45 protein-coding genes and 2 pseudogenes (2 of these 47 running past the window's edge) are annotated in these 57,671 nt (G+C 61.4%); 20 read left to right on the top strand and 27 right to left on the bottom strand.

Features of this window, described 5'->3' with window-relative positions; genetic code table 11:
* Both BLU88_RS06510 and BLU88_RS06505 read right to left on the bottom strand, forming a co-directional pair.
* Window positions 1–379 carry the 5' end (the start) of an FAD-dependent oxidoreductase gene (locus BLU88_RS06510; protein ID WP_092011482.1) on the bottom strand. The gene continues 767 nt to the left of window position 1, outside the view, so 379 of the gene's 1,146 nt are visible here — the first part of the coding sequence; the start codon lies at window positions 377–379; its stop codon lies beyond the left edge, outside the window.
* A 51-nt stretch (window positions 380–430) separates the two neighbouring features.
* Window positions 431–1,039, bottom strand: coding sequence for a CueP family metal-binding protein (locus BLU88_RS06505; protein ID WP_197678202.1), 609 nt, complete (start codon window positions 1,037–1,039; stop codon window positions 431–433).
* Window positions 1,040–1,212: 173 nt separating this feature from the next.
* Here BLU88_RS06505 and BLU88_RS06500 point away from each other — a divergent pair, with 173 nt between their 5' ends.
* A complete protein-coding gene (locus tag BLU88_RS06500) occupies window positions 1,213–1,857 on the top strand; it encodes a YdhK family protein (protein ID WP_092011476.1) in 645 nt (214 codons plus the stop codon).
* 9 nt (window positions 1,858–1,866) lie between these two features.
* On the opposite strand, the gene BLU88_RS06495 is transcribed toward BLU88_RS06500, so the two are convergent.
* A complete protein-coding gene (locus BLU88_RS06495) occupies window positions 1,867–2,685 on the bottom strand; it encodes a DUF3626 domain-containing protein (RefSeq protein WP_231939648.1) in 819 nt (272 codons plus the stop codon).
* Window positions 2,686–2,750: 65 nt separating this feature from the next.
* Complete coding sequence (gene galE, locus BLU88_RS06490) at window positions 2,751–3,746, bottom strand: UDP-glucose 4-epimerase GalE (RefSeq protein WP_092011470.1); 996 nt, start codon at window positions 3,744–3,746, stop codon at window positions 2,751–2,753.
* Window positions 3,747–3,898: 152 nt separating this feature from the next.
* On the opposite strand from galE, the gene BLU88_RS06485 reads away from it, so the two are divergent.
* The 4 genes from BLU88_RS06485 (at window position 3,899) to BLU88_RS06470 (ending at window position 11,332) form a co-directional block, all read left to right on the top strand.
* Entirely contained in the window at window positions 3,899–4,954 is a 1,056-nt protein-coding gene (locus BLU88_RS06485) for a hypothetical protein (RefSeq protein ID WP_092011466.1), read from the top strand.
* A 16-nt stretch (window positions 4,955–4,970) separates the two neighbouring features.
* The gene (locus BLU88_RS06480; protein WP_092011463.1) at window positions 4,971–5,195 is read left to right on the top strand and encodes a hypothetical protein; all 225 of its coding nucleotides are present in this window, start codon (window positions 4,971–4,973) and stop codon (window positions 5,193–5,195) included.
* Window positions 5,196–5,714: 519 nt separating this feature from the next.
* Window positions 5,715–8,549, top strand: coding sequence for a choice-of-anchor G family protein (locus BLU88_RS06475; RefSeq protein ID WP_157689008.1), 2,835 nt, complete (start codon window positions 5,715–5,717; stop codon window positions 8,547–8,549).
* Between the two features lie 566 nt (window positions 8,550–9,115).
* Window positions 9,116–11,332: a choice-of-anchor G family protein gene (locus tag BLU88_RS06470; RefSeq protein WP_157689006.1), complete on the top strand. Its 2,217-nt coding sequence runs from the start codon at window positions 9,116–9,118 to the stop codon at window positions 11,330–11,332.
* A gap of 141 nt (window positions 11,333–11,473) precedes the next feature.
* Here the strand turns inward: BLU88_RS06470 and BLU88_RS06465 are convergent, their stop codons facing one another.
* The 3 genes from BLU88_RS06465 to BLU88_RS06455 form a co-directional block, all read right to left on the bottom strand.
* Complete coding sequence (locus BLU88_RS06465; protein WP_092011454.1) at window positions 11,474–13,003, bottom strand: deoxyguanosinetriphosphate triphosphohydrolase family protein; 1,530 nt, start codon at window positions 13,001–13,003, stop codon at window positions 11,474–11,476.
* 104 nt (window positions 13,004–13,107) lie between these two features.
* Entirely contained in the window at window positions 13,108–13,974 is an 867-nt protein-coding gene (locus BLU88_RS06460) for an IS3 family transposase (RefSeq protein ID WP_231939705.1), read from the bottom strand.
* Window positions 13,975–13,982: 8 nt separating this feature from the next.
* Window positions 13,983–14,552, bottom strand: coding sequence for a helix-turn-helix domain-containing protein (locus BLU88_RS06455; protein ID WP_092009028.1), 570 nt, complete (start codon window positions 14,550–14,552; stop codon window positions 13,983–13,985).
* A 157-nt stretch (window positions 14,553–14,709) separates the two neighbouring features.
* On the opposite strand from BLU88_RS06455, the gene BLU88_RS06450 reads away from it, so the two are divergent.
* Window positions 14,710–14,889, top strand: coding sequence for a hypothetical protein (locus BLU88_RS06450; RefSeq protein WP_092011451.1), 180 nt, complete (start codon window positions 14,710–14,712; stop codon window positions 14,887–14,889).
* Window positions 14,890–14,896: 7 nt separating this feature from the next.
* Here the strand turns inward: BLU88_RS06450 and BLU88_RS06445 are convergent, their stop codons facing one another.
* Entirely contained in the window at window positions 14,897–15,646 is a 750-nt protein-coding gene (locus tag BLU88_RS06445; protein ID WP_331712464.1) for an aminoacyl-tRNA hydrolase, read from the bottom strand.
* 242 nt (window positions 15,647–15,888) lie between these two features.
* Between BLU88_RS06445 and BLU88_RS06440 the strand changes: the two genes are divergently transcribed.
* The 6 genes from BLU88_RS06440 (at window position 15,889) to BLU88_RS18370 (ending at window position 22,726) form a co-directional block, all read left to right on the top strand.
* The gene (locus tag BLU88_RS06440) at window positions 15,889–16,962 is read left to right on the top strand and encodes an alpha/beta hydrolase fold domain-containing protein (RefSeq protein ID WP_231939647.1); all 1,074 of its coding nucleotides are present in this window, start codon (window positions 15,889–15,891) and stop codon (window positions 16,960–16,962) included.
* A gap of 106 nt (window positions 16,963–17,068) precedes the next feature.
* A complete protein-coding gene (locus BLU88_RS06435) occupies window positions 17,069–18,226 on the top strand; it encodes a phosphatase PAP2 family protein (RefSeq protein ID WP_167356875.1) in 1,158 nt (385 codons plus the stop codon).
* Between the two features lie 197 nt (window positions 18,227–18,423).
* The gene (locus BLU88_RS06430) at window positions 18,424–20,208 is read left to right on the top strand and encodes a DEAD/DEAH box helicase (RefSeq protein ID WP_092011448.1); all 1,785 of its coding nucleotides are present in this window, start codon (window positions 18,424–18,426) and stop codon (window positions 20,206–20,208) included.
* A gap of 415 nt (window positions 20,209–20,623) precedes the next feature.
* Window positions 20,624–20,761 (top strand): hypothetical protein, encoded by a 138-nt coding sequence (locus BLU88_RS18585; RefSeq protein WP_231939646.1) that lies wholly within the window; start codon window positions 20,624–20,626, stop codon window positions 20,759–20,761.
* A gap of 13 nt (window positions 20,762–20,774) precedes the next feature.
* Window positions 20,775–22,241: a cryptochrome/photolyase family protein gene (locus BLU88_RS06420; RefSeq protein ID WP_092011445.1), complete on the top strand. Its 1,467-nt coding sequence runs from the start codon at window positions 20,775–20,777 to the stop codon at window positions 22,239–22,241.
* Between the two features lie 5 nt (window positions 22,242–22,246).
* Window positions 22,247–22,726, top strand: coding sequence for a Rossmann-fold NAD(P)-binding domain-containing protein (locus tag BLU88_RS18370; protein ID WP_197678201.1), 480 nt, complete (start codon window positions 22,247–22,249; stop codon window positions 22,724–22,726).
* Here the strand turns inward: BLU88_RS18370 and BLU88_RS18580 are convergent.
* Window positions 22,650–22,817, bottom strand: a complete 168-nt coding sequence (locus tag BLU88_RS18580) for a GPGG-motif small membrane protein (protein ID WP_231939645.1) — start codon at window positions 22,815–22,817, stop codon at window positions 22,650–22,652. The genes BLU88_RS18370 and BLU88_RS18580 overlap by 77 nt on opposite strands.
* Before the next feature lie 185 nt (window positions 22,818–23,002).
* On the opposite strand from BLU88_RS18580, the gene BLU88_RS06410 reads away from it, so the two are divergent.
* The 4 genes from BLU88_RS06410 (at window position 23,003) to BLU88_RS06390 (ending at window position 27,191) form a co-directional block, all read left to right on the top strand.
* Window positions 23,003–23,713, top strand: coding sequence for a GntR family transcriptional regulator (locus BLU88_RS06410; protein ID WP_167356874.1), 711 nt, complete (start codon window positions 23,003–23,005; stop codon window positions 23,711–23,713).
* Between the two features lie 182 nt (window positions 23,714–23,895).
* Entirely contained in the window at window positions 23,896–25,185 is a 1,290-nt protein-coding gene (lhgO, locus tag BLU88_RS06405) for an L-2-hydroxyglutarate oxidase (protein ID WP_092011436.1), read from the top strand.
* Between the two features lie 5 nt (window positions 25,186–25,190).
* Window positions 25,191–26,534: an MFS transporter gene (locus BLU88_RS06400; protein WP_092011433.1), complete on the top strand. Its 1,344-nt coding sequence runs from the start codon at window positions 25,191–25,193 to the stop codon at window positions 26,532–26,534.
* A gap of 426 nt (window positions 26,535–26,960) precedes the next feature.
* The gene (locus BLU88_RS06390) at window positions 26,961–27,191 is read left to right on the top strand and encodes a hypothetical protein (protein ID WP_157689004.1); all 231 of its coding nucleotides are present in this window, start codon (window positions 26,961–26,963) and stop codon (window positions 27,189–27,191) included.
* Window positions 27,192–27,285: 94 nt separating this feature from the next.
* On the opposite strand, the pseudogene BLU88_RS06385 reads toward BLU88_RS06390, so the two are convergent.
* The 5 genes and pseudogenes from BLU88_RS06385 to BLU88_RS06365 form a co-directional block, all read right to left on the bottom strand.
* A pseudogene (locus BLU88_RS06385) lies at window positions 27,286–29,063 on the bottom strand (ABC transporter ATP-binding protein).
* A complete protein-coding gene (locus BLU88_RS06380; protein ID WP_092011425.1) occupies window positions 29,063–29,980 on the bottom strand; it encodes an ABC transporter permease in 918 nt (305 codons plus the stop codon). Before BLU88_RS06380 ends, BLU88_RS06385 begins: the two are co-directional and overlap by 1 nt.
* The gene (locus BLU88_RS06375) at window positions 29,977–30,930 is read right to left on the bottom strand and encodes an ABC transporter permease (protein WP_092011422.1); all 954 of its coding nucleotides are present in this window, start codon (window positions 30,928–30,930) and stop codon (window positions 29,977–29,979) included. The genes BLU88_RS06380 and BLU88_RS06375 overlap by 4 nt, the downstream gene beginning before the upstream one ends.
* 1 nt (window position 30,931) lies before the next feature.
* Window positions 30,932–32,476 carry an ABC transporter substrate-binding protein gene (locus tag BLU88_RS06370; RefSeq protein WP_092011419.1) on the bottom strand — a complete coding sequence of 515 codons (1,545 nt, stop codon included), beginning with the start codon at window positions 32,474–32,476 and terminating at the stop codon, window positions 30,932–30,934.
* 11 nt (window positions 32,477–32,487) lie between these two features.
* Entirely contained in the window at window positions 32,488–33,531 is a 1,044-nt protein-coding gene (locus BLU88_RS06365; protein WP_231939643.1) for a TetR family transcriptional regulator C-terminal domain-containing protein, read from the bottom strand.
* 127 nt (window positions 33,532–33,658) lie between these two features.
* Here BLU88_RS06365 and BLU88_RS06360 point away from each other — a divergent pair, with 127 nt between their 5' ends.
* The gene (locus tag BLU88_RS06360) at window positions 33,659–35,554 is read left to right on the top strand and encodes a glycosyltransferase family 2 protein (protein ID WP_092011417.1); all 1,896 of its coding nucleotides are present in this window, start codon (window positions 33,659–33,661) and stop codon (window positions 35,552–35,554) included.
* A 184-nt stretch (window positions 35,555–35,738) separates the two neighbouring features.
* On the top strand, window positions 35,739–37,001 hold the full coding sequence (locus tag BLU88_RS06355) for a hypothetical protein (protein ID WP_231939642.1): 1,263 nt from the start codon (window positions 35,739–35,741) through the stop codon (window positions 36,999–37,001).
* Window positions 37,002–37,225: 224 nt separating this feature from the next.
* Here BLU88_RS06355 and BLU88_RS06350 read toward each other — a convergent pair whose 3' ends face one another.
* The 5 genes from BLU88_RS06350 to BLU88_RS06330 all read right to left on the bottom strand — a co-directional run bounded on the left by BLU88_RS06350 (window position 37,226) and on the right by BLU88_RS06330 (window position 43,561).
* A complete protein-coding gene (locus BLU88_RS06350) occupies window positions 37,226–38,581 on the bottom strand; it encodes a polysaccharide pyruvyl transferase family protein (protein ID WP_157689000.1) in 1,356 nt (451 codons plus the stop codon).
* Window positions 38,582–38,608: 27 nt separating this feature from the next.
* The gene (locus BLU88_RS06345) at window positions 38,609–40,033 is read right to left on the bottom strand and encodes a polysaccharide pyruvyl transferase family protein (protein WP_092011408.1); all 1,425 of its coding nucleotides are present in this window, start codon (window positions 40,031–40,033) and stop codon (window positions 38,609–38,611) included.
* Between the two features lie 93 nt (window positions 40,034–40,126).
* On the bottom strand, window positions 40,127–41,239 hold the full coding sequence (locus BLU88_RS06340; RefSeq protein WP_157688998.1) for an NAD-dependent epimerase/dehydratase family protein: 1,113 nt from the start codon (window positions 41,237–41,239) through the stop codon (window positions 40,127–40,129).
* Entirely contained in the window at window positions 41,229–41,951 is a 723-nt protein-coding gene (locus tag BLU88_RS06335) for an IspD/TarI family cytidylyltransferase (protein WP_092011402.1), read from the bottom strand. Before BLU88_RS06335 ends, BLU88_RS06340 begins: the two co-directional genes overlap by 11 nt.
* Window positions 41,933–43,561, bottom strand: coding sequence for a CDP-glycerol glycerophosphotransferase family protein (locus BLU88_RS06330; protein ID WP_231939641.1), 1,629 nt, complete (start codon window positions 43,559–43,561; stop codon window positions 41,933–41,935). Before BLU88_RS06330 ends, BLU88_RS06335 begins: the two co-directional genes overlap by 19 nt.
* Before the next feature lie 236 nt (window positions 43,562–43,797).
* On the opposite strand from BLU88_RS06330, the gene BLU88_RS06325 reads away from it, so the two are divergent.
* Complete coding sequence (locus BLU88_RS06325; protein ID WP_231939640.1) at window positions 43,798–45,255, top strand: CDP-glycerol glycerophosphotransferase family protein; 1,458 nt, start codon at window positions 43,798–43,800, stop codon at window positions 45,253–45,255.
* A 68-nt stretch (window positions 45,256–45,323) separates the two neighbouring features.
* Here the strand turns inward: BLU88_RS06325 and BLU88_RS18295 are convergent, their stop codons facing one another.
* From BLU88_RS18295 to BLU88_RS06290, 7 genes are all read right to left on the bottom strand, one after another.
* Window positions 45,324–47,153 carry a glycosyltransferase gene (locus BLU88_RS18295; RefSeq protein ID WP_092011393.1) on the bottom strand — a complete coding sequence of 610 codons (1,830 nt, stop codon included), beginning with the start codon at window positions 47,151–47,153 and terminating at the stop codon, window positions 45,324–45,326.
* Window positions 47,154–47,272: 119 nt separating this feature from the next.
* Window positions 47,273–49,930, bottom strand: coding sequence for a glycosyltransferase family protein (locus BLU88_RS06315; RefSeq protein ID WP_092011390.1), 2,658 nt, complete (start codon window positions 49,928–49,930; stop codon window positions 47,273–47,275).
* A 121-nt stretch (window positions 49,931–50,051) separates the two neighbouring features.
* A complete protein-coding gene (locus BLU88_RS06310) occupies window positions 50,052–52,172 on the bottom strand; it encodes an acyltransferase family protein (protein WP_092011387.1) in 2,121 nt (706 codons plus the stop codon).
* A 163-nt stretch (window positions 52,173–52,335) separates the two neighbouring features.
* On the bottom strand, window positions 52,336–53,259 hold the full coding sequence (locus BLU88_RS06305) for a glycosyltransferase family 2 protein (protein ID WP_092011384.1): 924 nt from the start codon (window positions 53,257–53,259) through the stop codon (window positions 52,336–52,338).
* Entirely contained in the window at window positions 53,256–54,086 is an 831-nt protein-coding gene (locus BLU88_RS06300; protein WP_231939639.1) for a CDP-alcohol phosphatidyltransferase family protein, read from the bottom strand. Before BLU88_RS06300 ends, BLU88_RS06305 begins: the two co-directional genes overlap by 4 nt.
* A gap of 64 nt (window positions 54,087–54,150) precedes the next feature.
* Window positions 54,151–54,540, bottom strand: a complete 390-nt coding sequence (gene tagD / locus BLU88_RS06295) for a glycerol-3-phosphate cytidylyltransferase (RefSeq protein WP_092011378.1) — start codon at window positions 54,538–54,540, stop codon at window positions 54,151–54,153.
* A gap of 103 nt (window positions 54,541–54,643) precedes the next feature.
* The gene (locus BLU88_RS06290; RefSeq protein WP_092011375.1) at window positions 54,644–55,912 is read right to left on the bottom strand and encodes a CDP-glycerol glycerophosphotransferase family protein; all 1,269 of its coding nucleotides are present in this window, start codon (window positions 55,910–55,912) and stop codon (window positions 54,644–54,646) included.
* 555 nt (window positions 55,913–56,467) lie between these two features.
* On the opposite strand from BLU88_RS06290, the pseudogene BLU88_RS18570 reads away from it, so the two are divergent.
* Window positions 56,468–56,729 (top strand): annotated as a pseudogene (locus BLU88_RS18570) (CorA family divalent cation transporter); the annotation flags it as partial.
* Here the strand turns inward: BLU88_RS18570 and BLU88_RS06280 are convergent.
* Window positions 56,713–57,671 carry the 3' portion of a glycosyltransferase gene (locus tag BLU88_RS06280; protein WP_157688994.1) on the bottom strand. It continues 904 nt past the right edge of the window, so 959 of the gene's 1,863 nt are visible here — the last part of the coding sequence; its start codon lies beyond the right edge, outside the window; its stop codon occupies window positions 56,713–56,715. The pseudogene BLU88_RS18570 and the gene BLU88_RS06280 overlap by 17 nt on opposite strands.

Here is a 57,671-nt window from a genome sequence, read left to right as displayed (position 1 = left end):
CGAAGGCGAACTGCGGCCACCGTTCGACGGCACGTTCCGGGTCGAGAACCTCGTACTCGACTCCGACGTCCTCGAAGATCTCAGCGAGCAGATCCACGTGTCGGGCGTCGCCGAAGTCGACGGCTCCGGTGGGAGTGATCAACTCGGCTCCAGACTTCGCCTCGAGGTCGTCCCACAGCTCACGAGCGCGCACAACGAGTTCGGTGTAGAGACGGTCGGGGTAGGCGTATCGGAAGATGCGGGCCGAACCGTGGGAGCTGCCGCGATCGTTGGCCGGAGTATGCCGCTCGACCACGGTGACGTCCTCGTCGCGCGCGGTCAGGGAGTACGCGGCTGCGGCGCCGGCCAGCCCTGCTCCGATGACGATGTGGTGGGACATAGTCGCACTCCTATCGAATTGGCGAAGTTGGTCGGCCTCGCCTTGACGTGACTACTTCAGCTTGAGGTCGGTCACACAGGTGGGCCCATCGCTTCTCGTCGAGAATTCGGTCGCACCGGTCTTGCCTGCGGCGGTGACTTCGATGGTGCCGGTGACGTCGGATGGCACCCAGAAGCCCACGAATCCGTTGTCGAAGGTCGTCGTCGACTCATCCACCACTGTTTCACCAGTCGCTGAGTCGGTGATCACCACGTCCACGTCCTCCCCGCTCATCTCGCCGAGACAGGTCGTGAGGCTGTGGTAGAAGCAGTCGTGCGTCGCATCGACGAAGGGAGCGATGGACACGTAGCTCCTCCCTTCCGGCAATGCCATCGTCGCCTCCCGCTGACCGTCGGTGAGGACGAGTTCGTCCGGCTGCACCGAGGCCATGAGGTCGGCAGGCCTCTCCTCGACCGGCAGACGATCGAGGCGGTCGATCACTTCGGTGACGTCTTCATCGCCCAGATCGAGATCCGCCAGCAGCGCTTCTGCCGAACCCGGCTGCGCTGCCGCAGATTCTTCTGAATCCGCGGATGGTCCGCTGCCCGGCCCGGGAGCGGAACACCCACTCAGTGTTAGCGCAAGGGCCGCGGCACCCAACGCGAATTTCGTCGTCTTCATATATATCTCCATGTCACTACGGGTGCGGAGCACCAATGCCGTCTTGGCCATCATACCCTTAAGGGGTATAGGCTGAACGTGGCGGACCCAGGGGATGGGATGTCACGGAATGCTCCCGTCTCCACTGCCGAGCGAATCCGACACGGCCGTCTCACAGAACCAGGAGACCACTCATGAAGAAGTTCACACCGACCATCCGATTCACCGCAGTCGCCGCAGCGCTCGGACTGGCACTGGCAGGCTGCTCAACTGCGAACGATGACTCCCAGGGATCCGGTGGAGATGGCAGTCACGGCAGCCACAAATCCTCATCGGACGAAACCAGCGGATCCGATCACGAAGACATGAAGACCAGCGAGTCAGAACGCGAGTCGGGCGGCCACGAAGGGCACGCCGCCGATGGCGGCGACCCACCGGAGGGAATCAAGAAGGCAGAAGACCCGACGTTCGCCGTCGGCGACACCGTCGTCCTCTCAGCTGATCACATGCCGGGAATGAAAGACGCTGAGGCAACCGTTTCCGGCGCCTTCGACACGACAACCTACTCGATCAGCTACACGCCCACTGACGGCGGAGATCCGGTCAAGGATCACAAGTGGGTCGTCCACGAAGAGCTCGAGACCCCGGGGAAGGCGCCCCTGAAGAAAGGAGCGAAGGCCACCGTCAATGCCGATCATATGCCCGGAATGAAGGGCGCCGAGGCGACCATCGATTCAGCGACCGGCGAGACCGTCTATATGGTCGACATCAAGACCGATGAGATGGAGATGACGAATCACAAATGGGTCGTCGAAAGCGAGATGAAACCCGCGGAGTGACGCCCGGCCTCACCAAGCCCGTCCGAATCGCGCGAGGCAGTGCCAGACCTTCTTCAGTTGCTGTCCGTCGAGATCCCACACCCGGCGGGCGCGTGCGATATGGATGGGTCTCAGCTGCGCTGAATTCCCCATAGCCTGCGCGATCCGTCGTGCGAGATCGACCACGTCCTGCCCCCGATACTCCGGATGCGCGGCGATCTCGGCAACCTCGGCGACATAGCCCGGATGAGTCTCGACGGCAAGACCACAGCGGTCGGCCGTCTCGAGCACCGTATGATCGTCGAAGCTGGGATCGATCACCAGCACTTCGACGTCTTCGGGCACCCTGACCCCACCGTGGATATGAGCCTCGATGTAGTGGTCGAGACGATCGCGGACGATCCCACATAGCTGGGCAGCCGCCTGGTCGGTCGCCCGCTCGTCACGACGATAGTTCGCAATGAGCCCCATCCGGTCCGCAACCCCGAAAAGTTCCGGACCGAAAGTGCTATCGGGATAGGCAAAGGTCGCTCTCACCAGAGTCTCCGGGCGAAGCCTCAGGTAGGCCGACCCGAATCGCGGTGCCGGACCATAGGGGTCGCCGTCGAGGTCAAGAGCTCCATAGACCAGTCGGTGGCGCACTTCCGCATGGTCATAGGCTCCACCGAAGATCCTCTGTTCCCAGTGCCATCGGTCGCCACCGGGAAAAGCAGTCAGACCGCCATTGCTCGTGCCTGTGACGAATTGGGACACGTACTGCCCGTGATCGAGAATCGACGCGAGCACTCCGGTCTCCGAGGCACCATCCTCAAGGTTGAAATGCAGTGCCACCCGCGCCAGGAAGGGCAAGTGCTGTCCTGTGACGGAACGTGATCGGACCCAACGCAGCGCCGCGGCGGCTGGATCCGATTGCGTCATCGCTTTTGGTCCGGCAGCATTTCCGCGGCCTCGACGGCGCTGCGAACGATCTCCTCAAGCCCGAACTCGGCCTTCCAGCTGAGCAGGGCGGAGATACGGGTGACGTCGGCGACCAGTGCCGGCGGGTCACCTGCACGACGCTCGCCCATGTCGGGGACGATGTCACGGCCGGTCACCTCGGCGATAGTGTCGATGACTTCCTTCACCGAGGCGCCGGTCCCGGTGCCGACGTTGAACACGGTCTCCGTGGTGCCGCCGACCTTCATGTAGTCGAGGGCGGCGATATGCGCCTCGGCGAGGTCCTTGACGTGGACGTAATCACGGATGCATGTGCCGTCGGGCGTGTCATAATCGTCGCCGAAGATTATCGGCGCCTTGCCGTCCTTCAACCGCTCGAGCACGATCGGGATGAGGTTCATGACGGCGGTGTCGGCGAGTTCGTTCCAGCCGGCACCGGCGACGTTGAAGTAACGCAGCTTCACAGCGTTGAACGTGGCTCCCCGCATCTGGGAGGCGGCGATCTGGTTGTCGATCATCCACTCACCGATGAGCTTCGTCTGGCCGTAGGGGTTGATGGGACGGCAGCCGAGGTCCTCGGCGACCATGTCGACATCGGGCATACCGTAGGTCGCCGCCGAGGAGGAGAAGACGAGCGATTCGATGCCGGTCGCTTCAACTGCGGCGAGGATGTTCGTCAGCGCGCCGATGTTCTGCCGAAAGTACATGACCGGCTCTTCGACGGACTCACCGACTTGCTTCTTCGCGGCGAAGTGGATGATCGAGTCCACGCTGTGTTCCTTGATCGCGGACACCAGACGTTCCTCGGCGTCGGAGGCAGCCAGGTCGAGGTTGACCACCGGAAGACCCTCGACGCGAGCGCCGATGCCGGTGGAGAAGTCATCAACGACGAGCACATCGTCTCCGCGCTCGGCGAGCAGCCGCACCACGTGCGAACCGATATATCCTGCCCCTCCGGTCACCAGAACTGCCATTGACCGCGTCCTCCTTCGTCTCGTCGACACGTCCGTATCAGAATACGCGTTCAGGTCTCCGAGTTCAGATTCGGCCTGAAAGCCCCGTGAGGAAATCTTCGGAATTCGCCGCCGCCCTGGCCAGGAGCAGACAGCCCTGCCACAGTGAGAAAATGCACATCCTCCTGATCTGCGATCCCGGGCCACCGAGCCGCCGTGTGGCCTCGTTCAAGGACGAGTTTGCCGAACTCCTCCGGCAGGATTTCGAGTCGGATGTGACTGTCGATGTGTGCACAGAGGCACTCCGGGTCCAGGCCGACCACCGACTGGAGCTGTCGACTCTCGACGCGATCGTCGACCGCTATGCTGCAGCGGACCTCGTCATCATGCTCACGGACATTCCGCGCCATACCCAGGGCAAACCACTGATCGCCGAGGTGCTGCCGGCACGCAACATCGCCGTGATCTCCTGCCCTACCCTCGGCGCGCTGACGACGAAACGTCGTCTGCTGAAGATCTATATGAGCTGCGTCAATCAGCTCCTACCCGACGGTCACCTGCCGGCGAAGACCCACCGTCTCCCCCGCTGGGGCCGATGGTCAAGCCGCTCCGAGTCGGGCCGCCGCACACTTCACGCTCATACGTTCACCGGCGGGCCTCGCCTCGTCCTGGGTATGACCATGGCCAATGAGCCGCTGCGGATGGCCCGAAGACTCTCACGAGCCATGGCCGCGGCCGCTGCCACAGGAGCATTCGGCATCTTCTACAGCTCCATCTGGCAGATGTCCCACCATCTCTCCACTGCTCGCCTCATCTCGATCGGCGCCATTGCCATCGCGGTCATGGTCGGCTGGCTGATCACGATCAATCGCCTCTGGGACCGTCCGCTCAACGAACGCCTGGCTCAGGTCGTCTTCTACTACAACCTGTCCACTGTGCTCACACTGGTCATCTGCGTGACGGGCCTCTACGCTGTGCTGGTCATCGGCATCCTCGCCGGAGGGCTCATCGTCATCGACCCCGAGTTCATGGCGCAGACGATCCACCGGCCGGAAGCCCGGCTGACGAACTACCTCGACATCGCGTGGTTGAGCGCAGCGATGGGCGTCGTCGCCGGCGCACTCGGCTCAAGCTTCGACAGCGACATCGACCTGAAGAATCTCACTCACGCCCAGCGGCTGCGCTCCCGTGTCTACATCGCCCAGGACGACGAGTCCGGCACAGGCTGACGGCGGTTACGTCCCAATGGCGGCGTCGTTATGGTGGCCACATGCCGAACACGGCTTCATCGCCTCCGACGCCGTCGATCACATGGTCATCTCGACCGAGGCGACCGTGGCGTCGATGCGCAGCACGCATCACGAGGTCGACTCAGCGGACTCATCGATCGCCGACATCGACCACAGCTGCATCGCCCGATTCGAGCAGCAGGCCTGGTTCATCAGCGCCGAGACTCGCGCACCCAGGTGAGTCGCTGCGGCTGAGCAGGCGCTCGGGACCATCGAGCTGGTCGGCCCCGCCCGGAGCCGAAAGTGAGACCATCTACGTCCGTTCAGATTCGCACGTCCATCGAGTCGGGCGACGTCGGTGCCATGGTGCCCCATCCCCACCACGGAGATCGTGATGTTGCTGATCACTGAATGGTCACAGCTTGCCGATGGCTGCATCTCTAACCGTGACAATCGAGCACGATCGCAATAGTCTAACTATGGCTGTAACGCTTTCGAACAGAAGGACTCGCGCGGGACCTGCAGATGCCCCACCTGCGCATTCATCGGCTAACGCAATCACGATGCCCACTTCGGCAGACACCCACGTCGCCATCCCGAACTTACCTGAATGTAACTATAACGACGCTGTAACTTTTCTTGTGATTTGCTGGTTACTTTTTGATTACTCCGTAATGTTGTGAGGGATCTGCCAGGAAACTGCCCGTTTCCGTCCAGGCCACGCTTGGAAATGATCAGGATCCGAACGATGTGGAGAACCATGAAAAAATTGAGAGGCCGGTCCGGAACCGGTCGGAAGATCGCGGTGGGGTCTGTCGCCGCGGCGACAGCAGTGGGTCTGACACTGCTGACGACCTCGCCCGGTACCGCTGATGAACAGAATCCGAACGAAGATTCAGAAGCCTATGGGCAGCTGATCGATGCCGACATTCTGACGGCTGATGCGATTGATGCCCTCTCCGCCTACAGCAGCTCTCCGTCCAGCACGGAGGAGGACAGCACTCCGATCAACGCCGAAGTGCTCCAAGCCATCGGAGTCGAACTCCCCGGAATCGGCATCCCGCTCATCAGCAACGAGGGCGGCGACGGTCTGCTCGAACTCGGCGAAGCTGGAGCGCTCAATGCTTATGGGCACGCTCCTGCCTACAATGACGCCACGGCCAGTGCCGGCGCAGTCGGAGCAGACGGCGGGCTCAATCTCGATGACATCAACAACGGTGAGTACGGCAATGCCAAGGTCGACCTGACCTCGGTCCTCGGCCAGCTCAACCTCGATGGCGTCACCGACCAGATCGTCGATGAACTCAGCCTCGAACTCGGCGCGATCGCCTCGACTGCCAACAGCAACGGCGAAGCCGATGACTCCGAGTACGCCGTCGCCGATGGCATCCTCACGGTCTCGAGCCCTGCAGTGGGCGACCTCTCGGGTGCTCTCAATGAGGTCGTCGATGGCGCAGGCGGCACCCTCGAAGAGGTCATCGGTAAAGAAGGTCTGGCCAATGACCTGGCCGGTATCGGGCTGAATCTGGACGTCGGGCTCGCCTCGGTCAATATCGGTGGAGACAACACCCAGGTGTCCGTCGAAGTCCGAGATGCGCTCAACAGCGTCGTCGAGAACGTCGTCAACGAGGCACTTGAAGACCAAGCTGGGATCGTTTCGATCGACCTCGCCAATGGCGACATCAAGATCGACCTCGCGAAGATCGTCAAGGGCGGCGACGCCTCTGACCTCAACGGCCTCGACCCGAACACCCAGGTACTCACCTCGGACACGATCTCGAAGATCACCGATGCCGTGGCCGATGCCCTCGGCGCTCTCTCCGGAAAGGTCAACGAGACCCTCACGGACGCACTCAATAACGTGCACCTCGTCATCGAGCTCCCAGCGAGCATTTCTGCCCTCGGCATCCCTGCCGTCGACGGCAAGGTCACTGTGGACGCAACACTCGGTCAGCTGGCCGGCACGGATGACACCGACCCGACAGTGACCACCGATCTCTCGATCGCTGGGGTCCCTGTCGGCAATGTGCTCAATGCCATCACTCAGCCGGTAATCAACGCTGTCCTCGGCATCACCAAGCCGCTCATCGGCGGAATCCTCGATTCCACGGCCGACGAAGTCGCTGGTGCTGTGACCGGTATCGTTGATCCGGTCCTGACCTCTCTCGACCCAGTCTTCAACGCGCTCAACCAGGTTGTCGATCTCACGATCAATGAGCAGCCGACCGCGAAGGATCCGGCAGAGGAGAGCCAGGTCAAGGGCAACAACGGACCCGGCTTCACCGTCAGCGCCGTGAGCCTGGAACTGCTTCCCGCAGCCGAGGCTATCGACATCAACCTCGCGTCGTCCTCGGTGCGTGCCACCGCTGAGGCTCCAGAGGAACCGGGCGATGACGATGTGAACACCAACGCAGCAGCTTCTGCCGCCGCATCGGCGACCGCTGATGACGACAGCAATGCCGGCGCCGAAGCCGCCGCAGAGGAGGCAGCACTCGCCGACGCAACGACGACGGCTTCCGCTGCCGCAGACGTCGACGCGACCGCAGCCGCCGAAACAGCAGCTGAGGCCGACGCTTCGGCAACCGCTTCAGCCGATGCGACGACCGAAACCAATGCTTCGGCAACGACCGCCGCTCAGGCAGCTGCCAACGCGGACAATACAGATGACACCAACGCTGAAGCATCAGCGGCTGCGGATGCAGACCCTGCCGCTTCAGCATCGGCCGCTTCGACGGCTGATTCGTCGGCGGCAGCATCTGAGAATGCCGCAGCAGATGCCGACGCTGATCCGACAGCAGAGGCAGCGGCGGACACCACCGCTGAGGCAGACGCGAACGTCAACGCAGCGGCATCGGCGACGGCCTCCGCCCGTGCCGACGAAGACGGAAACGCCGCAGCCGAAGCCGCAGCGCAGGAAGCGGCGCTGGCAGACGCGACGACAACCGCATCTGCCGCTGCTGATGCTTCCGCCGAAGCCGCAGCGGAATCCGCCGCGACCGAGGAAGCCACTGCAGATACATCCGCAGATGCGAGCTCGGATCCGAATGCGTCGGCCGAAACCGCTGCACAGGCTGCAGCCAACGCGGACAACTCGGATGACACCAATGGCGAGGCATCGGCAGCAGCCAATGCGAATGCCGGTGCGGCCGCCTCGGCAGCCTCGACCGCTGACTCGTCCTCCGAAGCATCGGCCGCAGCTGCCGCAGATGGCGACGAAGCCAACGCTTCGACCGACGGCGCCGGGGCGGAAGCCTCAGCATCCGAGGAAGCAAACGCTTCAGCCGACGGAGGCGCAGCCAGCGCCTCGGCAGACGGCGACGAAGCAGAAGCCAGCGCTTCGAGCGATTCCGAGAAGGCCGCCTCGGCGAACTCCTCGGCATCGTCGGACGCCGGATCGTCTGCCGACAGCGGATCGCATGCCGGTTCGAGCACTTCGGCTGGTTCGAGCACCAACGCCTCGGGCAATGCCGGTGGCGACCTGCCGCGGACGGGTGCCGAAGGCGTCCCGGCCATGGCCGGATTCGCCGCGCTGCTCATTGCCGGAGGTGCCGCAGCAGTGTGGGCAACCCGCCGCTACCGCGCCGGCAAGCACTGAAGGTGACCCGGCTCATTTACTGAGCTGACGCCACGATGGCGGGGTCGGAGCGAGAACTCCGACCCCGCCATTCGTCATTCATTCAGCCGACGACAGCTCGCTCAAGGCCATCGGACGCTCTCGCTACCGACGACACTGGTCCGCTACCGAATGCGCTCCTCAGACATTCGTTACCTATCGGTAATAAAGCAAAGCCCTATTGTCACATTTCCGTCATATTCTGTAATGTGATGAACCTCACACCTCAGTAAGATCTCCGGAGTGGTCGCGCACAGCCTTTCGCATACTGAGACCACAGCCGATCGACATGAACTCCCAGATCACGGAACTTCCGCTACGGCAAGCGAAAGCAAGCGATCCGCTTCCCGCTGTCCGCATGAACTGCAGTCCACTTACAATTCACCCTCTGCCAGCAGAATTCATGTCGTTATCTTTCCGTTATATTTTTGATTACTCTCGCATTATTCGTTCATGACTTTGTATGGTGTGTGACGTTCGACCAAAACAGCATGGGTACTTGCTGTGCGGACCGAACAGTCGACCGTCACGAACGAAAGTTGAGAAGTATGAATAAGCTCCGCAAAGGGCACATTCCCGTGCGCAGAGCCGCTATCGGCACCGCAGCAGCGGTAACTGCTCTGGGACTGACCGTTATGGCCACCTCGCCCGGTGCCGCAGCAGTCAACCCCGATCCGAACGAAGATGCCGAGGCACTGGGTCAGCTCGTACAGTCCGACCTCCTCGACGAGCAGCTAGTCGATGCAGCGGGCGCGTACAGCAGCTCACCCAGCAACCCCGAAGAAGCGAAGACTCCGCTCAACGCCGAGGCCCTCAACGCCATTGACCTCGATCTCGGCGATGGAGTCTCCCTGCCGGTCGTCAGCCAGCCCGGTGGTGCAGGCCTCCTCGAACTCGGCGAAGCCGGTGCCCTCAATGCCTACGGCAATGCTCCGTCCGCAGACAACGCGAAGGCCAGCGCAGGTGCCGTCGGCGAGGACGGCGCACTCAACCTCGATGACATCAACAAAGGTGCTTACGGCAACGCCAAGGTCGACCTCACACAGGTCCTCTCGCAGGCCGGAATCGACGGCGCCACCGATAAGATCGTCGACGAGCTCTCGCTCGAGCTCGGCGCTGTCGCCTCAACCGCAGAAGCCAAGGGCTCCGACGAACCGACGTCCGAATACGCCGTGGCTGACGGCATTCTGACCGTTTCCAGTCCTGCAGTCGGTGACCTCTCCGACTCCCTCAACGAGGCTGTCGACGGCACCGGCGGAACGCTCGAAGACGTCATCGCCAAGGAAGGCCTGGCCGACAAGCTGGGTAAGGCCGGCATCAACGTCAAGACCGGCCTCGCCGACATCGAACTCGGCGGCGAGAACACCACCGTCAATGTCGAGGCGCAGGACGCGCTCAACAGCGTCGTCGAGAACGTCGTCAACGAGAAGCTTGCGGACAAGTCAGGCATCGTCTCGATCGATCTGAAGAACGGTGACGTCAAGATCGATCTCGCCAAGATCGTCAAGGGCGAGAACGGCGAGGACCTCAACGGTCTCGACCCCAACACCCAGGTGCTGACCTCCGAGACCATCGGAAAGATCACCGACGCGGTTGCCGATGCTCTCGGCAGCCTCTCCGGCAAGGTCAACGAGACCCTCAAGGACGCCCTCAACGATGTCCGCGTCGAGGTCTCCCTGCCCGCCAAGGCCACGGCAGCGGGAATTCCCGCCGCCGACGGCACCGTCAACATCGACGCCACCCTGGGCCAGCTCGCTGGCACCGGTGAAGGCGACCCGAAGGTCACCACCGACCTCAAGCTCGCAGGAATCGACGTCGGAGACTTGCTCAACTCAATCACCGGACCGCTGCTCGAGCAGCTGACCGCAGTGACCAAGCCCCTGATCGGCTCGATCCTCGATGCCACGGCCGACGAGGTCTCCGGCAAGGTGACCGAGATCGTCGATCCGCTGCTGTCTGACCTCGACCCGGTCTTCGAAGGGCTCAACCAGGTTGTCGATCTGACGATCAATGAGCAGCCGACGAAGAAGGACCCCGCTGAGGACAGCAATGTCAAGGGAACCGACGCCGACGGCTTCACCGTCAACGCGGTCAGCCTCGAGCTCCTCCCGAATGCCGGTGGCGCGCAGGCACAGGCTTCGAATGCCGTTGCCGATATCAACTTGGCTTCTTCCTCGGTCCGGGCGACTGCAGCGGACGAAGCTCCCGGCGACGACTCAGCGTCCGCTGATGCTGATGACTCCGCTTCCGCAACGGCCGACGCTGACGATTCGGCCTCGGCGACCGCCGATGCCGACGATTCGGCATCAGCCACCGCAGAAGCGAACGATTCCGCCTCGACAACGGCTGATGCCAACGACGCGGCGTCCGCAACCGCCGATGCCGATGATGCCGCTTCCGCAACGGCGAATGCTGATGACTCGGCTTCGGCCAACGACGCGGCCAACGCGACCGCCGACGCCGACGATTCCGCTTCGGTGACCGCTGATGCCGACGACTCGGCATCTGCGACGAACGACGCCGACTCCTCCGCTGCCAGCAACGATGAGGCCTCCGCCTCGGCGAATGCCAGCACGAACGCGAACGCCAGCAGCAATGCACAGGCTGACAGCACAGCTGATGCCGGAGCTGCCGCTGACGCGGGCGGCGACCTGCCTCGCACCGGTGCCAACGGCACCATGGCGATCGGAGGGCTTGCCGCGCTCCTCATCGCCGGTGGCGCAGTTGCGATCTACCTGACGCGACGTCACCGTGCAGGTCTCTGAGACCTGAGCGCGTGAACGCCGAAACGGCGGGGTCGGAGTGAGAACTCCGTCCCCGCCGTTTGCATGCCTGCCGTTGGCATTGCCGTCGACTTCGCGGCGAAGGTCGATTTCGCGTCAACGGTGGCTGGAGACGTTCGCGCCCTACAGCCCGCGCCCGGCCTCCCACGGCTCGTCGGAGGCGCCGGTGATCAATGCATTGACCGACATGGCCTGCGCATCGGTGAACGAGGCTACGTAATCGACCACTGCACGTGCCCGACCACGCCGCACGATGCCAGCCGCGCCTTCCTCCCCCAACGCAGCAGGGTTACGCGCGTACAGGTCTGAGTACTCCTGCGTGGCCGCTTCGACGGAGTCGACGAGTCGCCGGGGAATCCGCGTCGCCTCATCCGGATCGAGCAGCCACTCGTGGAAGCCTTCGACGAGCGACGCGATGATCCGCGTCTGCCCACGCTGATACACGGCCAGGTCAGACCGTTCGAGGACGAATCGCGAATGCACGAATTTGAGCACCACGACGTCGTGCCACGCCTCCTGGCTCAGTCGCACATGACCGCTGCGGATATGGGGATCCGGGTCGACGACGATCGAGGCCTGCAATCGGTCGATCCACCGCCGGGTGAACCCCGTGACCGCCCGGTCGGCTTCCAGTCCCCCGTCGTAGGGAACCGCGAGCAGTCCCTCGACGAGATCCCGGTTCACCCGCTCCACCGCCTCCCGGAACGCCTCCTCGGACGCGATCCACGGGTCCTTCTCCCGCGTATGCCGCCGGATCGCCTCGAGCGCATGCCCGGGCCGCCGCCGATCCAATTCCGTGGAATCGAGTGCCGCCAACTCCCGATGATCGCGCAGCCAACGACCGAGCTCGGCGGACACAGCCGTGTACTGCAGCACGTTCGACCGATAGAAATCGTCCAGGTCGTGCACCGCGTAGGCAATATCGTCGGCGACGTCCATGACCGCGCACTCGAGCGTCTGCTGATATTTTCCTATCGCCGGGAACGCCGAGAGGACGTCCGCCATCTCTTCGACCTCGGTGGCGTAGGCGGAGAACTTCATCGCTCCCTCACTGACATCATCACCGACCCCGCGCGGCATCCGTGCCGCCGACGATGCCCGATCGCCGGACCATTCCCCGCGCTCCCACGGATACTTGAGCACCGCGGCCCGAATCGCCCGGGTGAGGTTGAGCCCCCGCGCCGTAGCCTCGCAGCTGTCGAGGGCGGTGAGAATCCGAAACGTCTGAGCGTTGCCCTCGAACCCGTCGTTGAGGCGCAGCATCGTCCGCGACACCCGGTCGAGTTCTTTCTCGCCGAGGTGGCCGAACGGTGGGTGCCCCAGATCGTGGGCGGCCGCGGCCGCCTGCACGACAACAGGATCACACCCGCCGAGGCGGCTGACCGTGTCCCGGGTCGCTTCGTCCGCGTTGTTCAACGTGATAGCGATCGACCGGGCCACCGCGGAGACCTTGAGCGAATGGGTCAGCCGGTTGTGGATGACGGTGCCGGACCCGGCCTGCGGAATGACCTGGGTGACCGAGGCCAGGCGGGAGAAGAACGGGGAGAACCGGATCCGTTCGATATCGACGCGGAACTCGTCCTCTCCGGGGCGGGCCTCCTCGGCGACATTGCGATCGCGACCTCCGGTGGTGTGAAATCTCTGGCGTTCCATGAACTCAGACTACCGATTCCGGCCCCCACAGATCCCCCTTGCTACCTGACGGGGGCCCAGCAACCTGGCGTGGAGTGGTCCCCAATAGTTGGACTGCTGTGGGGTCAGCATAGAGCGGTTACGGCCTCTGTGGCATTGGCGGTCTTGGTCCGATACTCCATCGGAGCAAGACCGCCAAGTCGTGTCGAGATCCTCTCAAAGTTATACCAGTGAATGTACTCATCGATCGCGGTCTTGAGGTCCTCGACAGTGTCGAACTTCTGCAGATAGAACATTTCAGACTTCAATTGCCCGAAGAAGTTCTCCGCGACCGCGTTATCCCAACAATTTCCCTTCCGCGACATCGACGGGCGTGCACCATACTCGGCCAAGATCGCCGCCCACGACACGTGCTGGTACTGAAACCCCTGGTCCGTGTGCACCAACGGTGCCTGACCCGGCCGAAGCCCCTGGCATGCCCTGATCAGTGACTCGTTCGTCAACGCCGTGTTCGGTGACGTCGACATCGAGTACGACACCACACTGGTATCGAAGAGATCAATGACCGGTGACAGATACAGTTTCTGATCCGCCACAGCGAATTCCGTGACGTCAGAGACCCATTTCTCATTCGGTTCCTCAGCAGTGAAGTCCCGGTTGAGGACATTGCCAGCCACACGGCCGACCGTGCCGCGGTGGGAGTTGTACCGCTTCCGGCGCACCTTGGTCTTGATCCCCATGTCCTGCATCAACCGCAGCACGGTCTTCTTCGCAATCGACAGGCCCTCTTTGACCAAGACAGTCATAATCTTGCGGTGCCCGTAGCGTTCGTTGCTGTCGGTGAAGATCTCCCGGATCCGGGCCCTCACCTGCACATACGGGTCAGGTCTCTGACCGAAGCGTTTCTGGTGATAGAAAAACGTCGACCGCGCCAACCCCGCAATGCTCAGCAGCAGTGACAGTGGGTAGTCCGCCTTGAGACTGGCAACAATGCGTGCTTTTACAGCTGCCCGTTCTGCCTCAAGGCCTTCAGTTTTTTTAAGTACGCGTTCTCCGCTTCCGCCCGCAGCAGCCGGTCTTGTAACTGCCGGTACTCGGCCAGGCTGATGTCCTCGACCCGAGTCTTCTTCGCCATCACATCCGGCTTCGACGGTGCCGGGTCGGCATCCGGGTCCTGCCCGTGATCGATCGCGCGCATGCGAGCTGTTTTGCCCTTCCCCGATGCTTTGCGTGGGGTGAAAGCGTCCTCGCCCTTGTCTCGGTATTCCTTGACCCAGTCGAGGATCGGTCGCGATGATGCCAGGCCGAGTTCCTTGGCGAGTTCGACTTTGTGTTCACCGTCGAGGTATCGCTTCGCGGTCGCGATCTTCTGCTCTGCTGGTATGCGCCGGGGCTGGTGGGGTTCCATGACCGATATTGTTCCACGCACTAACCACCGGTCGTGGAGGAGTTTGAGTGTGGGTTTGTGGACGTCGAGCTTCGTGGCTGTCGCAGCGTATCCGTAGCCGTGGTCGAACAGTTCGATCGCGGCACGGGCTTGGACGTTGGTGATCAGACAGTCCTTGCGCATGGAGTAGTCCCTTCAAGTTGGTTTGTGTTGATCACAGTCCAACTTTCGGGGACCACTCCAGCGCGAGGTTGCTGGGCCCCCGTCAGGTAGCAAGGGGGATCGTTGAGACTCTTGTCGCACTGACGTATGGTCAGAATACCTATAGGAGGTGGTCACAATGACCGGAGTCAATGAAGATTTCTACCAGCCCCAAACCAATCCCGGCGACATCATCGAAGTCGAGGACGAAGAGACCGGTGAGATGGTCAAACACATGATCTACCTCGACGAGTTCGGCAACGGGACGAAGACGCGTCCGTTGACTGAAGAGGAACTCAAGGACCTCGACGAGGCCTGACTCGCCCTCACCAGCGGGCGCGGACGGTCTCCGTAGGTCCGTCGACTTCGGTGAAGCCGGCGTCGACGACGCTGATCTGCTGTTCGTTCGCTGCCCACGATTTCCGGCTCGCCGTGATCACGCGCAGGCTGAACCCCGACTCACGCCAACGGTTCCGCACATCGTCGGGCATCTGCTCGAATGCCAGCTGCGCGGCATGACCGCATTGCGCGGCGGCCTTTCCGGTCGTCAGTGTCAACTCGGGTGAGAGTTCGATCGCCACGACCGCCTCGGCGGCGGGCACGGAGCCCTCCCCCTCATCAGGGAATTCGGTGCCACCGACCTGGAGCTTCTTCAGCTCGTGCGGCAGAGGCTCGACGGGGCCCGGAGCGAAGACGAGCGCCTCGGCGGGAGCGAAATCATCCGTGCCGCCGAAGGTCACGCTCACGCATCCAAGGGCGCGTGCGTCTTCGAGCTTCTTGCCGTCCCCTCGGCGCACGACCTTGCGGATGGCTCCGTCACGCCAGTATTCGACAGCTTCATTCCATTCCCCACCCGGCTGAGAGCGCGGATCGTCGAGGAAGGTGACGACGGCGCGGGCAGTGGCTTCGAGAACGTCGATGTGGCGGGCAATGGCGGTCTTGGACCGGCGCACGACAATCGGCAGAGACCACGGGATATCGTGGTCGGTTTCGTGTCGGCGCATGTGTTCGGTGCGCAGATTCTCTGTCGGCACATCGTCTGGCTGCGGAGTCACGGGCTGCGTGCTGTCGGTCAAGGTTTCGCTCCTGCAATGTCTGTGGCCATGAGGTCCATGAGTGCTTGCCCCTCGGGGGTACGGGGCCGCCGTTGCCGCAGTCCCATAGTCATAACAGTCGTGACCGTCGGATATTCCGCGAGACCCCAGGCTGATATCGGTCGAACCGCGAGCCGCACCTCAACAACCACCGTCCCCGCCGCGCTCCGGCCAGGTGGCCTCGCTACGCTTGGAAGCATTGCCGACAACCAAGAATGAGGCCGATGATTCCCAACGTCACTGTCGATCCCGAACTCACCGAGGCGCTGCTCGCCACCATTCATGCCGACATCGTGACCGCGATGTCGCCCCAGATGCGCGAAGTCATGGCCATTCAGGCCACCCGGGCCGACGAGTGCCGCCGAGCCGGTGAGGATTTCGCCGCTGCCTTAGGTGGCCTCTCCCCTGCCGCTCGTACCCTGGCAGCCAAACGCGCCGAATACCGGGCCGAACGCGCACTGTGGAATGAGGGCGGCCCGACCATGGCCCACACAGATGATCACCACATCCGTGCCGCCGGAGTCGACGTCCCGATTCGCATCCATCGCCCCACCGCCGAGGCGGTTCTTCCCGGTCTCGTGTTCCTCCACGGCGGCGGGTTCACCGTCGGTGACCTCGACACCCATGATCGGATCATGCGGGTTATCGCATCCGTCGGAGGGTTCGCCGTCATCGGCGTCGACTATTCGCTGTCCCCGGAAGTGAAGTTCCCGCAGGCTCTGCACGAATGCGCCGGAATCGTCGACCACCTCACCCGCCACGGTCGCGACTTCGACATCGACGGTTCACGGCTTGCCATCGCCGGGGATTCAGCCGGTGCCGCGCTCACCCTGGGTGCGGCACTCCTGCTGCGAGATGAGCCGCAGACGATCGACGCACACCCAGACGCATTCGATTCCCTCCGTGCACTCCTGCCCATCTACGGTGCGCACGGACTGGCCGACTCCGCCAGCCGCCGCCTCTTCGGCGGAGACTGGGACGGCATGGGAGCCAACGACCTCAACAACTTCATGGGCGGCTACTTCCCCACCCCCGCAGACGAGCAGTCCCCGTACGCCGCACATCTGACCGCCGACCTCTCCGGTCTGCCACCGGTGTTCGTCGCGGCCGCCGGACTCGACCCACTGCGCGATGACAGCCGGGCGCTGGCCAGGATGCTCCAGCGCGCAGGCAACGACGTCCGCTTTGAGGAATACCCACATGTGCTCCACTCGTTCCTCCACTTCGGCCGCATCCTCGACGACGCGAACACAGCGCTTCACAATGCCGCCGAGTTCGCGGCACGCCGTTTGAACTGATTTCGACACTCGCCTGCCGCGCCAGCGCGGACGAGGCGCGCTTCCGGTCAGCCGGCTCCTAGGAAAATCCGAAGATGTGCTAAAAGTGAATTACTACGGTGTTCCGATGACCAGATTGCGACGTTGGCCCTACACCTTTGCCCTGGCGCTCGCCCTCCTCATCGGAGCGGTCGCCATGTTCTCCTCCGTCTACCTCGATCTCCCGCTGCGGGACCCTGATGGATTCCTCGGTCCCTCGTACATCCGCCTGCCCTTGCTGGCTCTCGGATTCATCGGCGGAGGTCTGGTCGTGGAAGCGGTGAGGCGCAATGGGTGGCGGAACCTGCCGACGACCATCGCCGACACCGCCCGGAAGGAGTGGAACACCCACCGGCTTCTGTGCATCGGCGCCGGACTGCTGAGCTTCTACATCTGCTACGTCGCCTACCGCAATCTCAAGAGCGTCCTGCCGGTGTACCGCGAAGGCACTCTCTTCGACCGGCAGCTGTTCCAACTCGACAACTGGCTCAGCGGCGGACACACACCGTCGGTGTTCCTGCACGATCTCCTCGGCACCGGCATTGCGGCGAACATTCTCTCCATCGCCTACCTCGCCTACCTTCCGGCCATCCCGATCACCCTCGGCGCGTTCCTCGTTCTCAATCGCAACCACCGAATCGGCGCCTGGTTCGCGACCATGCTGAGCCTCAATTGGGTTCTCGGCACGATCAGCTACTACTTCCTGCCCTCGGTCGGACCGGTATTCAGCCACCCCGACGCCTTCCGTGCGCTTCCGGACACCGGAGTCAGTCAACTCCAGGAGTCCCTCATCGATACACGGCTCGACTACCTCAGCAACCCCATCGGCAGTGACTCCATCCAGGGCGTCGCCGCGTTCGCTTCGCTCCACGTCTCGGTGACCTTTGCCGCCGCTCTCTTCATGACACTGACGAAGCAGAAGCGCGTCGTCCAGACGATCACGTGGGTCTTCTTCGGCGTGACCGTCGTCGCCACGCTCTACTTCGGATGGCACTACATCCTCGACGACATCGCCGGGATCGGCATCGGATGGGCCTCGGTGACGATCGGTGCATGGGCCACCGGGCAGCGCAGACCACGCCGTAGGCCGACCGTGCCCGTACTTGCACATACGGATTCGACAGTGGCCGACACCGTGCCGAGCTCTGTGCCCGACACCGAGGCGACCACCCTCGGATCGCTCGACGCTGTCCCGGACACCCCTTCGGAGCTGTCAGCTGACGAGCACCTCGAGCGTCCGGCATAGGCCTGTCGGGGTCGGGCACCCCAGCTGCGGATTCTGCTCGCGAGACTGCCGACGTTATACTGAAAGCACTTGCGAACCCGTTTTCGGGTTCCCTGCGTCGTCAGGACGCCTCGTCTCTGCAGCTGGGTGAACAACCCGCGCATGTTTTGCGAAGCCGTTTTCTCTCGGCGATCGAGAGCGCCGACAGCGCTCATTCCATGACCGGAAACGGCTGCCTGCCACCTATTCACGGCACCGGCACGCCCACCGGCACGTCGAAGGGCCACCCCATCAGTACTTCACAGACACGCTCCAATCCCCGCAGCAACCGCAACCGCGGCAGCAGCAACCGAAACTCCGGCAACACCAACTCAAACAGCACCGGCGGCAATCGCGCGAAGAAAGCCGCCTCGGCACCGACGTCGTTCGCCGAGCTTGGTGTTCCCGCTAAAATCGTCGACTCCCTCGACCGCGAAGGCAAGACCCAGGCCTTCCCCATCCAGCAGGACACACTGCCCGACACCCTGGCCGGTCGCGATGTGCTCGGCCGCGGAAAGACCGGGTCGGGCAAGACCCTCGCTTTCTCCATCCCGCTCGTCGCCCGCCTGGCCGAATCCGGCCAGCGCTCCCAGAAGTTCCGTCACCCGCGCGGACTCGTGCTCGCTCCCACCCGTGAGCTCGCCACACAGATCACCGAGGTCATCGACCCGTTGGCCAAGGCCGTGGGCTTGAGGACGACGACGATCTTCGGCGGCGTCAAGCAGCGCCGACAGGAGAACGCACTCGACTCCGGCGTCGACATCGTCGTGGCCTGCCCCGGCCGCCTCGAGGACCTGCTCCAGCAGGACATCCTCACGCTCGAGAACATCGAAGTCACCATCCTCGACGAGGCCGATCACATGGCTGACCTGGGCTTCCTGCCCGGTGTCACCCGCATCCTCAAGCAGACGCCGTCCGAAGGGCAGCGGATGTTCTTCTCCGCCACTTTGGACAACGACGTCGACAAGCTCGTCCGTCGCTTCCTCCACAACGAGATCCTGCACTCCGTCGATGAGGCGACCTCCCACGTGTCCGCGATGACTCACCACGTGTTCGAGGTGTCGAACGACGACAAGAACGAACTCGTGCACACGCTCGCCTCCGGCACAGGACGGCGCATCCTCTTCACCCGCACAAAGCATCGGGCCAAGCGGTTCGCCCGCCAGCTCACCGCTGCCGGCATCCCAGCCGTCGACCTGCACGGCAACCTGTCCCAAGGTGCCCGCGACCGCAACCTCGCCGCGTTCACCAACGGTGAGGCGAAGGTGCTCGTCGCCACGGACATCGCGGCCCGCGGCGTCCACGTCGACTCCGTCGAACTCGTCGTCCACGTCGATCCCCCGACCGAGCACAAGGCCTACCTGCACCGCTCAGGCCGAACCGCGCGCGCAGGAAGTGCCGGCGACGTTGTCACGATCATGACCCCTGACCAGCGCAAAGACACTCAGGTCCTGTTCCGCAAGGCCGCCATCAAGGCCACCCCGAAGAAGGTCACCGCCGAATCCCCCGAGGTGACCGAGCTCGTCGGTGAGATCGCCGAGTATGTCGCCCCACAGCCGAAAGAACCCGTTCAGCCGCGGAAGAAGACCGAACCGGCGAAGTCCGGTGGTCGCCCGTCCCGTCGCCGAGGCGGTCGTGGCCGACGCGGCGGAGGCACGGGACGCAGCGTTTCAGGCTCCGACGCGTCCGGTCAGGGCCGTGCGAACTCCCGCGGAAACGGCGGCGAGCGCAGCGCCGGTTCGGCCTCCAACGCCCGAGGCAATGGTTCCGGCCGCAGCGTGGCAGGCAACCACCGCCGCGAGTCCGCTCGCGGCAGCCGCTCCGGCGGTCAGGGTTCCGCGGCACGCTCCGGTCAGCCGGCCAATCGCCGGTCGTCGGATTCGCGCGGCACGAGCCCGGAGACCCGCCGTCGCAATCGCGTGCGCACCGGAGGTTCCGAACAGGTCTACTCGACCAGCAGCTGACATCCGCACAAGCAATGACTCTCCGCGGATAGTACACCCGGGTGTACTATCCGCGGAGAGTTATACTTCTACGTTCGACGGGCGGGGACCAGTAGGATTGCGGCATGGAGCCAGCGGATGCTGCGGGTCCTCACGATCCGATCACAGAGAATATGTACACCGGATCGCAGAACAGCTTTCCCGGCGACCTCATCGACTCCTCAGATCTCTCGAAGGCCGACCGCGAGCAGATCACCCAGCTGATAAACGCGCTTGCCCGACTCCGCGAGGTCGAACGCGCCCTGTCCGAAGCTTCACGCAGATACATGGAACTCAGCGAACAGGACATGCGTGCTCTGCACTATCTCATCGCAGCGATCGCCGGGCATACGCCATCGAAGTCGCCGAGGAGACGGCGCTCTCGGCACGAGAGACCGTGGGACGCGCCCAGTCCAGGCGCATCTATGCCGCCGCCCACCTCACCAGCCGAGAACGCGATGCCGTCATCCGCTTCCTCGACGGCATGTCCGAAGAGCTGTCTTTGAGCAGCGCCGACTGGGCGAAGAAACTGTGACCGGAGGTCCCCGATGAACCACGACGGTGAACACCTCACCCTCGTCTGGTTCCGCGACGACCTGCGCGTCGACGATCACGAGGCTCTGACCGCCGCCCGCACCGAGGGTCGAGCGATCGGTCTCTGGATCAGGGAATCCCGCGGCGAGAACGGCCTCGGCCCACGCCAGTTGGGCGGGGCGGCCCGCTGGTGGACGCACGAGTCGCTGCGCGTCCTGGAGACCGAACTTGCACGACTCGGCATCCCGCTGCTCTTCGCAGCAGGCTCCGCTGCCGACATCGTCCCGCAGGCGGCCGCGGACCTGAAAGTCGATGCCGTTCGCTGGTCGCGCCGCTATGCTCCGGCCGCACGTCGCCTCGACGAGCAGATCAAGACGGACCTGGCTGAGGCCGGGCGTGAAGTGCACTCCCATACCGGAGCGCTGCTCGTCGAACCCTGGACGGTCAGCCCGCAGGGCGGAGACTTCTACAAGGTGTTCACTCCGTACTTCAACGCCGTGCGCGATCGCAGCGTCGGCGACGTCCTCCCTGCACCGCAGAAACAGAACTCCCTGACCAAGGCCGACCGACAGACCCTCGACTGGCACTCCTGGGTGCGCGATCTTAACGGCCTCGGCCTCCTCGACGGTACCGACACGGGCTCGGACAGCTTCGCCTCAGCGAGGACCCCTCAGTGGTGGCGGACGACCGTGGCCGAGCACTGGAACCCCGGGTGCCGAGAGGCGGCCCGTGAGCTCGCAGATCTGAGCGAAGGGGTCGACGGCTACGCCGATTCGCATGATGTCCCCGCCGATCCTGACAGCACGTCCGGGCTGTCGCCGCGACTGCGCTTCGGCGAACTCTCCCCACGGCAGCTGCTGGCCGCGGCCCTCAACCTACCGGAGTTGAGTGATGATGACCGGCATGCCTGGATCCGGCAGCTCTATTGGCGGGAGTTCTCCTGGCACCTGACCTACCATCTGCCGCACGTCGAGTCCGAGCCGGTGCGACCGGAGTTCGCACGTTTCCCCTACGAGGACGACCCCGAGGCGCTCAGGCATTGGCACGACGGTACGACCGGTATTCCGCTCGTCGATGCGGGCATGGCTCAGCTGTGGCAGACAGGGTGGATGCACAATCGGGTGCGGATGGCCGCCGCGAGCTTCCTGACGAAGAATCTCCTCATCCCCTGGTGGCACGGCGAGCAGTGGTTCTGGGACACGCTCGTCGATGCCGATGAAGCCAACAATCCCGTGTCGTGGCAATGGGTGGCCGGGTGCGGCGCCGATGCGGCCCCGTATTTCCGGATCTTCAACCCCGAACGTCAGCGTGAGCGCTTCGACCCGAACAGCGAATACGTGAGCAGGTGGCTCGGTCACGGACCGGGCGGGGTCTCTCAGGCGGAACGTTCACACGGGGTATGTGAGCCGATCGTCGATCTCAAGGCATCACGTGAGGCGGCATTGGCCGCCTATGACCGGATGAAAAGCGAGGCGGAATGAGCACGATGAGGGTACGAAGGGTTCTCCTCGCCGGGTGCGGCGACCTGGGCACGCGGCTGGGCCTGAGACTGGACGACCAGGGACACGAAGTGATCGGACTGCGCCGCCGGATCGACGGACTGCCCGACGTCTTCGAGACCATCAGAATAGACCTCTCCCCGACCGGAGCCCCCGGACGCAGACGCGCAGAGTACCCGGCCGACGGGGATCCGCGATTGGCGGATCTCGACGCCGTCGTCATCACCCTCACTCCTGACGAGCCGAGTCGGGCCGGATACGAACGGTCCTACCTCGACGGGCTGCAGGGGCTTGCCCGTGTTCACCGAGACGACCTCGTTCACGGCCTCGAGCGCTTGGCCCTTGACCCGGAACCGCCGGACCTCGTCCACGCCGTCGATTCCCAGCCTGTCAGCTTCGCGGACCGGCTGGAGGACCGCCTAAGAAGGCCGTCAGCACTGGACCGACGATGCAGGCGGCGACAATGAGGACGACACCCCATTTATACTCCTTCCGGAACAGAGCGAGGATGCCTGACAGCGCCAGAATTCCGGCAATCACCCATAGGACGATGAGCATGATCCCCTCCTTCGCTCCCTGAGGTCGTACGCGTCGCTCGTCGACTCGTCCGACCTCGCGGTTATTCTCATCGTGGCACGGCCGACTACCCCTGACAACGGATGAAGACGAGTGCGGGATGTCTGAAACTCACCTCCCGCCACCGCCCGCACCACTGGCCTGCGCCGACATGGCAGAATCGAAGCATGCCGATCGTCAACCGTGGGCCGACACTGACTCAACAGACCACAGAACGGCTGCGTCAGGCCATCGTCGATGGCGAATTGCCCCCTGGGAGCCTCCACTCGGCCGCTGCACTCGGCGAGTGGCTCGGCGTCTCGCGCACTCCGGTGCGAGAAGCAACAGCCGAGCTTGCCCGTCTCGGCCTGGTGAGCATCGAGCCCAATCGCGGCATTCGCATCCTCGAGACCGACATCGACTCCCTCATCGACGGCTTCGAACTGCGGATGATCATCGAAGTCCCGCTTGCCCGCAAAGCCGCACTGAGCGACGACTCCGAGGCGCGGAAGAACCTCGACGACCAATTCGGCCGGTTCAGAAACGCCGCCGACACCGATGACACCGAGGCGACGCTCAGAGCCGACCGCGACTTCCATTCCGCAGTGCTGCAGATGGCCGGCAACGCCCGCGCCGCCGAGGTTCTCCACGAGCAGCGCAACATCGTCCTCCAAACCGGGGTGGGCACTGTCCCGTCGTCCCGCTCGTGCCAGGAGTGCTTCGCCGATCACGTCGACATCTTCGAGGCGATCATGCAGCGAGAACCCGACGCGGCCGCAGCGGCCATGCGTCGCCACATCTTCAACACCGCCGAGATCCTCATCAGCCAGGAGACCCGCCGGCGGCCCGAATTTGGTACCCGCGATCTGCACACCAGGCTCGCCTGGATCATCGGCTGAATGCCTCGCACCCGCAGGCGACTTCAGATTCGCGGGCATTTCCGCTCGGCCACCTACGACAGATAGACGTCGGAGCATAGCCATCCACTGAGTTGCATGCTACATGCAAGCTGTTAAGCTACACGTGATGCTCATGTGGTGCGGCTCTCCCCGCACTGCCCCACAATGCGAACGGATTGGCAATGTCTCAACACAATCAGCGCACAGGTCGGTCGTTCGCGGTCATCGGCGCGGGGATCAACGGGGCCGCGGTCGCCCGCGAGATCACCCGGCGCCACCCCGACGCTGCAGTGACCATCTTCGAGAAAGCCGATCGGGTGGCCGCGCACCAGTCCGGCCACAATTCCGGCGTCGTCCACGCCGGCCTCTACTATGAGCCCGGCAGCCTCAAAGCACGACTGTGTCGCCGCGGAGTCACACTTCTGCGTGACTACGCCGAAGCCAATGACCTCCCTTTTGACGAATGCGGCAAGATCGTCGTCGCACTTCAGCAGGACGAGGAAGAGCGGCTGCGCGCCATCTTCGAACGAGCAGTCGCCAACGGGGTGCCGGACGTCGAGCTCATCGGTCCCGAGCAGATCCGGGAGATCGAACCCAATTCCGTCGGTCGTCTCGCCCTGTATTCGCCGCACACGGCGATCACCGATTATGCAGCGATCGCCCGCTCGTTCGTCGAAGATGTCCGCAACAGCGGTGGCACGGTCCGCCTTAATTCCGAAGTGGTCGACATCAAGGTCCGGCCCCACGGGTGCACTATCACCTCGACCGACAACTCGGACCGCCGAGGCGGCACCTCGGAACGGGAGGAATCGTTCGATTTCGTCATAGCCTGTGCTGGGCTGCAGTCCGATCGGGTCGCGAAGTTGGCCGGCGGCGCCTCCCACCCGACGATTGTGCCGTTCTTCGGGCAATACTCACAGTTGGCCCCTGAGCACCGCACCATTCTCAACGGCCTCGTCTACCCCGTGCCCGATCCGGCCTACCCCTTCTTGGGCGTGCACCTGACCAAACGCGTCGATGGGGAGATGCTCGTCGGCCCTAACGCATTCCTCTCTTTCGGACGAGAGAACTACGCGGGTTGGAAGTTCGGGGTGAAAGACAGCCTCCGGGTAGCCGCCACTCCTGCCTTCTGGAAGTTCGCCGCTGGAAACGTGAAAGCGGCCGTGCATGAGTTCGCCGCTGTGCTCTCACGGAAGAAGTTCCTCTCCGGGGCGGCCGAATACGTACCCTCTCTGCGAGGCGCCGTCTCGAAGCCCATCACCCGAGGCATCCGCGCCCAGGCCATGGACGCCGACGGTGGGCTCATCGACGACTTCGTCATCGAACAGCAGGGCCGCGCCACACTTATCCGAAATGCACCGTCGCCGGGGGCCACCTCATCGATGGCGATCGCCGAGCACATCCTCGACGTCGTCACCGACGCCCACGGCCTCGATTCCTCATCACAGACCACCGCACAGAAGGACGATTGACCCTCATGACCACTCTTCGCAACGAGGCGAACAGCAATCCGCGCCGCTTCCTCAGCGAAAGCCCTCAGGACGAGAAGAAGCGTCTGCGAAAAGTCGCCGTAGCCACGATCGTCGGCACCACAGTCGAATGGTTCGACTTCTACCTTTACGCCACGATGGCATCGATCGTATTCGGCACGATCTTCTTCCCTGAAGGGGACAGCCAAGTTGCCACTCTCTCGGCTTTCGCCACTTTCGCCGTCGGATTCATCGCTCGCCCCATCGGAGGCATCGTCTTCGGCCACCTCGGAGACCGCCTGGGCCGGAAGAAGGTGCTTGTCATCACCTTCGCCCTCATGGGTATTTCGACCTTCTGCATCGGCCTTCTCCCCACCTACGCAGCCATCGGCACGTGGGCGCCGATCCTTCTCGTCACACTGCGGGTGTTCCAAGGCATGGGAGCCGGAGCCGAATACGCCTCCGCTGCTGTCAATTCCTACGAGCACGCTCAGGCCGGTCGTCGAGGACGTCAGGGGGCCTGGCCGGCGCTGGGCCTCAACATCGGCCTCGTGCTGTCCTCAGCCACGATCTTCCTCCTCACACTCAACGGAGACGAGTTCCTCATGAACGGTGGTTGGCGGATTCCGTTCATCATCTCCGTCTCCCTCGTGGGCGTCGGCATGTGGATCCGCTCCTCGTTGCCCGAGTCCCCGGAGTTCGAGCAGAAAGTCGAGAACGAGGAGAAGGCGAAGCCGAAATTCTCCGATGTCTTCGTCCATCATTGGCGGCCGCTGCTCGTGGTCTTCGTCATCGCCATCGGATACAACGCACTCAGTTACATCTTCAAGACGTTCTCACTGGCCTACCTCGACGAATTTCAGGACGTGTCCGCCAATGTCACTTCCGGGGCCGTGATGGTCGCAGGTCTCGTGGCCATCGTCACCGTCCCGCTGTTCGGTGAGGCCTGCGATCGGTTCGGCTCGAAGTTGGTGATCATGGGCGGCGGTGCGCTGTCGATGGTGTTCGCCTTCGTCTTCCTCGCCCTATTGCAGAACTCGAGCACGCTCCTGGTCTATGTGGCAATCGCGATCGGAACCGGCGTGCTGGCCCCGATGATGTTCTCTGCCCAGGGTTCGTTCCTCTCACGGCAGTTCCCACCGGAATCGCGGTCGGCCGGAGTCGGCACAGCGCGTGAGATCGGTACGGCCGTCGCAGGTGGGCTGGCACCGCTCGGTGCCCTGTCGCTGGTTGTGTCATCGCCGACGAACTCCACTGTCGGAGTCGGCTGGGTGCTCGTGACTGCGGGTCTGCTGGTCGTCATCGGAGCACTGTTCGATCAGGGCAAGCACTACACCACAGAAAGAAACTAGCAGCACCGCAGGTGAACACCTCACGGACGCGGACGTCGAATTCTCGAGGTCCGCGTCTGCTGCCTGTGAGTCGCTTCCGGTCGCCGTGGAGCAGAATCTCCGGTTGTCCTCGAGGATCACAGTGATGTTCAGGCAGATCGCGCGCTGGGAACGCTTCCTCCTCTCACTCACCCACCAGTTCATTCTCGTGTTGCCGCGACGCGTAATTCGTGCCCGATTTTTCGGCAGCATCCTCTTCAGCTGCCTCGGTGACCTTGGTCGGATCCTTCTCTTAGTCACTGTCAACGCTCATGGCGGAGTTCCTTTCTCCAAGTGTCAGGAATCTATGCCGTCTCTGTTTCAGACGACTCGAAAGGGGTGCCACTAAGCAGCGGGTACCGCATAGACTGATCATCCATCAGCGTTCTCCAGCGAAAGGTGACCACCGTGTCGACCGAAGACAACAGCACCGACGGCAGCTCGGCAGGCAATATGCGCAAGGCCACGGAGAATCTCGACCACGAGGCCGGAGGCGCACCGTCATCCGAGTACCTCGATAAGGTCAATCCTGACGACTTCGGCCGCAAGGACGGGACCGGCGAGGACGAGGACCGCGACGAGGATGCCGCCTCCGACGATGAGGCATCGGCGAAGGGTTCTCCCTCGACTGATCACTGACTGCCTGCAGAGCCTGTTCCGCTCACGACACAGTGTGGGGCGGATAGCACCAGTTCGAACTGGTGCTATCCGCCCCACACTGTACCCCCGGCCCTCAGAACTTCGGCACGTCGGCGATCAGCGCCCGCGTGTATTCGTGCGACGGGTCCTCCAGCACCGAGGCCGTCGGACCGTAGTCCACGATCTTGCCCTTGTTGAGCACCGCGAGGTTATCAGCGATATGCCGTGACAGCGCGATATTGTGCGTGACGAATAGCATCGCCAGCTGCCGTTCCTCCCGCAGTCTCCGCAGCAACGCGACGATCGAGGCCTGCACACTGACGTCGAGCGCCGAGGTGATCTCATCACAGACCATCACGGACGGTGCATTGACCAGCGCACGCGCGATCGCCGCCCTCTGCCGCTCACCACCGGAGAGGTCACCGGGACGGCGATGATAGAACGTCCGTCCCAGCCGCACGGAATCCAGCGCCTCCTCGACGGTGGCTTTCCGGCTCGCGGCCGTTCCCTGACCGCTCATCTCCAAGGGCACCGTCAGCGACTGACCGATGGACCGCCGCGGGTTGAGAGATGAGAACGGCGACTGGAACACGTACTGGATGCCCACGCGCTGTTCGTTCGTGCGTTTGCGCGTCGACCGTGCCAGCTCCGTCCCACGCAGCTTCACCGAGCCCTTGTAGTCGTCATTGAGCCCGGCCACGCACTGCGACAGGGTCGTCTTGCCCGACCCGGATTCACCGAGCAGCATCGTGCACTCCCCCGGCTCCAGGATCAGGTTGATCCCGTCGAGGATCTGCGCCTTCCCGTAGGCGAGTGCCACGTCCTTGACCTCGAGCAGAGGCACGTTCGCCGAGGCGGCCCGGCCGTCCCCGTCCCCCGCCAAGGCGGCTGCCCCGTCGGTTCCGGTCCGATCTGAGTCCGCATCGCCAGGCTTCTCCCCCGCCGACTCGAGGATATGTGTCTTCTCATCGACATCGGCAACGGCTTTCGCCTCCGCGGCCCCGTCACCGATCGTCTTCCGTCCGGCAAGATCGGGCACGGCGGCCATGAGCATCTTCGTGTACTCATGCTGCGGACATTCGAGCACTGCCGACACCGGCCCCTCTTCGACGAGGTCGCCGCGCAGCATCACAGCCACCCGGTCGGAGATGTCTTTGATCACCGCGAGGTCGTGAGTGATGTAGAGACCGGCGACGTTGTTCGCCACTGTCATCTGCCGGATCGTGTCGAGCACGACCGACTGCGTGGACACGTCCAGGCCGGTCGTCGGTTCGTCGAGGATGAGCACATCGGGGTACATGGCGAAGGCCATGGCAATGCCGATGCGCTGCTGCTGACCGCCGGAGAGCTGGTGCGGCCAGCGCTTCTGATACGTCTTGTCCCCGGGCAGTCCGACGTCGACGAGCACCTCGGCGACGCGATCGGCCCGCTCATTCTCCGAGGAGCCGAAGCCGTGGATGTCGAGGACCTCCCGGATCTGCTCGCCTACGCGCATGGCCGGGTTGAGCGAGAGCGCGGGGTCCTGGGGATGTACGCGATCCGGGATCCGCGCAGATCGCGCAGGGCCACCTCGTCGAGGTCGCCGACCTCGAGGTGGGTGGCATCCCCGCGCGGCCAGATGCTCACGGATCCGGACCCGAACTTCAGGCCCTCCCGGAAGTGCCCCATGCAGGCCAGGCCGGCCGTCGTCTTTCCGGAACCGGACTCGCCGACGAGTCCGAGGATCTCTCCCCGGGCCAGGGCGAAGTCGACTCCGTGGAGGATCTCGTCCCCGGCGTTCGTCAGCACACGCAGGTCGCTGACACGCAGGACGATCTTCTCGTTCGGTTCATTCGCATCATCATGGCGAACGGTCTGTGTCTTCGGGCTCATCATGCCTCCACGGATGTTGATGCGGTGGCTCGGGCGAAAGAGTCCGCGAGCAGATTGGTGCCGATGGTCAGCAGCGCGATCGCGATGACCGGCAGCAGCACACCCCAGGGCTGGATGGACAGGGCGATGCGGTTCTCGTTGATCATCAGGCCCCAGTCGGACGCTGGGGGCTGGAGTCCGAGTCCGAGGAACGACAGCGACGCAATGTACCCGATCGAGTAGGTCAGGCGCAGGCCCGCCTCCACGCTCAGCGGCCCGGTGATGTTGGGCAGCAGCTCACGGATGAGCACCTTCCACCTGGGCATCGCATACATCTCCGCGGCCTTGATGTAGTCCTCGGTGATGACGCCCAGAGTCGCGGACCTCGCGACGCGGGCGATGCGTGGCGCGTGGGTGAGGCCGATGACGGTCACGAGCACCCACCCTTGCGGTCCGAGCACGGTGATCGCCAGGAGGGCGAACACGAGCTGTGGGATGGCGAGGAAGACATCGTTGATACGCATGATGACGGCGTCGAACGTGCCGCCGACGTAAGCGGCGAGCATGCCGATGATCGCACCGACGACCATGCCGAGCGCCGTGGCGAGCGCCGCGTAGACGATGAGCGTCAGTCCCCCGGCCAGGAACCGGGAGAGCACATCGCGGCCGAGGTTGTCCGAACCGAACAGACCATAGGGACTGAATGGTTTTGTGACGAACTCGGTGGAGGTGTTGCCGGTTGCCCAGGGCAGCAGCAGAGGACCGCACAGGGCCAGGACGACGATGATCAGCGTGATCGCCAGACCGATCTTGCCCTGCTTCTGGGCGAGCACACGCTTGTAGAAGGGAACATAGGTGGTGGCGGATTCCTTGGGCACCTCAGCGGCATCGGTGGCCGCGGACTTGAGGTCATCAAGGCTGTTGGCGTCGGTGCTCATGCTGCGCTCCTGAGTTTCGGGTTGGTGAGGATGCCGACGACATCGGCCGCCAGATTCACCACGACGTAGACTGCGGCGACGAGCATGGAGATCGCCTGGACGACCTGCACGTCACGGTAGGTCACCGCGTCGATGAGAGCTTGGCCGAGTCCTGGGTAGCGGAACAGGAACTCGACGACGACCACGCCGCCGGCCAACCAGGCCAGCTGGATCGCGACGACCTGGGCGACCGGTCCGAGAGCGTGGGGCACGGCGTGACGCATGATCACGCGCTTCTCCGGGACACCCTTGAGCCTAGCCATCTCAACGAATCCGGAATCGAGGACTTCGATCATCGTCGTCCGCATCATCCGCACGATGTAGGGGGTGACGACGAGGACGAGGGTCAGCGTCGGCAGGATGAGCTGCTCGGGCCGTTTCCACACCGGATCTCCCGGCGGGGCCAGGGTGACTGCCGGCAGAATCTGGAACACCGAGGTGGCGAAGAGAGCGACGAGGCCGATGCCGATGACGAACTCCGGCATCGACGCCAGCACCAGGGAGATTCCGGTCATTGTCTGATCGCGGCGCTTCCCGCGGTGAAGGGCCTGGTAGACGCCGAGCCCGATCCCCAAGGGCACGGAGATGATAGCCGCGATCGCCATGAGAATGAACGACGCCCCGAGGCGGTCCCCGAGCAGTTCGGAGACGGGGCCTCCCGACGCCGAGGAGGTTCCGAAGTCGCCCACGAAGAGTCCACCCAGCCAGTGAAGGTAGCGCAGCCAAGCCGGGTCGTTGAGTCCCAGCTGCTCGTTCAGGGCCGCGATGCGCTCCGGGGTGGCTTGCTGGCCGAGGATTGCCCGGGCGGCATCGCCGGGCAGCAGCAGGGTGGCGCCGAAGACCAGCAGGGACACGGCGAGGAGAATGAATGCGGAAAAGATCAGCCGCTTACCGATGACTTTGCCGAACATGTCACACCTCTCCGATCCATACGCGGTCAAGTCGCCAGCCGCCCAGTGGTCTGCCGGTGGCGTTCTCCTTCAGACCGCCGACGTACTTCTGATAGGCGTCCACCTGATTGGCGAAACCCCAGATGATGTAACCGCCTTCGTCGTAGAGCATCTTCTGCGCTTCGTGTTCGAGGTTCTTCCGCTTGCTGCTCTCGGAAAATCCGCGGGCCTTCTGCACGATGGAGGAGAACTCCTTGTCGACCCAGTGAGTTTCGTTGAACGGGGAGATATCCATCGCGCACGAGACGCACTGCGGGAGGAAGTCGCGGGTATACCAGAAGTCTTGAGCAAAATCCCACTTGAGGTATTCGTCGCCGAAGAACGTCGTCGCATCCACCTTGCGGATCTTCACCGTGATTCCTGCGGCCGCAGCCTGTTGAGCGAAGACCTGGGCCGCTTCGACAGTCCCGGATTGAATGGGCGCGGTGACGAGTTCGACTTCGAGTCCATCGGGGTAGCCTGCTTCAGCCAGAAGCTTCTTGGCTTTGGGAATGTCCTGCTTGCGCTGTGGGAAGTTCGGGTAATTCTCGCTGAGCGGCCCGAACATGTCGTTGCCGATGGTTCCGTAGCCGGACAGCACCTGTTCGATCATCTGTTCTCGATCGACGACGAGGCGGAAGGCTTGGCGTACGCGGACATCGTCGAAGGGCTTCTTGTCCACGCGCATGGTGAACGGCAGCCACATGCCCGTCTTCGAGTTGAGGATGGCCATTCTTTCGTCGGCGTCGATGACCTCGACAAGGGCCAGCGGTATCTGCGCGATCGCATCGACCTGTGAGGACAGGAGTGCGTTGATGAGGGCGTCGGAGTCGTTGAAGTTGAGGATGGAGACGTCGTCGAGGTAGGTCGAGTTCCTCCAGTAGTACTCGTTGCGTTCGAGCACCGTCGACTGCCCCGGACTGTGGGACTTGAGTTTGAATGGCCCCGAGCACACCGGGTTCTTCGGATCGTAGTCGGACGGGACTATCCCAGTCGTGTATTCGGATACCGAATCGTTGAGCAGGCCGTTGGGTTCAGAGAGCCTGAACTCGACGGTCCTGTCACCGGTGGCGACGACCTTGTCGAGCATCGTAAAGCTCGACGACGCAGTCTTCGGATCGTCGGGGTCGTTGATCCTTTCGAAGCTGAAGACAACGTCTTCAGGGGTGATGTCGCGTCCATCGGAGAACTTGATGCCCTGGCGTAGGGTGGCTGTCCACACGGTCGAATCGGAATTCGGTTCGAACGACTCTGCCAGCTCGGGCTGGATCTTGTAGTCATCGGTCCGCGACAGCAGACAGTTGTAGAGGTTGACGGTACGGGCGATATCTCCGCTGTTGACCGGGATGTGGGCGTCGACGGTGTCCGCGGAGTTGCCGCCGGTGACCCCGACGCGCAGGGTCCCGCCCTTGACGGGGTCTCCGGCGTCGGCGGCGCCGACTTCCGCACCGCCACAGGCGCTCAAGCCCGCTGCGCCGGCCACGGCAAGGCCCGCGCCCAGCGCTTGTCTTCGGTTCGGTGTTCTCATGTGCCTTCTTCCTAAGACGTCGGTTCGGGCCGACCGACTACGGCGGCCCGGTCTGACTTCGGGGTTCGGGTGTCGTCGGTGGACGCGTCGCTGTTGAGGATGTGAGCCCTCAAGTAGTTCTCAAGCATGGCCAGCGCCTCGTCGTCCGTGATGGGCATGTGTTCGGTGGTGCGGGCCACGCCCAGGCCGTCGATGAAGATCGACAGGGATTTGACCATGAGCGCGGTGTCGCCGGTCCGGATCGTTCCGGCTCTCTGACCGCCGTCGATGACCGTGGTGATCATGTCCATCCACTCGCCGTAGACGGCGGTGACGTTCGCCCGGGCGCTTTCGTCGGTGGCTGCACGGGCCCAGCACTGGAGCCAGATCGACCACACACTCCGGATCTTCCGGTCGACTCCGGCATGAATGCGGGCGAAGTGACGGAGCACGCCCATGGGGTCGGCGGAGTCGTTGAGGTGACGCGTCTCGGCGATGACGTCGAGCGAATAGCGCAGGGCTGCCTGCAGCAGCTGGTCTTTCGTCCGGAAGTGATAGTTCACCGTCGAGGAGGTCACTCCGGCCGAGTCCGCGACATCCTCGGTGCGGACCTTGTCGATGCCGAGATCGGCATAGAGCCGCCAGGCCGCAGCGATGATCTTCAGCCGATTGCGGGTGCCTTTCGACATCCAGTCCTGTTCGGACGCCGGTCCGAGGGCCGCTCCCTCATCGGCTTGCGCCGTGCGCGCATCACCTGCGAGGTCATCTGCGGAATCGTCGGCGGGTGATTCGCTGAGAGCGGGAGCAACGTCGGCGACCATTGTTCGCCGAGGTGGCCGTGCCGTTCGCCCTGTCGTCAGCCAATCCGTGGTGACCCCGGTGAGTTCGGCGATGTGAGAGATCTCCTCGACCCGGAATTTTCGTGTTCCAGCTAGGGATTTCGACATTTTGCTCGCGTCGAGACCGATGCGTCGGGCAACCTCGCTGTGGTTGATCCTCGCGTCTTTGATTGCGATGCGGACACGGCTGACCAGTGATTCCGGTGCGCTCTGGGCGCCTTCGTTCGTCGTGACCACCCATACAGTCTGCACACTAGTTGCGATTTTGGCAATACTTACTGGGGTTTTGAGTAGTTGAGCGTTGTCGAGCGACGAGGGCGAGCGGACGCACTATGCCTCACAAACCGTCTATTGCAGGAGTAGCATGCGGTTGAGAGCCCCTCTTCATCCCCACAAATCTCCGCCGGAGGTTTCAATGTCCCCTTCCCCGCCGCGCCAGCCCCCGAATACTTCGCGAGCCGACGCTGTCATCGATGTCAGCGTCATCATTCCTGTATACAACTGTGAGAAGTTCATCGTGGAAACCATCGATTCCGTCCGCCAACAGACGCTCGAGGAGGGCCGTTACGAGATCATCGCCGTCGATGACGGATCGACGGACTCATCGCTGTCGATTCTGTCCGACCTCGCTGAGAACAAGACCGACCTTCGAGTCTTCTCAATCCCCAACAGCGGCTCTGCTGCCGCACCACGCAATCGCGGCGTCGATGAGGCGGTCGGACGATACCTCTTCTTTCTTGATGCGGACGACAAACTCGACCGAGACACCCTCAAACGACTAGTCCACATGGCAGATACAACAGGTTCCGGAGTAGTTCTCTGCAAACTGGGTTCGTTCGGTGACGGTCCCCCTCGCCCGGTACCGTCAAAACCATTCTCGTCGAACCAATACGCGGTTGACTTCATAGAGTCAAAAGCCAACTCCACTCTCAGCGTTCAGAAGCTGTTTCGCCGAACGATCGTAGACGAGCACAACATACGATTCCCCGCGGGATTTGCCATCGGCGAAGATCAACCGTTTGCGTTGAAAGCTTTTCTGCACAGCCCTCACATCTCCATCCTTGCCGACAAACCGTACTACTGGCTGCGCCATCGAGGCGACGGAACGAACGTGACCAGCAGGGGGCAGACTCCGCGGAAGCATCTTGAACGGATCTTGTCGTTGGTCGACACAATCGAAGAGAACACAGAGCCCGGACTTCGACGCGACGTGCTGCTCAGAAGACCCCTCGTCGGCAAAGCAGGGACCTTGGCCGTGTTCGGCAGGAAGCTGATCCCGGCTCATGGTCGCGCTGAGCGCGAAGAGATGCTGACCACTTTCAGCGACCGGATCACGCACCTGTGGAACCCTCGAGTTAGAAAATACGGATCGGTGAGCTCACAAATCCTCGTCGACCTCGTGGTTCGCAACGACTTAGATGAGATAGAACGAGTCAGTGCATCTCTTCGCACAAGAGGCTTCCCCTCACTCGAATTCGATTGGGAACTTTCTCAATTCTTCTATCGGCCACTGAGTGGCGGCCCCGTCTCGGACCTCAACGTCAAGATGAGAACTCACCTCACGAGGATCAAGTACACCCAAGGCACAGCCGCACTTTCAGGAGAAATCGGCATTCAGGGAGTCAACGAAGCACCGTACTCCGCCGAACTTGTCGCCAAACACCGTCAGTCAGGAGCCGAAGACCCAGTCCAGCTCGACGTGTCACAAACAAACAAGGGCATTTACGGAATCAGGTCCAGATTCCAAGCGCAGTTGGATCTTCGAAGCCTTCCGGAACCGGGCACCTGGGACGTACTCGTCCATGCTCGCTGGGGCGAACTGGAACTCTCTGAGCATCTCGGCCATTCCAAACCTAAAGGCATTGACACGCGACCGGTCCTCCACGGAAACCCTACACACACTGCAGCCTTCTTCACCCCAGCGGGGAACTTCGCCATCGATGTCGGACCGACTGCCGTGCATCTGGACAGTGTCCATCAAATTCGACCGGTGCAGATCGGCCGTTTCACGGTCGGCAGGAACGAGATCATCGAGGTCGATGCGGTTCCCTCTGATCTGATATCAGCGTCTGCGAAGACGAAACGGACCAAGAAATCCACTGAAGTCAAACTCGTCAGACATTGCGGGACGCGCGCCGCCGTCATCGTTCCGCGATCCGTCACCAGAAAGGGCCCGATTGACATCGTCATGTTCGACGCGCATGGAAGATCCGTGACAGTGACGTCGAAACAGCAAGATGAACTGCTTGGATCCCAATGAGCGAATGGCCATCAGGAATCATTTCGAACGCCGGCGTCCTGCTTGTCGGCTCAGACATGCCTAGCCTTACAAATGGGGCAACGGCACTTGAACATTGGGCTAGACTCTGGGAAGACTACAAAGTCAGTGCGAGTACGACTTCACTGACCAGCTAAGCGAGGTTGCAATGGTAAACATCCGATCAGTGGCGGTGGCTGACAACGACGAAGGCGTCTATGTCTCAGCCCAGATCACTATGCCCGGGGCCGAAGGAGAAGCATGGATTCAACTTCCACCCGAAACTGAGACCGACAGCGAGGGAGCCGCTGACGCCTTCTTCATCATCGGCCTGATTCTCGCAATCGGCAGTGACGGCGTACTTGAGATGGACGACGCAGTTTCCCGCCGCCTCATCTACAACTCGCAGGCCGCGCAGGACATCCTCCGCACCTGGTATCCGAAGCAGCTCGTCGCGGCCCGCCTGGACGTGCCGCAGCGGCCGGAAGACAAGACTCCGCGTCTGGACAGGACCGTTTCCTGTTTCACCGGCGGTGTCGACTCGTTCGACACTCTCATCCGAAACGAGTCTGACATCGACGCCCTGGTGTACATGCATGGCTTCGACATTCCCCTGTCGAGGACCGATGTTCGCGAGCCGACGTCGGCTCACCTTCGCGAAGTGGCCTCGTTCACGGGCAAACAGCTCATCGAGGGATCGACGAATATCCGCAGATTCCTCAACCGCGCCGGCAAATGGCCGACTCTGACACATGGAGCGGCGCTGTCCTCGATCGGACACCTTCTGAGCGGACAGTTCGGGCGGCAGATGATTCCTGCGTCGCACACATATTCCGACACGTTCGCTTGGGGTTCTCATCCCTTACTTGACCACCTGTGGTCGAGCAACAGGCTTTCGATCGTGCACGATGGTGCCGGTTCCACGAGAGTCGACAAGACTAAACGGGTAGCCAAATATCCGGCGGCCAAAGAACACCTTCGGGTGTGCTGGCAGAACACTGGAAAGTACAACTGCGGTGTCTGCGACAAGTGCGTACGAACGATGGTTGCTCTTTCGCTGAGTGGAGATCTTCCCGAGTTCAAGACCTTTGACTCCGAGATCTCGACAGACGCAATCCGCAACCTCAAGATATCCGGGATGAACAGTCTTTCATTCGTTCAGGAGAACCTCGACTTCGCCAGGGAACAGGGGGCTACCGAGATCGAAGCTGCCTTGAACGCTCTGGTCGCCGATTTCGAGGCTCGAAGGAAGACCAAGAATGCGTCCGGATCCGTAGCTGCTTTGGAGCGGAAGATTGCTCCTCTCGAACGCAGACTCGCTCGCGTGGAGACGAACATGAAGGCCACCAAGACTCGGGCAGTTGCCGCCGAAAAGTCCGTCAAAAGCCTGCAGAAGCTTCTTCCGATCCGCACGTGGACCAAGATCTCCAACGCTCGTTACGGCAAGTAGGAAGCTCGCATCTGAGCAGTCACGGAATCAGCTGACGACCTGTGCTTCAGCCTCCAAGTGCGAACTTGCAGGCAATCCGAAAGCGGCCCGTTTCCCACAGCTCACTGGCAGGGAAACGGGCCGCTTTCACGATCAACTGTTCAATCTCTTTATTCTCAACGTGCCTCGCGTGACTCCGAACGTCTCGCCCTCGAAGCCGACGATGACGCATTCAGACTCTGAGCTCAGGGCAGGCGATTGCGCAGCTTCTTGAGACCACGTTTGACGGTTGAGCCGACGGTCGATGGCTTTGACTCCTGGGCAGGAACCTTGGCAACGTCCATGCTGATCCGCTGTTGAAAGTATTCGTAGGAGCGACGCAGTTTGCGCCGCATCTTCTCCTGGTATTGCTTTCGAGTCGTTCCCGCATAGCGAGGCATCTTCTCTTGCAGTTCAGCAAGTGTGAAGGCCTCAGCCGCAGAATCGGGAGCGATGATGCCCTTCAGCCCGGAGAACAGGGTCCTGTAGACAGACATCAGCGTATCCGCGTCCTTTTCGACGCCTTCGCTCATCGCAGTATCCAGCGCCCGCAGAACCGTCCGCGAATTCCAATCAGTATGGTCAAGTGCGCGCTCCGGGTAGCCCATCGAACGATAGAAATCGGGCACCTTGAAGTTCCAGTTCAGTCCGATCGATGGGATGCCGAGCGCGAAGGACGTGATGCTTGCGTGCAGCCGGTAGGCGACAACGCCATCGCACTGCTTGAGTTCATCGATGAGTTCTTCGGGACAGTTCAGCGTGACTGCAGCCTTCTTGTTCGACACCCCATGGTGGCGGACGAGAGAATCGAGGAACATCTCGTCGGAGAAGTGGCCCGTGGTGAAGATCCGGTAGTCGTCTCCCCGGCTCTCCAAGTCGTCGATGACGTCCAACCAGAACTTCCTCTGGTCGGCCTCACTGAATGTGATCCCGTTGTCTTTGAAGATGCCTGCGCGGGTCACCACCAGGCCGATGCAACGAGGGGCTGAGGTGGCGGGCACTGGCGCAGAGCGGGCTTTCACTCCGAAAACAGAGTCAGCGAACACTGCGGGATCGGCGACCAGGGCCGTAGGGATATCGGTTTCCTCGACATACTTTCGGGTCGATTCGATATCGTCGCGGGTCGTAATCTGCCGCACAACGGGGAGTGTGAGAGCGTCTTTCAACTGCTGCGAACGACTGTCGGTCGCAGAGTACGGCTCCACACCGATGCTCGAGAAGAGAACCGGCACGTCATATTCCTGAGCCAGCTCCAGAGTTCTGATGGTGCGGAGATAGAAGCTTTGGTACCGGTAGTTGAACAGCGGGGCGCCCCCGAAAATCAGGACGTCGGCGCGAGAGATCGCACGCCGCGCCGGCTCGAGAAGCGACTCGTCTCGAGTCGACATGTACTTACGGCTGATCAGGCTCGCAGCTCGGCTTCGAACCTTGAGGTTCTCTGTATCCAGTCCGAGGTTACCGACGGCGGCCTTGATGAGACTGATGACAGAGGCTTCGATGATCTGGTCGCCGATGTTGTCAGAGTCTCGGTTCGTGAGCAGCAGGACTTCAGTGGGTGCCAAAATAGATACTTTCTCTAGCCCGCACGATCAATCCATTGATTGTGCTTTGTCGTATAGCTTCTGGTAGTTCTCGTAGGTACGACGCAACTTCCGATTGACTTTCTCGCGGTACCCCTTGGGACCGGTGGCCAGTTGCCGCGGCATCCCTTCCCACAGCTCTTCAAGCGAATATGGATCCGCAGAATTATCCGGAGCGAAAACGTCTCTGATCCCTGTGAAGAGTGTGTCGTAGACGGATTTGAGGAATGCGCTGTCTTTGACGACGCCTTCTTCCATGGCGAGTTTAATCGCCGGCACGACATCCTCAGCACGCCAGTTCTCCGGGCTCAGCGCCCGATGACCATAGCCGACTGATTCGTAGAAGTATGGGACCTTGAAGTTCCAGGACAGACCGATCGAAGGGATGCCGAGCGCAAATGAGGTGATGCTCGCATGCAGCCGGTAGGCAATGACTCCGTCACAGCCGCGCAGCTCTCGAATCAGTTCGTCCGGAGAGTTCACCGTGACAGCGGCCTTCTTAGCCGGAACTCCCGAGGTCTTGATGAGACTGTCCAAGAAGACTTCATCGGAGAAATGCCCGGTGGTGAAGAGCCGGTAGTCGTATCCCTTCTCTTCGAGCGCGGCGATCGTCTCGAGCCAGAATCTCCTCTGGTCGCCTTCGGTGAAATCGATGCGATTGTCAGCGAAGATTCCGGCCCTGGTGACAACCAGACCGATGCGCTGGACCTTCGGCTGCGCCGGAACCGGTGGCTGTGCCGCTGGTTGAGCCGGTGCTGGTGCTGCTGCTGGTTGCGAACCACCCGGCTTAGTCGCCTTCGTGATGACCCGCTTGACTATTCGTTTGAGTTTCCGCTTCGCTCGGACCGGTACGGACGGTACTGGTTTGGGGGCAGGCGCCGGCTCCGGCTTCTTCCGATAGACGATATCGGCCAGAACTGCCGGGTCGGCGACATGAGCAACTGGAATGTCTGTGCCTTCAGCGTATTGACGCAATGACTCGATGTCGTCACGCGTCGTGATCTGCTTGACCACTGGGAGCTCGAGCGCCTTCTTGAGAGCCTGGCTCTTCTTGTTCGCCGCATCGAACTTCTCCACACCGATGCTCGAGAAGATGACCGGCACGTCGTATTCCTGCGCCAGTTCGAGCGTGACGATAGTTCGACGGTAGAAGTTCTGATAGGCATAGTTGAAGAGTGGTGCTCCACCGAAGATGATGAGGTCTGCCTTCGAGATCTCCTCGCGAGCCGCGGTCAACAGCTCAGGGTCCTTGGTGGCCATGTATCTCTTTGAGATGATGCCCGCGGCTCGGCTGGAGATGACGAAATCATCGGCACCGAAGTCGAGGTTCTTCATCACACCTCTGATGATGGAGAGAACGGTCGCCTCGATGATCTGGTCACCGACATTGTCCGAATCTCGGTTCGTGAGCAGAAGGATTCTCAAGGGGGTCATGCGGGTTCAGATCTCCTCATCAATGTGGCGCACCTCGCCAATTCAGATTGTGGCACGAGAATCGGCCGATTGCTGTCAGCGGCCCTGCTGCACTCACGCAATAATAGGTGGCCCTTCTTCGAAGGATCGGATACATCGTGAGACACCAGCCGACAGCTTCGTATCAGCTGACCACCCGAGAGCCGCCAGTCTGCTCGCGTCCAACCCCAGAGACGCGACCGGCGAGAAGGATCGTCCATCTTCCGGATTGACGAAGTCCAGCTTGAGGTCCTTCTCCGGTCGCGCAGCCGCAAAGGCTTCGGCAAGCTGACGGATGCTGATATTGCCGGCCGGATCCGCCACGTTGTAGACCTGTTCGTCGCCCCTGAGGTGGGCAACGAACAGACCCAGTACGGCGTCCGCGACGTAGGTGTATGTGCGTGTGGCCGCACCGGCGCTCATCATCCGCACATTGCGGTTGCGAACAACGTCTGCGAGGAAATCTGCCTGTACCCGCCCGTCATCCAGCGCCATTCCGGGTCCGTAGATGTGGCCGAATCGCAGGCTGAGTGATCGGATTCCGAACTCATCTGCATAGGCTGCCAATGCAGTCTCAGCGATTCGCTTTCCCTCTGAGTAGCTGGCTCGCGGCGCAAAATGCTGCAGAGTTCCGACGTCGTCTTCGGCGATCAGTTCGCGCTCTGACACCGAACCGTATACCTCCGAGGAAGAGAGAAGGACGAAAGACTGCCCGTCCGATTCGACGAGAGCGTCAAGCAGGTTGATGGTTCCGAGCGTATTCGCCTTCAGCGTCGTGACCGGCGACGACTTGTGCAGGCTCGGTCGAGCAGGTGATGCGCCGTGGAACACGGTTGCGAACTTCGTGTCGAGACGCGGCAAGTCGATGACATCGCCGGCGACAAGGCTGAAATCCCTGCGCTCAAGGGCACTGCCGAAGCGCTTCGTCGCTTTATCGAGGTTGCGGACCATTCCCGTGACCTTGATGCCCAAATCGTGGTCATCGTTCGCCGCCAGCAGCGCCCCGACGATATACATCGGGATCATGCCCGATGCTCCTGTGACGAGGACTTCGGTGTTGCGGTAGTGCTCCCAGGGGAGGTCGGCCGACGCGATGTGGGCGACGTCTTCTGAGAAGACCGGCGTATCGAATACGACGACGTCTGTGGCGTTCCCCGCAGAAGCGGACGCAGGGCCCTCATTCGCCACCGAAGGCCTCCCGATCTTCGATGAGGGTGAGGAAGGTGCGGCACACATAGTAGTCCGACGCGGTGGTGATCTTGATGTTCGTACGCGGTCCCTCAACTCGGTGGACGTCGTAGCCGAATCCGTTCATGAGCGTGCATGTGTCGATCGAATCGTTCTCCCCTTCGGCGACCGCACGATCGTATCCGGCGAGGACGTCCTTGAGCGGGAACGTCTGCGGAGCCTGCGCAGTCCACAGCGGGTCGCGGGGAATGACTTCCTTGATTCCCGATCCTTCTTCGACGACCACGGTCTCCGTCATCTTGGTGCAGGTCACTGCCGATCCGAATTCACGTGCACTCTCGATGTTGCGAGAAACGAGGTCGGCATCGATCAGCGGTCGGACTCCATCATGGATGAGGACGATGCTGTCCGGATCGTTGTGTTCGGCAACGACCTTGAGTGCGTTGTGCCGCGATTCCTGACCGGTCGATCCTCCGTCGACGATCCACTGCACTTTATCGAGCTCGTAGCGTTTGACCAGACGTTCCAGGTGATCCCGATACCGCGGGAGGATGGCCACGGCGATCGAGTCGATGTCCGGGTGCTGCTGAAAGATGTCGAGCGTGTGCACGATCACTGGCCGGCCATGGATCTCAAGGAACTGCTTCGGACGGGAGCTGTGCGCCATTCGAGCGCCGACGCCTCCCGCGAAGACTACTGCGATGTTTGCCATTGGTTCTCCTCGTCCTCTTCCTCAGTCTTGTAGCTGCTCTCGGAGTCATTGTCAGTCGGCTCGTTCAGCTGATCCTCTTGGCCAGGAGAACCCGGGTCCTCTTCACCGACCTGTTGGGCGATCTCATGTTCTTCGCCTTCGGTGGGCACCTGTGGTTCCGAGGCAGGCTCACTGAGGATCAGGGAGTCGATCACTCGATCGGAATTGTGGGTGTCTACGTAGTCGAAATTCTCTTTGACGAATTCCTTCGTCTCCTTGTTGCTCAGTTCAGGCTCGCGGATGAGCTCGGCCAGTTCTTCGAAGGTAGTGGCAATCTGGCCGGGAGCCGCTTCGCGATAGTCTTTGTGCATCCCTCGGGTCGCCGAGTAGGTGTCGAGGTCGTATGCGAAGAAGATCATCGGACGCTCAAGCAGCGAGTACTCATAGATGACAGAGGAATAGTCTGTGATGAGCACGTCTGAGATCAGCATGAGGTCATTCGTATCCGGGTATGCAGCGACGTCGATCAGCCGATCACCGAACTCGTCCGGAATTGGTGCAGGATCTGGCAGAAAATGGTGCTGGCGGAACAAGACGACTGTATCCTCCCCGCAAGCATTGTAGAGTTCGCGGAAATCGATTTGGTCATAGTCGTAGTGAGCATCGCCCGAGCCACGACCCCGGAATGTGGGAGCGAAGAGGACCTTTCGTTTGTCCTTCGCTGCCGGGAACTCAGTCTCGAATTCGACGAGGACTTCCTCTGCGCGACCTTCGCGCAGGAATCCGTCGATCCTTGGGAGCCCGGTTGCGATGACAGACTCCCGCTCGATTCCGAAAGCTTCGCTGTAGACGTCGCGCAGATGCTGGGATCCGCAGATCGCGTAGGAGTAGAGACGATGAGCGTTCCTCAGGTTCGGCGAACCATATTGCCCGAATCGACTGTATCCCACTGACTTGAACCCGCTGCCGGCGTGCCAGAGCTGGATGATTTTCTGCTCGTCTCGATTCCCCAAATCTTTGAGAATGGCGAAGTAGTCGTCGATGAGGATTGTGTTGGCCTTGCCCATTTCCCAAGCAAGAGCGAAAGCGCTCTGGCGGCTGCTGGTACGCCCAGTGCGGAACGAGTAGCCGAAGTTGAATTGGGAGTCGAGACCTCGCTCGAGCATGCGGTCGTGTACGGCTTTGAGGTTGCCCTGCATGTTTGGACGAGCCTCGGACGCGAACAGGACGTTGCTTCCGTCAGACGGCCGCTTGCGGGCCGAAATGGCGAATACGGTCCGAAGAGCCTTCCGTTTGGTCTTCGTCCACTTCTTCCGAGCCTTCGACTTCAACCGTGCCACGGTAGAAGACGGCTTCTTTCCGGAACGGCCGAATGAGTAAGTACGCATGAGGAAGTAGGGAGCTGCCTCATCGTCTGAGATGCCGAACGTGATGGTGTAGGCAGAGAAATTCTTGTTGTAGACGAAAGCTCGGGACACGTCACCGAGTTCTTCGGCTCTCCGCAGCGGATACGCCGCAGGAATGTTGTCCTCACCTCGTCGCGCAATGAGGTAGTAAGTGCCATTGGGAACTTGGCCTCTGCGATTGAACTGAGTGACGTTGATGGTCAGTCGATAGCGCCCCTCCCCCATCGGCTCCGACCTCACCGGAAGTTCCACCTCATAGGGACGCGAATTGGGTGTCAGGAAGAAAGAGTCGGGGGTCTCCCCGGGGATACTGACGACAAAAGTCAGAATCACACGTTCCCACGAGATTCTTTCAATTGTCAGATCATCAATCACGCATGCCCCTTACCACGGACGGTTTTTGCACTACCGACGTGTTCCATTTACTACTAGTTAATGTTGGTAGCCTAGCAGTCGGCACAGTGACCTCAGAACTTGCCGACACGCCCGACGGGTATCGGCGATCATCTGTTGAGGAGTTCTCTCTAGCGGACGGAAGACGATACTCTTGGTCAGGCTGTCTCCAACCTCTTCGAGGTTGCGACAGCACCTCCGATGCACCGAAATCACGAGGAGTTCACACCGTGACGAACCCTATCCGTTCTGTTGCTAGAGATGCCGTTCGCTCACGCGCGTGGAAGGCTACAAGCCGATGGATTCGCGGCACCGAAAGGTGGAACCGACTTGAAGACGAGTTCGACGGCAGCTACGTCAAGGCTGAGGTGGTCGTCTATTTCGGTGATCGGAGCTCGAAGTTCTATCAGCTTGAGCAATGGATTCCCGTTCTCGAAGAGCTCCACAAGACGCATAGGGTCGTCTTGGTCATGCGCAAAGGCTCTGCCCTGCTTCGCACGCTTGAAACCACTCACCTCCCTGTGGTGTTCAAACGGAAATTCGACCCGTTGCATACCTTTTATCATGCCAACAACTTCAAATTGGCGCTCTACGTCAACAACGGGATGACGAACTTCCAGTCGCTGGCCTTCGCCCCGATGGTGCATGTGCACGTCAACCACGGTGAGTCAGACAAACTGAGCATGGTCTCCAATCAGTCGAAATCATATGACAAGGTCTTCGTAGCCGGCGATGCCGCAATCGAACGGCACCGCAGGGCACTCATCGATTTCGACGAGTCCGCTCTTGTCAAGGTCGGGCGGCCTCAGCTCGACATCGAGCGACCTGTGGAACTGGAGCCTTCTAATGCGCGAACCATCATGTATGCGCCCACGTGGGAGGGCGAGAATGAATCCAACAACTACACGTCGGTCGATCTGTTCGGGCCGCAGATCATCGAAGCCGCATTGCAGATTCCCAATGCCCGGGTGATCTACAAGCCGCATCCTCGCGTTGAGAAGTCCAAGGACCCAGCGATGACTGAAGCGAATGCTCGGATCCTTGACCTCCTCGAGGCGGCAAATGAATCGATCTCGGACGAGTCCAAGCAGCATCAGGTGCTTATGCAGGGCGACATTCTCGCGATGTTCAACGCGGTCGATCTGCTTATCACCGACATCTCCAGTGTCGGGCTCGACTTCCTCTACCTGCACCCCGAGAAGCCTCTCGCACTGACCGATCGCCGCGATGACACGGTTGTGCTCAATGCAGAAGCACCCATCAGTCGTGCCACTCCGATCATCGACAGGTCGACTGTCGACCGCTTGAATCAGATGTTCCAAGCGATGCTGTCAGAGGATTCGGCTGCGGAGGCTCGTCGCGATCTACGTCGACACTACTTCGGCGACGGAGGAAAGGGGACGTCAACAGTCCTCTTTACCGAAGCGGTGTCGAAGCTGATCTCCGCTCGTTCAGCAGTTCTGGAGCACTTCCACACCGATGACAGCATCAACGCCGAGTCCGAAGACGAGGCCAGCGGAGAATAGATGTCGGCGGTGGGCAAGGCCACCCACCGATGATTCCTCAGATCTGGGTAATTATTCCTACGTCGATTTCAGCGGAGTGGGCGCACAGAGAGGTTGCCATGCTTCGTGGAGTACCATTTCCACTGTCCTGTCCTCATTGCATGGTGCGTTCTGGGGAGCCGGATCCTCCGCTTCGATGCCCACAGGTCGCGGGGCCTCCGCAGATAGACGTCAAAGGTCTGATTTATCGATTCGGAGAAGTTTTCGAAGGCCACATCGAATGTCACTACTTGCCGTCGGCCCATCCGACGAGTAGCGATCGAAGTGCTTCCACAGACGAAGAACGTATTGACCTCGCGCGCAGCAACGACCATCTCCAGGCTTTCGAGGACATCGCGGCGGAGATGGGCGAATTCCAGTTCGATTCTGCATCCTTCACCGAACTCTTCGCACGTGGCTCTCTTCACCGCGATGGGGGACCCCGACGCGTCGATACGGTCGTCAGGCAAACGCGCTGCCACAGGCAGTCTTTCGATGACCGACGTCCAGCGCCTGTACCCGGCCTCGGGTAGGTAGCGCTCGGCAGTGTGCATGGCGGAATTGCGCATCGCCGAAACGGATTCTGTGCTCAGAGAGAGAAATTCCGCGATCTGGTCAGCCAGGGCGTCAACATCATTCCTCGGAGTGATGAATCCATTAAGGCCCTGCTCGACCAGGTCACGCGGACCATAGGTGATGTCATAGACGATCGGAATGCAACCGGCCCCCATCGATTCCATCATCGACAGCGGCAGCCCTTCGCTGGTGCTCGTCAGCATGGAAAATGAGGCCGACTTCAACCTCTCCGAGACATCATTGACATATCCAGGAAGCTCCACTCGATCGCGAACGTCGAGAGCATCGATGAGCTTCTCAAGTTTGAGCCGTTCCGGCCCCTCCCCCAGGACCGTCAGCGACACGTCGACACCCCGGTCACGCAATTTGGCCACCGCCCGAATCGGATGGTCGATCCGCTTGAGTTCGATGAGGTTGGCGATCATCACGGCCTGACTCATCGTCCGCTCTTTCGGAACCTCGGTCAGCACCGATCCCGCCGGCAGTTCTCCGGTCAGAAGTCTGATATTGTCTTCGGTGAATCCGAGAGCTCGGACGGCATCCGCCTGCTGCCGAGTCTGCACTCCGACCACGTCGAAGCGGTCGAAGTTGCGCACGGTATCAACTCTGCGTGGCAGCGCCTGGCCGTGGTTGCCATTCCACGGATGTCGAAGGTGAGTTCCATGGAGGAACAGGACCAGTGCGAAGTTCCGATCTTCGATCTCGTGGATGAACTCGCTGACCTTCTTGTCATCGACGATGACGACAGCGGGTTCCTTGGCCACAACTGCCTTGATCCAGGCATTGTAGAAATCTCGCGGACGGCGCCATTCCGCCATCGGCGTTCCATTCGGAGAATGGAGAATGAACCTTCGGCCGAACTTCGGATCGCGGATGTCCGCGACCAGCAGGCTTCCGTCTGCCCTGAAGTAGTTGCGACGAATGATCGTGCCGCTGCGCGCATTGCGGACCACATCGTAGAAAGCGGTGATGTTCTCTATTTCACCATCGGTGTCTGGGATCGGTTTCCGAGGCTGTTCGCCTTCGAGTTGCGCGAGTTCATGCTCGGACCGGCCCCGAAGGTCCTGCCAAATGTTCACCAGCTCGACGTCGTCACGCATGCGTCCCGACGCGACCAGTCGATCTCGAATCTCATCGGTGTCCATTCGAGGGCCGAACGTCAGAATTGTCTGCGACAGCGACTTCCCGAAGCTCTGAAAGCTCCGAATTCGACGCAGGGCCGCGGTTGTCATCCCGCCCATCGTTTCGGGGATCCACCACAGGACGTTGTAGACGTGCACTTCGTCGGTTCCGAACTCAGGCATGGGTTGGCCGTTGCCCCCTTCTATGTCGGTGACGCCATGGACTTGACGAGCAATGAGACTCACTGGTGGTACCTTTCGTCAGCTCTGATCGGTGGCGACGACGATGTCAGGGACTGTGATCAATGTGTCAGTGCCATTCGACCGAAGTGGCTTGTCTGGCGCCTCCAGTTGACGACTTTGGGACTGTCGGAAGTCTCCCACTGGGCTCGGATGTTCCACTCGTCGCCGATGTCCGTGTACCGTCCCCCGATGACCATCTGCGCCGCATCGACATAGTTGAGCTTGACTTCGTCCATCAGGCCGATAGCTCGCTCCGAGAAGCCTTCGCTGCGCAGTCCGCTGAGGTTGAGGACAGCGATCTGAGGGTCGAAGGGAGCAAAGTCTTCTGTCAGGCCCGCGTGGCTCGCGAAGACGAAGTTGAGCGCGCCGACATAGTCATCGCCGAACGAGCTCGCGATCCTCCTCATCAGAGTCAGACCGCTTGCCCGATTCTTCCGGACGTCATGTTTCGCTGCGAGCAGCGCATCTCCGAGGTCGACAGAGGAGAGAACTGTGATGTCTGATGACACCTCGGCCGCAGCCGGCAGGACAATGATCCGGTCGTGGTCCGGGAACAGCACCGGCAGGAGTGCCTGTTGGAGATCGGAGCGGTTCACGACTCCGGCGACCGATACTGCCGGGAGCAGTTCGATCGACCCGTGTGACACTTTTGCGCGCAGCTCATCAATTTCGGTCTGGCTCAGCACATCGGAGGGGAGCCAGACACGGTAGCTCGCAGATGCGTGAGCGTCGATGGTTTCGACTGCCTTCGGAATCATCTGCTCCTCGCCCTTGTCCACAGTCATCACAATGTCAGTGATCTGCGGATCGGGAATCGGCAGCTCAGATCCGTCCACGACTCCGGCGATCGTCTGGCCGTCGGCAACGGGCAGCTCTGCATCGGCGAGGAATTCGTCGGCAAACGCCATATCATCCGCTGTGATCTCGGCCCACTTGGAGTAGATCTCGTCCTCGGACGCTCCTGAGGCGATGAGAGGCAGCAGCACCGAAAGTTTGTCGAGAATGCCGTCGCGAATGGCGTCGAACGCTGATTCGTTGATGCCGATCAGCCCGCCGAAGCGTGAGTCCGACTTGTTCTTGGGCTCAAACTCGACATGTGCTCCAACAGAACGTGCAGGCAGATTCGCGTGGAGTCGAGAGGTGAGGACCTGCTTGTATTTGTAGGCGTAGTCGGCAACCCAGTTTCGAGCGAGTTCGAGGTTCTCCGAGAACGACTTGTCGCGGATAGCAGTGACAGTCTGCTTCTTCTTCGGCCCCTTGTTGTCCTTCTGCCAGTCGATTCGCAGGGTGCCGGAGCGACGGTCTGCCGTGGGCGTGGGGAAAAGGGTGTCGACGGTAGTCGTCAGGCAACCGGAGAAGAACGCCGGAACACCGACGGCCCGCAGGACTGCGACCGACTGCCAATCGCGGCATCCGACCGGACCGTACTTCTTCAGGTAGGCGATTGCGTCGGGGGTGAGCATCTCCGGGTACCGCACGAAGACGGACAGCAGAACCGGCCGGAGATTCGGGTGGAATGGAATATTGAATGACTTGCCGAAGATGTCATGCATGTACCAACCGAAGGCGATGTACCAGGTGTCCTCCGGGATGTCCTGGTAGACGTTGCCATCACGGTAGACCTCGACGAGGTTGAGTTTGCCTTCGGGCCCCGCATACTTCCGTTCCGCCTTGACCGACTTTCGGAATTTCGCGAACAGCTCTGTCAGCCCCCGGTCACCGGTGAAGCTGAGGTTCTCGTAGCGAAGCAGGTGACCGATGGAGGCAATCGTCTGGATATAATCTCCGACGTTGCGGGACCGGATTCCCGGCTGGTCATAGCTGAGCACGCCGAAATTGCGTGTGCCGTCGGTCGTGGGGAGAGGCTCAAGGTGCTTTCCTCCGGGAAGCCAATCGAGCATTCGGTTGAGTTCGTATCGTACGGCTGAGTCCACCTGGTCCGGCGCCTTGTCGAGGCGCGCGTCGACAAGGGTGCGTACGTGTTCGAACGCTCCGATGCAGAATGCCGACTCAGCCGTGCGCAGCACTGCCTTGTCGCTCCACCGGGCGGTTTCGCCGGCTTCATTCGACCGATCCAGCAGCGACAGTGCTTCATCACCGAGGGTGTCGATCGCAGTCGGGTAGTATTCTTCGGCTGCGGAGACGATGATCTCTCGGTCCGCGATCTTCGCGAATTCGGCCCACGCAACTTCCGGGGCTGACGACCTCTGATAGGCCATTCCGAGGAGCACACGGCCGGCCTCCTCCGAGGAACCCCTCTGGCGAAGGTTCAAACCGACGGACACAGCCTCTGTCAGGTATCCCTCAGCGACGAGCTCCCGTCCCGCGTCGACTGCCGCTTTTCCGAGCGACGCCCCTTTGGCGAGCGCCTCGGACAGCGCCGAGTGGGCCCGCAGCCGCGCCAATTGGCGTGATTTGGCGTCGACCTCCCGAGCAGACGGGGCTGTGGTCCATCCGTCCGTGTCATCCGCAGTCTTGCCTTTGAGACCCGAGGCCAGCTTCCGATAGGCCCGAGCTGTGTCCGCGGCATTCTTCTTCGCGGAGCCTGCCGCCTTGCCAGCACCGGTGCTGCCCGCTGCGCGCTCTCGCACATACTTCGTCCCGGAAGCTCGTTCCACCACCGGCAGAGCTCGGCGGGCGATTCCGTGGACGACCGGTTTCACCAGTTCTCGTCCCTTGCTGAAGTATCGGTCGGCGGCGTTTCGTCCAGTGGTCACTCGTTCAGTCCTTTGCAGAGGTTTCGGTGATCGTTCGTTGGTAACAGTCGACGGGCAAGGGCAATCAGGCACACGCTATCCGACTTGACTGTCAGTTCGATGAACTGCAGCGGCAGCGGTTTCACTTGAATGTGCCGAGCCCTGTTCGGCGGAGGCTTGCGTCGAATTGCGGGGCAAGAGTCTGCGCATAGGTCGCGGTGATATGGGCGGTATCGAAGTAGGTGATGACTCCACCGATGACCGGCTCGCATCGCCCGTCTGGGCAGAACCAGTCCTGAGGGTAGATGATCGACAGCTTCTTCGAATCGATGGTCCTCGCCGAGACGGCAAGCGGATCCATCCAGTGCCATGACTCCGGGGTTCCAGAGCACTGTTCGAGGTCGTCTTCATGCTTGGCAACGCAATCCGGCACCGTGATATCAGCCCCGCCCGGGTACGGAGTGTCCCGAACTACTACAACATCTAAATCTGCATCGACCCAGCTCTGCAGGATATCGCGGTGCCCTTCGGGCGCCTTCTTCTCGGTTTCATCCCAGTTCATGCCTTCCAGCGGCGTGGATTGCCGCTCCGACGTGATCACTGCGTCGAAGCCGCCTTCGGTCGTTCTCTTCGAAACCCAGTCGGCGTAGTCCTGACAACCCTTGGTTTCGTCCGGCGTCGACAGGTCCTGAGGCAGGGTCGAAATGCTGCAGTTCGAAGCGAGGAACGTCGTGATCGTCAGGTCATGTTTGTCAGCCAAACGCTCGAGCGTCGGCAGCCAATGCCCGGCATGCGAATTTCCGACGAGCGCGACATGCTTCGACCCGTCGCCATAGGTGCATTCCGGTTTGCTCCTATAGGGTGCACTAGCCCAACAGCCATCGGCATAGGCCTTTGACTTATCCTTCTTCGCCGCAGCAGGTTCCATCTGCAGAGTGTCCTTGTCCTCACAGTTGGGATTGTCCTTTGCATCAGGAAGGAGGATCCCTGCACCAAGGCAGGAACCGGGGTCGTCCAGCTGGGCCTGCAGCTTGTCTTCATTCTCTTCGACGATGGTGTTGGCAACGACCATTTGGCTGAACCCGAGCGCGGCGACGAGAGCCATAGCAATTGCTGCGAAGGCGAAGGTCTTCTTCGAACTGCTGAAGAACGAAGATTTGCGGAATCGGTTCTCTACCCATGTCGTCGAAGCCCATGCGGCAATGATCGAGACTGAGATGATGGCAATGTTGTCCAGTACTCCAAGGCTCTCCGAGCGTCCGAGCTTGGCAGAGAGGTATGGCACAAGGACGATGAGCGGCCAGTGCCAGAGGTAGACGGAGTACGAGATGTCGCCGAGGAACCGAATCGGCCGCAGTGACAGCAGCGGAAGCGCAGATGCCCGGCCCCGGGAATCGGCGAGGATGACGAGTGCCGTCGACACCACCGGAACCAGCGCGATGTATCCGGGGAACGGCATGTCTGCGCGGATGAGGAAGGTCGCTGCCACAATTCCGGCGAGGCCGATCCACCCGAGCACAGAGCTGAAGGGGAGCCGCTCCGGTCGAACGTAGAGAACGAACACGGCAACAAGACCGCCCGTTGCCAGCTCCCACATTCTGGTCGGGGTGATGAAGTATGCCATCGCTGGTTCGGCCGCCGTGTACCAGACAGAGAAGACGAACGAGGCAAGAAAGATTCCGAGGACAGTGAGACCGACGATCTTCTTGGACTTGCCGAATTTCGTCCCGACGAGGAACGCCAAACCGATGATCATCGGCCAGACGAAATAGAATTGTTCTTCGACGGACAGCGACCAGAAATGCTGGACCGGCGACGGAGCATTGTCCGCGGCCAGATAGTCGACGCTGGATACGGCGAAATCCCAGTTGACAACGTACAGCCCTGCAGAGAGGATCTGCCGTCCGGTGTCTGCCCAGATCGATTGTGGAGCCACCAAGAAGGTTGCGATGCCAACGAGGAAGAGGACGAGCAGCGATGCCGGCAGCAGCCGTCGGACCCGCCGTGCCCAGAACTTTGCCACGTCTCCCCAACTCTGCGGAGGGGATTTGATGAGGTGGCTGGTGATCAGGAAGCCAGAGATGACGAAGAATACGTCGACACCGACGAATCCGCCGACGAATCGATCGGGCCACAGGTGATAGAGCAGAACGATTCCCACGGCCAGGGCTCGCAGCCCTTGGATATCGGAACGGAATCCCGAGGGTTTGAACTCGCTCGCCCTCTGTGGGGAGTTTTCAGCGACGGGGGTTGTCGACTGCATCAATCGGCTCCACTCAGTTTCTCAGCCGGTTGGTTCGGACCCGACTGCGGTCCCTGTCATTACTCGCTTGTGTCGTACGCGGCAGACAGTAGGCTCTCCGGAGACTCTCCCGGTTTGATCACTGCTGCAACGACGCGCACCGTTTCGCCATGGCGGCGCGTAGTCACACGATGGGCGGCCGTCCGTACCGGGACATTCGAAGAACGCCCCTCCTCGACAGCTTCTGCCTGTCTTCGTCCTGACCCCACGGGTCGAGACGCCATCCGGCACGCCAACCCTCCATCCATGCTTTGAGCTGGTGCGGCTTGTTGGCCCACTTGATGAATTGCATCAAAGTCCAGGAACCCACGTAGGCCCAACTGAACGGCCACGGCAGATTGCGACGGGCCAACCAGACTCGGTTCCTCGCGTTCATGTAGAAGTACTCGTCGTGACGCCTCGGGTCGATCACCGGGTGCGCGACAGCGAGGTCGCCCATGTACCAGACGATGTAGCCGGCGTCCCAGACCCGCCATGCAAGTTCGATGCCTTCGTGCGCGTACCAGAATGGTGCCGGCCATCCGCCGCACTCGTCGAATGCTCGACGCTGCATGCAGACTGCGCCTTCCCATACCGAGAACACATTCGAAGAATGGTCGGCACTTCCCTTCTTCAGCCTGGGAATCCAGCGTTTCGGTGCGTCCGGCCCTCCAGGCTCCTCGACTCTCGGCTGGATCAATCCGATTCGCGGTTTTGTTCGCATCAGTTGGGCCATGCGCACCAGCGAAGTGTCGTCTGGCAACCATGCGTCATCATCGAGGAAGAACAGGAACTCGCCATCGACGTGGGGGACGCCTGCATTGCGTCCTGCAGGAATTCCGAGGTTCTCCGGCAGTCCCAATTTCTTGACCTGGTCGGGAATGCCTTCCGGTTCCCATCCGTTTCCAACGCAGACGATATCGAGGTCGACGCCCTTCTGTGCCAGCAGCGACTCGAATCCACGATTGAGGTCGTCCAGCCGCTTGCCTTGGCTGAGCACGACGACACCGAATGTGTAACGTCGATTGTCTTCGAATCGCTGGGAGAGGTTCTTCGTTGACTCGCTCATGACAGCCTCCTTGATGCCATGATCGACATGAAGTGACCAATCACGGAGAGCAGGCAAAGCGGAGCCATGATGAGGACAAGCCAACGTTCACCGAACAGGGGCTCAGCTCCTGCCGATACTGCTACTGCGGTGACGATGCTCGAGGCCAAGGCCATCAGAGACATCTCAACGGAGTGGAAGATGCGGTGGAAAGGCACGAATCGAGCGATTCGTTTGAGTGTGGACACGACTCCCGGGTTAAGCGCGGTGGCTTCCTTCGAGTCCGCGAGCTTATCGAGCCCGTTGAACGCGCGGGAGACATGAACCATGTCGTTGAGAGCTTTATTGAGAAGCACCAAGCCGGCCAGGACCGTTCCAGCGAGCAGCAGCGGATAGGAGCCTGCGGGATCGTCGACGAGGTTGTTCCATTCACCCACCGCCCGCAGTCCGAGTGCGACCGCGACCAGGCCTTCGGTGGTGTAATGGCCGACTTTGTCGAGGAACACGCCTTTGGCTCCGCTGGTTCCTCGCCACCGGGCGACCTCACCGTCACAGCAGTCGATGTACATCTGCACCTGCGAAAAGAACACAGCCAGAAATGCTCCCCAGACGCCGGGGATCAGAAGGCTGAAGGCGATGCACCACCCGGCCAGGATCATCAGGCCGGTGACGCCATTGGCGCTGATCTTCGTGCGCACCAGCAGCATCGTGAAATAGATCGAGATATGGCGGAGGTAAAGCTGCGCCGTCCAATGCTCGGCGTTCTTCCGACTGCGGACTTCCGGAGGCTGTGCCTTGGCCCGAAGCTCCGACAGCGTCGGATGTTTCGCCGAAGACTTTTCGGGCACGTCCGTTCCTCTCATATCTATGATGGTGTCCAGTCACGATAGCGCGAAGTCCGCGCCGTCACGGTCAGGACTTGCCCAGCTCGCTCTTGATCCGCGTCGTCGAGATCTCAGGGGTGCGCGGCAAGTAGACGACCTCGCACTTGCCCTTGAGGAAGTCGAACTCCCCTTCCCAATCGTCGCCCATGACAAAGGTGTCGATATGGTATTTCTCGACGTCGGTCGACTTCTGTTCCCAACTGTCTTCAGGAATGACGAGGTCGACATAGCGGATGGCTTCGAGCATGTGCTTGCGCTCTTCGTAGGAGAAGTACGACTTCTTTCCCTTGCCGGCGTTGAACTCATCGCTCGACAGTGCAACGACCAGGTAGTCTCCCTGCTCTTTGCACCGTTGGAGCAGTCGAATGTGCCCGTAATGGAGCAGGTCGAATGTTCCGTAAGTGATGACTCGTTTCATGGCTGATTCCGTTCAGAGGTCAAAGCTCACCTCGTGAGCCGCAGATTTAGTTCCGCGTTAGTTTATCATTCTGTTACTTAAAGTTTAGAAAACGTCACACGGGTCACTCAGCACGCTTCACGCGACGTTCGTCCGTCCGAATCCTGATCACCCGTTCGCTCGACTGAATGAAGCGAGCGGTCTGCTCACCAACCGCGGTATCACCTAAGTAGAACTGCGCCAGTTCAGAGACCAAGCCGCGTCGCGAGATGGCTTCGCCAATGAGGTCGACGACACTTTCCCCGCTCATCGAGTCGACGGCAGGACAACGATCGAGGAGTCCTCCTTCGAGCACTTCGGCGTCTGGTCCGTGCGGCTTGACCATCACGAGGGGTTTTCCAGAAGCAAGCCAGTCGAAGGCGACCGACGTCATCTCGACCACGGCGAGGTCGGCCTCGTCCAATTGCCACGACACGTCTGGACTCTTGTCGAGGAATCCCCGCGGATCGGATTCGACGATCTCCGCCACGTCTTCGACAGCCTTCTCAAATTCGTGGCACATCACCCCGGTGCGCGGGTGCGGGCGGAAGATCACTCGGTATCCGGCTTCCAGCAGCGAAGTGACGATCTCTGTTCCGTTGTAGGCGATGGTGCCGTACGCCATCGACGGGGAATCACCCTCCCATGTCGGGGCGTAGAAGACCGCCTTGCCGTCAGGGTGTTCGGCTTCGAACTCTTTCCATTCAGGCGGGATCGATCGCGGACGATCCAGCTGGGGCCGACCCACATCGAACATGCGATCATCGCTCATGCCGTACAGAGTCTGCTCGATACGCTCTCGGGCCGCCTGACCGGCGGTGAATACATAGTCGTAGCCCTTGAGTTGATTGGAGATCATCGAGATCTTCTCGCTCTCACCGTGGCTGAGGTGCACATGAGCCGGTTCGGGATAGCGGAGGGCCTGAAAGTTGCTTGTCCCCTGATTGACATAGAACACTGCCCGCAGGCTCGGTGCCTGCATGAACTCGTCCAGTCCCTTCGTCAGGCGTGAGAAGCGGACAGGAAACGAGGTGACGCCTTTGAGATGTCTGGCGACGAGTGAATTCCGGACGATGATGCCGAAGGGACGATCCCCGAAGCCGAGGTCTTTCAGTCGGGTCTCGAGCTGTTCGAACGGCCACAGCCACTGTTCGAGCTGGTAGACAGAGCTGAGGTCCCCGGCAAAGTACGCTGCCGCAACGAATGCGTCATCATCCTGAGGGTGAAACTCGTCAGGAAGTCGGGACTCGCGAACACGCTCACGCAGTCTCAACGCTGCGAGTTTTACCGCTGATTGGGCAAATGCGGCACCACGGACTGCGGTATTCGGCAATTCTGCCGGTAGGAAGGTCATGAAAACTATTGTGCATGCCTATCTGTGTCCGACCTGAACTCGACCTCCGTTCCAGGTGAACCACTTTCCGATCGGCAATCGACTCGACCTGGGACAATCGGCTGGTTTTGGGTGAGATCCTGCGAAAGAGAGCACATGTCACCTGAAAGTCGGCAGCGGTTCGAACGGTCGTCTATGCGGAAGCGTCCTTCGACCACGCCCCACGACAACGTCGCTCGGGAGGCCACGCCCCACGACAACGTCGCTCGGGAGGCCACGCTGTTCAGCCGGCAGATCATCAACAGCGAACCCCAGGAGCTGACGACCGCGTCGACGTTCAGCGACGCATTGGCCGTGCACACTTCGGAGGGCACACCGACAGGAACGACCGGGTCGATCACTCAAGTGGTCATTCCGCGCTCGACTCGCGAGCTCCTCACCGAGATCGCCTCTGCTTGGGATCTCCATCCGGTCCTCATCGACGACCTCTTTCATGCGAATCATTGGGCAAAGGTCGAACGCTACGACGATGTCCTCTTCGTCGTTCTGAAATCAGCAGTCTATATCGACGCGAAAGAAGAACTGCGCGATGCCCTGTCGCAGGTCCTCAACGTCAATTCCACGCTGGTCGCCCAAAGACAGAACGAGGACATGAAGAAGATCTCCGGATGGGCCGCGATCCTCTTCGCCCCCCACCCTCGTCGGAGCGATCTACGGAATGAACTTCGACGATATGCCCGAACTCCATTGGGCGTTCGGCTACCCGATAGCGCTGGGGCTCATGTTCGGACTAGGTGTTGTGCTCTACGTCGTCTTCCGAGTCAAGAAGTGGATGTGAGTCCGGTTCGGATGAAGCGACCGCTGAGATTTCCGTGCTTGGTCGAATAGAGATGCAGCGCAGCCGACGATGAAAGAGCTGAGTCCTCGCTGCAGGCTAAGCGCACTCTTTCGAACCCTCGCCCGAAGACGAGGTCGAGGGAGAAGTCGACATACTCGTCTGTGATGGGTTCAATCCGAGAGAGCGGAATATCGGCCGTGACCAGCTCCTTGCTGCCGTGGGCTTCGACTCGCCCATAGAAGGTCCCAGTTCGCGACTTCCACGAGATGAACATCTGCTCGGGCGAGCTTCCTCCGAGATCAGAGACGCTCAAAGTGACAGAGACTCCATCGGCAGTCACTTCGGCAGTTCGAACCTCTGCCCGCGCGTTCTCGGCACGGATGATCGGAACAAACGACCGAGCGGCCAGCACCTCTCCCCACCGTCCGACGATGGGATCGTGGAAGAAGTCAGCGGCCCGGGCGACGGCGTTTCGGCGCATCCTCGAGACCTCGTCCTCGGGCAGAGACAGGAAGGTCGAGATCGCGGCGGCCAGTCCGTCGACGTCGCCGGGTGCGACGAGGAATCCATCGATCCCGTGCTCGATGATGTCTGCGGGTCCATAGTCCACCGCGTAGCAGATGGGGATGCACCCCGCTGACATGCTTTCCAACACCACGAGCCCTTGACCTTCGAAGCGGCTAGTCAGGAGGCTGAATGAGCTGGAGAGGAAGTTCGACTTCGCTCCATCCACGTGGCCGTGGAGCGTGACTCGGCCGGCTGCGTTCCCGCTCTCGATGAGCTCGCTGAGCATCGGCCGGTCGTCGCCGTCCCCGTACACGTCAAGCGTCAGCTGCTGACCATCGTCCACAACGCTTGCAACGGCGGCGATTGCGTCCTCCACTCGTTTCTGCGGTGACAGACGAGCAACCATGGAACCTCTGCTGCGAGGCCGCGGGCGGT

It is taken from the genome of Brevibacterium siliguriense (assembly GCF_900105315.1).
Lineage (GTDB): Bacteria > Actinomycetota > Actinomycetes > Actinomycetales > Brevibacteriaceae > Brevibacterium > Brevibacterium siliguriense.
This window is presented reverse-complemented; position numbering and strand designations above follow the sequence as displayed.

Bases quoted from the DNA above. Each gene is read 5' to 3' on its own strand.
- BLU88_RS06470 (WP_157689006.1), top strand. From the start codon at position 9,116: ATGAATAAGCTCCGCAAAGGGCACATTCCCGTGCGCAGAGCCGCTATC.
- BLU88_RS06290 (WP_092011375.1), bottom strand. From the start codon at position 55,912: ATGACCTTCCTACCGGCAGAATTGCCGAATACCGCAGTCCGTGGTGCC.
- BLU88_RS06440 (WP_231939647.1), top strand. From the start codon at position 15,889: ATGATTCCCAACGTCACTGTCGATCCCGAACTCACCGAGGCGCTGCTC.
- tagD (WP_092011378.1), bottom strand. From the start codon at position 54,540: ATGAAACGAGTCATCACTTACGGAACATTCGACCTGCTCCATTACGGG.
- BLU88_RS06380 (WP_092011425.1), bottom strand. From the start codon at position 29,980: ATGAGCACCGACGCCAACAGCCTTGATGACCTCAAGTCCGCGGCCACC.
- BLU88_RS06370 (WP_092011419.1), bottom strand. From the start codon at position 32,476: ATGAGAACACCGAACCGAAGACAAGCGCTGGGCGCGGGCCTTGCCGTG.
- BLU88_RS06330 (WP_231939641.1), bottom strand. From the start codon at position 43,561: ATGGGGGAGGGGCGCTATCGACTGACCATCAACGTCACTCAGTTCAAT.
- BLU88_RS06485 (WP_092011466.1), top strand. From the start codon at position 3,899: ATGCACATCCTCCTGATCTGCGATCCCGGGCCACCGAGCCGCCGTGTG.
- BLU88_RS06410 (WP_167356874.1), top strand. From the start codon at position 23,003: ATGCCGATCGTCAACCGTGGGCCGACACTGACTCAACAGACCACAGAA.
- BLU88_RS18295 (WP_092011393.1), bottom strand. From the start codon at position 47,153: ATGCCTGAGTTCGGAACCGACGAAGTGCACGTCTACAACGTCCTGTGG.
- BLU88_RS06435 (WP_167356875.1), top strand. From the start codon at position 17,069: ATGACCAGATTGCGACGTTGGCCCTACACCTTTGCCCTGGCGCTCGCC.
- BLU88_RS06475 (WP_157689008.1), top strand. From the start codon at position 5,715: ATGAAAAAATTGAGAGGCCGGTCCGGAACCGGTCGGAAGATCGCGGTG.
- galE (WP_092011470.1), bottom strand. From the start codon at position 3,746: ATGGCAGTTCTGGTGACCGGAGGGGCAGGATATATCGGTTCGCACGTG.
- BLU88_RS06455 (WP_092009028.1), bottom strand. From the start codon at position 14,552: ATGCGCAAGGACTGTCTGATCACCAACGTCCAAGCCCGTGCCGCGATC.
- BLU88_RS06480 (WP_092011463.1), top strand. From the start codon at position 4,971: ATGGCGGCGTCGTTATGGTGGCCACATGCCGAACACGGCTTCATCGCC.
- BLU88_RS18580 (WP_231939645.1), bottom strand. From the start codon at position 22,817: ATGCTCATCGTCCTATGGGTGATTGCCGGAATTCTGGCGCTGTCAGGC.
- BLU88_RS06500 (WP_092011476.1), top strand. From the start codon at position 1,213: ATGAAGAAGTTCACACCGACCATCCGATTCACCGCAGTCGCCGCAGCG.
- BLU88_RS06335 (WP_092011402.1), bottom strand. From the start codon at position 41,951: ATGGCAAACATCGCAGTAGTCTTCGCGGGAGGCGTCGGCGCTCGAATG.
- lhgO (WP_092011436.1), top strand. From the start codon at position 23,896: ATGTCTCAACACAATCAGCGCACAGGTCGGTCGTTCGCGGTCATCGGC.
- BLU88_RS06310 (WP_092011387.1), bottom strand. From the start codon at position 52,172: ATGCAGTCGACAACCCCCGTCGCTGAAAACTCCCCACAGAGGGCGAGC.
- BLU88_RS06450 (WP_092011451.1), top strand. From the start codon at position 14,710: ATGACCGGAGTCAATGAAGATTTCTACCAGCCCCAAACCAATCCCGGC.
- BLU88_RS06305 (WP_092011384.1), bottom strand. From the start codon at position 53,259: ATGAGCGAGTCAACGAAGAACCTCTCCCAGCGATTCGAAGACAATCGA.
- BLU88_RS06420 (WP_092011445.1), top strand. From the start codon at position 20,775: ATGAACCACGACGGTGAACACCTCACCCTCGTCTGGTTCCGCGACGAC.
- BLU88_RS18370 (WP_197678201.1), top strand. From the start codon at position 22,247: ATGAGGGTACGAAGGGTTCTCCTCGCCGGGTGCGGCGACCTGGGCACG.
- BLU88_RS06430 (WP_092011448.1), top strand. From the start codon at position 18,424: ATGACCGGAAACGGCTGCCTGCCACCTATTCACGGCACCGGCACGCCC.
- BLU88_RS06400 (WP_092011433.1), top strand. From the start codon at position 25,191: ATGACCACTCTTCGCAACGAGGCGAACAGCAATCCGCGCCGCTTCCTC.
- BLU88_RS06375 (WP_092011422.1), bottom strand. From the start codon at position 30,930: ATGTTCGGCAAAGTCATCGGTAAGCGGCTGATCTTTTCCGCATTCATT.
- BLU88_RS06360 (WP_092011417.1), top strand. From the start codon at position 33,659: ATGCGGTTGAGAGCCCCTCTTCATCCCCACAAATCTCCGCCGGAGGTT.
- BLU88_RS06505 (WP_197678202.1), bottom strand. From the start codon at position 1,039: ATGAAGACGACGAAATTCGCGTTGGGTGCCGCGGCCCTTGCGCTAACA.
- BLU88_RS06465 (WP_092011454.1), bottom strand. From the start codon at position 13,003: ATGGAACGCCAGAGATTTCACACCACCGGAGGTCGCGATCGCAATGTC.
- BLU88_RS06345 (WP_092011408.1), bottom strand. From the start codon at position 40,033: ATGACCCCCTTGAGAATCCTTCTGCTCACGAACCGAGATTCGGACAAT.